General features: G+C 71.7%; 51 protein-coding genes and 1 pseudogene (1 of these 52 cut by a window edge). 23 read left to right on the top strand and 29 right to left on the bottom strand.

Translation table 11 applies throughout. The features are described 5' to 3' along the window. From AB0I54_RS16200 to AB0I54_RS16190, 3 genes are all read right to left on the bottom strand, one after another. Positions 1–309, bottom strand: partial view of a TetR/AcrR family transcriptional regulator gene (locus AB0I54_RS16200; protein ID WP_363296630.1) — the 5' end (the start) only. It extends 315 nt beyond the left edge of the window; only the first 309 of its 624 coding nucleotides appear in the window; the start codon lies at positions 307–309; the stop codon falls past the left edge of the window. 73 nt (positions 310–382) lie between these two features. Beyond that, the gene (locus tag AB0I54_RS16195) at positions 383–670 is read right to left on the bottom strand and encodes a YiaA/YiaB family inner membrane protein (RefSeq protein WP_363296629.1); all 288 of its coding nucleotides are present in this window, start codon (positions 668–670) and stop codon (positions 383–385) included. 65 nt (positions 671–735) lie between these two features. Continuing rightward, entirely contained in the window at positions 736–1,887 is a 1,152-nt protein-coding gene (locus AB0I54_RS16190; RefSeq protein ID WP_363296628.1) for an acyl-CoA dehydrogenase family protein, read from the bottom strand. 102 nt (positions 1,888–1,989) lie between these two features. Between AB0I54_RS16190 and AB0I54_RS16185 the strand changes: the two genes are divergently transcribed. The 3 genes from AB0I54_RS16185 to AB0I54_RS16175 all read left to right on the top strand — a co-directional run bounded on the left by AB0I54_RS16185 (position 1,990) and on the right by AB0I54_RS16175 (position 4,525). Continuing rightward, positions 1,990–2,631, top strand: a complete 642-nt coding sequence (locus AB0I54_RS16185) for a TetR/AcrR family transcriptional regulator (protein WP_363296627.1) — start codon at positions 1,990–1,992, stop codon at positions 2,629–2,631. Positions 2,632–2,678: 47 nt separating this feature from the next. Then, entirely contained in the window at positions 2,679–3,386 is a 708-nt protein-coding gene (locus AB0I54_RS16180) for a winged helix-turn-helix domain-containing protein (RefSeq protein WP_363296626.1), read from the top strand. A gap of 233 nt (positions 3,387–3,619) precedes the next feature. Continuing rightward, positions 3,620–4,525: a DMT family transporter gene (locus tag AB0I54_RS16175; protein ID WP_363296944.1), complete on the top strand. Its 906-nt coding sequence runs from the start codon at positions 3,620–3,622 to the stop codon at positions 4,523–4,525. A gap of 89 nt (positions 4,526–4,614) precedes the next feature. On the opposite strand, the gene AB0I54_RS16170 is transcribed toward AB0I54_RS16175, so the two are convergent. From AB0I54_RS16170 to AB0I54_RS16135, 8 genes are all read right to left on the bottom strand, one after another. Then, entirely contained in the window at positions 4,615–5,697 is a 1,083-nt protein-coding gene (locus AB0I54_RS16170; RefSeq protein ID WP_363296625.1) for a zinc-binding dehydrogenase, read from the bottom strand. A 14-nt stretch (positions 5,698–5,711) separates the two neighbouring features. After that, a complete protein-coding gene (locus AB0I54_RS16165) occupies positions 5,712–7,100 on the bottom strand; it encodes an aldehyde dehydrogenase family protein (RefSeq protein ID WP_363296624.1) in 1,389 nt (462 codons plus the stop codon). A gap of 92 nt (positions 7,101–7,192) precedes the next feature. Next, complete coding sequence (locus tag AB0I54_RS16160) at positions 7,193–7,657, bottom strand: DUF3574 domain-containing protein (protein ID WP_363296623.1); 465 nt, start codon at positions 7,655–7,657, stop codon at positions 7,193–7,195. A gap of 9 nt (positions 7,658–7,666) precedes the next feature. Then, positions 7,667–9,016 carry an ABC transporter ATP-binding protein gene (locus AB0I54_RS16155; protein WP_363296622.1) on the bottom strand — a complete coding sequence of 450 codons (1,350 nt, stop codon included), beginning with the start codon at positions 9,014–9,016 and terminating at the stop codon, positions 7,667–7,669. A 179-nt stretch (positions 9,017–9,195) separates the two neighbouring features. Further along, positions 9,196–9,858, bottom strand: coding sequence for a hypothetical protein (locus AB0I54_RS16150; RefSeq protein ID WP_363296621.1), 663 nt, complete (start codon positions 9,856–9,858; stop codon positions 9,196–9,198). A 131-nt stretch (positions 9,859–9,989) separates the two neighbouring features. Then, entirely contained in the window at positions 9,990–12,260 is a 2,271-nt protein-coding gene (locus AB0I54_RS16145) for a molybdopterin oxidoreductase family protein (RefSeq protein WP_363296620.1), read from the bottom strand. Between the two features lie 113 nt (positions 12,261–12,373). Continuing rightward, positions 12,374–12,991, bottom strand: a complete 618-nt coding sequence (locus AB0I54_RS16140) for a TetR/AcrR family transcriptional regulator (RefSeq protein ID WP_363296619.1) — start codon at positions 12,989–12,991, stop codon at positions 12,374–12,376. A 64-nt stretch (positions 12,992–13,055) separates the two neighbouring features. Next, positions 13,056–13,667, bottom strand: a complete 612-nt coding sequence (locus AB0I54_RS16135; protein WP_363296618.1) for a hypothetical protein — start codon at positions 13,665–13,667, stop codon at positions 13,056–13,058. Between the two features lie 150 nt (positions 13,668–13,817). On the opposite strand from AB0I54_RS16135, the gene hmgA reads away from it, so the two are divergent. The 4 genes from hmgA to AB0I54_RS16115 all read left to right on the top strand — a co-directional run bounded on the left by hmgA (position 13,818) and on the right by AB0I54_RS16115 (position 18,391). Next, entirely contained in the window at positions 13,818–15,134 is a 1,317-nt protein-coding gene (gene hmgA, locus AB0I54_RS16130; RefSeq protein WP_363296617.1) for a homogentisate 1,2-dioxygenase, read from the top strand. A gap of 27 nt (positions 15,135–15,161) precedes the next feature. Further along, positions 15,162–15,911 carry a GntR family transcriptional regulator gene (locus AB0I54_RS16125; RefSeq protein ID WP_363296616.1) on the top strand — a complete coding sequence of 250 codons (750 nt, stop codon included), beginning with the start codon at positions 15,162–15,164 and terminating at the stop codon, positions 15,909–15,911. A gap of 26 nt (positions 15,912–15,937) precedes the next feature. Further along, on the top strand, positions 15,938–17,101 hold the full coding sequence (locus AB0I54_RS16120) for a type ISP restriction/modification enzyme (RefSeq protein WP_363296615.1): 1,164 nt from the start codon (positions 15,938–15,940) through the stop codon (positions 17,099–17,101). An 81-nt stretch (positions 17,102–17,182) separates the two neighbouring features. Then, positions 17,183–18,391, top strand: a complete 1,209-nt coding sequence (locus AB0I54_RS16115) for a CaiB/BaiF CoA-transferase family protein (protein WP_363296614.1) — start codon at positions 17,183–17,185, stop codon at positions 18,389–18,391. Between the two features lie 10 nt (positions 18,392–18,401). Here the strand turns inward: AB0I54_RS16115 and AB0I54_RS16110 are convergent, their stop codons facing one another. The 3 genes from AB0I54_RS16110 to AB0I54_RS16100 all read right to left on the bottom strand — a co-directional run bounded on the left by AB0I54_RS16110 (position 18,402) and on the right by AB0I54_RS16100 (position 20,141). Continuing rightward, a complete protein-coding gene (locus AB0I54_RS16110) occupies positions 18,402–18,674 on the bottom strand; it encodes a hypothetical protein (protein ID WP_363296613.1) in 273 nt (90 codons plus the stop codon). Positions 18,675–18,789: 115 nt separating this feature from the next. Further along, positions 18,790–19,602, bottom strand: coding sequence for an anti-sigma factor (locus AB0I54_RS16105; RefSeq protein ID WP_363296612.1), 813 nt, complete (start codon positions 19,600–19,602; stop codon positions 18,790–18,792). Next, a complete protein-coding gene (locus AB0I54_RS16100; RefSeq protein ID WP_363296611.1) occupies positions 19,599–20,141 on the bottom strand; it encodes a sigma-70 family RNA polymerase sigma factor in 543 nt (180 codons plus the stop codon). Before AB0I54_RS16100 ends, AB0I54_RS16105 begins: the two co-directional genes overlap by 4 nt. A gap of 205 nt (positions 20,142–20,346) precedes the next feature. Between AB0I54_RS16100 and AB0I54_RS16095 the strand changes: the two genes are divergently transcribed. The 4 genes from AB0I54_RS16095 to AB0I54_RS16080 all read left to right on the top strand — a co-directional run bounded on the left by AB0I54_RS16095 (position 20,347) and on the right by AB0I54_RS16080 (position 26,884). After that, positions 20,347–21,888: a DUF4331 domain-containing protein gene (locus AB0I54_RS16095; protein WP_363296610.1), complete on the top strand. Its 1,542-nt coding sequence runs from the start codon at positions 20,347–20,349 to the stop codon at positions 21,886–21,888. Between the two features lie 110 nt (positions 21,889–21,998). Beyond that, positions 21,999–23,576 (top strand): tetratricopeptide repeat protein, encoded by a 1,578-nt coding sequence (locus tag AB0I54_RS16090; RefSeq protein WP_363296609.1) that lies wholly within the window; start codon positions 21,999–22,001, stop codon positions 23,574–23,576. After that, a complete protein-coding gene (locus AB0I54_RS16085; RefSeq protein WP_363296608.1) occupies positions 23,573–25,234 on the top strand; it encodes a sulfite exporter TauE/SafE family protein in 1,662 nt (553 codons plus the stop codon). The genes AB0I54_RS16090 and AB0I54_RS16085 overlap by 4 nt, the downstream gene beginning before the upstream one ends. 45 nt (positions 25,235–25,279) lie before the next feature. Beyond that, a complete protein-coding gene (locus AB0I54_RS16080; protein WP_363296607.1) occupies positions 25,280–26,884 on the top strand; it encodes a serine/threonine-protein kinase in 1,605 nt (534 codons plus the stop codon). Positions 26,885–26,888: 4 nt separating this feature from the next. Here AB0I54_RS16080 and AB0I54_RS16075 read toward each other — a convergent pair whose 3' ends face one another. Continuing rightward, on the bottom strand, positions 26,889–27,698 hold the full coding sequence (locus tag AB0I54_RS16075) for an SGNH/GDSL hydrolase family protein (protein WP_363296606.1): 810 nt from the start codon (positions 27,696–27,698) through the stop codon (positions 26,889–26,891). Between the two features lie 227 nt (positions 27,699–27,925). On the opposite strand from AB0I54_RS16075, the gene AB0I54_RS16070 reads away from it, so the two are divergent. The 5 genes from AB0I54_RS16070 to AB0I54_RS16050 all read left to right on the top strand — a co-directional run bounded on the left by AB0I54_RS16070 (position 27,926) and on the right by AB0I54_RS16050 (position 35,173). Continuing rightward, positions 27,926–28,363: a hypothetical protein gene (locus tag AB0I54_RS16070; protein ID WP_363296605.1), complete on the top strand. Its 438-nt coding sequence runs from the start codon at positions 27,926–27,928 to the stop codon at positions 28,361–28,363. A 391-nt stretch (positions 28,364–28,754) separates the two neighbouring features. After that, a complete protein-coding gene (locus tag AB0I54_RS16065; RefSeq protein WP_363296604.1) occupies positions 28,755–29,576 on the top strand; it encodes a glycosyltransferase family 2 protein in 822 nt (273 codons plus the stop codon). After that, complete coding sequence (locus AB0I54_RS16060; protein ID WP_363296603.1) at positions 29,573–30,559, top strand: glycosyltransferase family 2 protein; 987 nt, start codon at positions 29,573–29,575, stop codon at positions 30,557–30,559. The genes AB0I54_RS16065 and AB0I54_RS16060 overlap by 4 nt, the downstream gene beginning before the upstream one ends. Beyond that, a complete protein-coding gene (locus tag AB0I54_RS16055; RefSeq protein WP_363296602.1) occupies positions 30,556–31,356 on the top strand; it encodes a polysaccharide deacetylase family protein in 801 nt (266 codons plus the stop codon). The genes AB0I54_RS16060 and AB0I54_RS16055 overlap by 4 nt, the downstream gene beginning before the upstream one ends. Beyond that, positions 31,349–35,173: a lipopolysaccharide biosynthesis protein gene (locus AB0I54_RS16050; RefSeq protein ID WP_363296601.1), complete on the top strand. Its 3,825-nt coding sequence runs from the start codon at positions 31,349–31,351 to the stop codon at positions 35,171–35,173. Before AB0I54_RS16055 ends, AB0I54_RS16050 begins: the two co-directional genes overlap by 8 nt. Positions 35,174–35,439: 266 nt before the next feature. Here AB0I54_RS16050 and AB0I54_RS16045 read toward each other — a convergent pair whose 3' ends face one another. Continuing rightward, the gene (locus AB0I54_RS16045; protein ID WP_363296600.1) at positions 35,440–36,864 is read right to left on the bottom strand and encodes a xylan 1,4-beta-xylosidase; all 1,425 of its coding nucleotides are present in this window, start codon (positions 36,862–36,864) and stop codon (positions 35,440–35,442) included. 110 nt (positions 36,865–36,974) lie between these two features. On the opposite strand from AB0I54_RS16045, the gene AB0I54_RS16040 reads away from it, so the two are divergent. Both AB0I54_RS16040 and AB0I54_RS16035 read left to right on the top strand, forming a co-directional pair. Next, positions 36,975–38,069, top strand: coding sequence for a DUF5925 domain-containing protein (locus tag AB0I54_RS16040; protein ID WP_363296599.1), 1,095 nt, complete (start codon positions 36,975–36,977; stop codon positions 38,067–38,069). Positions 38,070–38,105: 36 nt separating this feature from the next. Then, positions 38,106–38,876: a DUF72 domain-containing protein gene (locus tag AB0I54_RS16035; protein ID WP_363296598.1), complete on the top strand. Its 771-nt coding sequence runs from the start codon at positions 38,106–38,108 to the stop codon at positions 38,874–38,876. A 63-nt stretch (positions 38,877–38,939) separates the two neighbouring features. Here the strand turns inward: AB0I54_RS16035 and AB0I54_RS16030 are convergent. After that, a pseudogene (locus AB0I54_RS16030) lies at positions 38,940–39,080 on the bottom strand (GntR family transcriptional regulator); the annotation flags it as partial. A 119-nt stretch (positions 39,081–39,199) separates the two neighbouring features. Next, positions 39,200–39,571 carry a GntR family transcriptional regulator gene (locus tag AB0I54_RS16025; RefSeq protein ID WP_363296597.1) on the bottom strand — a complete coding sequence of 124 codons (372 nt, stop codon included), beginning with the start codon at positions 39,569–39,571 and terminating at the stop codon, positions 39,200–39,202. Between the two features lie 72 nt (positions 39,572–39,643). Between AB0I54_RS16025 and AB0I54_RS16020 the strand changes: the two genes are divergently transcribed. Together AB0I54_RS16020 and AB0I54_RS16015 are read left to right on the top strand one after the other, a co-directional pair. Further along, a complete protein-coding gene (locus tag AB0I54_RS16020) occupies positions 39,644–40,573 on the top strand; it encodes a GNAT family N-acetyltransferase (protein WP_363296596.1) in 930 nt (309 codons plus the stop codon). After that, positions 40,554–41,054 carry a DUF402 domain-containing protein gene (locus AB0I54_RS16015; protein WP_363296595.1) on the top strand — a complete coding sequence of 167 codons (501 nt, stop codon included), beginning with the start codon at positions 40,554–40,556 and terminating at the stop codon, positions 41,052–41,054. The genes AB0I54_RS16020 and AB0I54_RS16015 overlap by 20 nt, the downstream gene beginning before the upstream one ends. 36 nt (positions 41,055–41,090) lie before the next feature. Here the strand turns inward: AB0I54_RS16015 and AB0I54_RS16010 are convergent, their stop codons facing one another. Further along, positions 41,091–41,714, bottom strand: a complete 624-nt coding sequence (locus AB0I54_RS16010) for a class I SAM-dependent methyltransferase (RefSeq protein WP_363296594.1) — start codon at positions 41,712–41,714, stop codon at positions 41,091–41,093. A 138-nt stretch (positions 41,715–41,852) separates the two neighbouring features. On the opposite strand from AB0I54_RS16010, the gene AB0I54_RS16005 reads away from it, so the two are divergent. Further along, positions 41,853–41,990 (top strand): hypothetical protein, encoded by a 138-nt coding sequence (locus AB0I54_RS16005; RefSeq protein WP_363296593.1) that lies wholly within the window; start codon positions 41,853–41,855, stop codon positions 41,988–41,990. 13 nt (positions 41,991–42,003) lie between these two features. On the opposite strand, the gene AB0I54_RS16000 is transcribed toward AB0I54_RS16005, so the two are convergent. After that, entirely contained in the window at positions 42,004–42,453 is a 450-nt protein-coding gene (locus tag AB0I54_RS16000; protein WP_363296592.1) for a GNAT family N-acetyltransferase, read from the bottom strand. 180 nt (positions 42,454–42,633) lie between these two features. Between AB0I54_RS16000 and AB0I54_RS15995 the strand changes: the two genes are divergently transcribed. Then, a complete protein-coding gene (locus AB0I54_RS15995; RefSeq protein WP_363296591.1) occupies positions 42,634–43,638 on the top strand; it encodes a lytic polysaccharide monooxygenase in 1,005 nt (334 codons plus the stop codon). A gap of 53 nt (positions 43,639–43,691) precedes the next feature. Here the strand turns inward: AB0I54_RS15995 and AB0I54_RS15990 are convergent, their stop codons facing one another. Next, positions 43,692–44,552 carry an alpha/beta fold hydrolase gene (locus tag AB0I54_RS15990; RefSeq protein ID WP_363296590.1) on the bottom strand — a complete coding sequence of 287 codons (861 nt, stop codon included), beginning with the start codon at positions 44,550–44,552 and terminating at the stop codon, positions 43,692–43,694. Positions 44,553–44,725: 173 nt separating this feature from the next. Then, positions 44,726–45,172, bottom strand: a complete 447-nt coding sequence (locus AB0I54_RS15985; RefSeq protein WP_363296589.1) for a MarR family winged helix-turn-helix transcriptional regulator — start codon at positions 45,170–45,172, stop codon at positions 44,726–44,728. Between the two features lie 84 nt (positions 45,173–45,256). Between AB0I54_RS15985 and AB0I54_RS15980 the strand changes: the two genes are divergently transcribed. Further along, positions 45,257–45,631: a cupin domain-containing protein gene (locus tag AB0I54_RS15980; RefSeq protein ID WP_363296588.1), complete on the top strand. Its 375-nt coding sequence runs from the start codon at positions 45,257–45,259 to the stop codon at positions 45,629–45,631. A 16-nt stretch (positions 45,632–45,647) separates the two neighbouring features. Here the strand turns inward: AB0I54_RS15980 and AB0I54_RS15975 are convergent, their stop codons facing one another. The 7 genes from AB0I54_RS15975 to AB0I54_RS15945 all read right to left on the bottom strand — a co-directional run bounded on the left by AB0I54_RS15975 (position 45,648) and on the right by AB0I54_RS15945 (position 55,864). Then, positions 45,648–46,622: a hypothetical protein gene (locus AB0I54_RS15975; RefSeq protein ID WP_363296587.1), complete on the bottom strand. Its 975-nt coding sequence runs from the start codon at positions 46,620–46,622 to the stop codon at positions 45,648–45,650. Next, positions 46,619–50,071 carry a DNA polymerase III subunit alpha gene (locus AB0I54_RS15970; RefSeq protein ID WP_363296586.1) on the bottom strand — a complete coding sequence of 1,151 codons (3,453 nt, stop codon included), beginning with the start codon at positions 50,069–50,071 and terminating at the stop codon, positions 46,619–46,621. The genes AB0I54_RS15975 and AB0I54_RS15970 overlap by 4 nt, the downstream gene beginning before the upstream one ends. A gap of 188 nt (positions 50,072–50,259) precedes the next feature. Beyond that, entirely contained in the window at positions 50,260–50,454 is a 195-nt protein-coding gene (locus tag AB0I54_RS15965; protein WP_363296585.1) for a hypothetical protein, read from the bottom strand. A 653-nt stretch (positions 50,455–51,107) separates the two neighbouring features. Further along, positions 51,108–52,187, bottom strand: coding sequence for a S1 family peptidase (locus AB0I54_RS15960; protein ID WP_363296584.1), 1,080 nt, complete (start codon positions 52,185–52,187; stop codon positions 51,108–51,110). A 231-nt stretch (positions 52,188–52,418) separates the two neighbouring features. Beyond that, complete coding sequence (locus AB0I54_RS15955; protein ID WP_363296583.1) at positions 52,419–53,219, bottom strand: slipin family protein; 801 nt, start codon at positions 53,217–53,219, stop codon at positions 52,419–52,421. Positions 53,220–53,350: 131 nt separating this feature from the next. After that, positions 53,351–54,250, bottom strand: coding sequence for a S1 family peptidase (locus tag AB0I54_RS15950; RefSeq protein WP_363296582.1), 900 nt, complete (start codon positions 54,248–54,250; stop codon positions 53,351–53,353). A gap of 408 nt (positions 54,251–54,658) precedes the next feature. Then, on the bottom strand, positions 54,659–55,864 hold the full coding sequence (locus tag AB0I54_RS15945) for a DUF5685 family protein (protein WP_363296581.1): 1,206 nt from the start codon (positions 55,862–55,864) through the stop codon (positions 54,659–54,661). Between the last annotated feature and the right edge of the window lie 244 nt (positions 55,865–56,108).

Raw genomic sequence — 56,108 nt, 5'->3', positions numbered from 1 at the left:
GCTCACGGCGTCGGCGAGCCGCTCCGTCGCGCTGCCCTCGCGCCGGGCCGCCGTACGGAGGATGTCCAGGGCCCTGTCGTGGCCGATCCGGCTGATCCGGTGGAGCAGCTCCTCCTTGGTCTTGTAGTGGATGTAGAGCGCGGCCGGGCTCATGCCCGCGCGGCCCGCGATGTCGCGGGTCGTCGTCGCGTGGTAGCCCCGCTCGGCGAAGGCCTCCACGGCCGCGACGAGCAGGCGCCGGGCCGCCTCAGGGGTGACCTCTTCCCACGGCTCGACCTCGCCGCCGGTCGTCTCCTCGGCCGTACTCATCGCTCGCTAGCCCCTCTCGGTGACAGGAGCTACACCATACCGCCGAAGGTGAGCGGTCGCTTAGAGTGCCTGCTCAGATCTTCTCGAAGGGATCGTGGTCGGCGAGGAGCTTCTCCAGCCGCGCCTGGTCGACCCTGCTCACGATCTGGCCGGCCTCCTGACGGTCCCTGATCACCTTGGCCAGGGTGAACGCGGAGGTCACCAGGTACAGGACCGCGATGGCCAGGAAGGCCCGGACCCAGGCGTCGGTGTCCAGCCGGTAGATGCCGATGGACGTGGCCGCCATGGCGATGGCGAAGGAGGCGACGGCCTGCCCGTAGAACGCGGCCGTACTCTGCTGCTTGACCGGTGTGTCACTCATGGGGACAGCCTCTTCGGGCGCGGTCCCCGGCACATCCGCCGACGTACTCAGAGCGGTACTCAGAACTAGAACGCCGAAACTCCCGTCAGCGCCCGTCCGATGAGCAGCTTCTGGATCTGGCTGGTGCCCTCGTAGAGGGTCATCACCCGGGCGTCGCGCAGCAGTTTGCCCGCCGGGTACTCGTCGATGTAGCCGTAGCCGCCGAAGACCTGAAGGGCGTTGTTCGCGGCGCGGACGGCCGCCTCGGAGGCGAAGAGCTTGGCCTTGGAGGACTCGACGGCGAAGGGCAGCCCGCGGTCGATCAGATCGGCGACCCGCCAGGTCAGCAGCCGGGCCGCGTCGACGTCGACCGCGATGTCGCTGATCAGTTCCTGCACCAGCTGGTGGCGGGCGATGGGCTTGCCGAACTGCTCGCGCTCGCCGGCGTACCGCACGGCCGCGTCCAGGGCGGCCTGCGCTATGCCGACGCTGCCCGCGGCGACCGACATACGGCCCTTGGCGAGCGCGGACATGGCGACCGTGAAGCCCTTGCCCTCCTCGCCCAGCATCGCCGAGGCCGGGACCCGTACGTCCTCCAGGACCAGTTCGGCGGTGGTCTGGCCGCGCAGGCCGAGCTTGCCGTGGATGGTGTGCCGGGTCAGGCCCGGGGTGTCGGTGGGCACGAGGAAGGCCGAGACGCCCTTGTGGCCGGGGGCGTCCGTGGAGCGGGCGAACAGGAGCACGACGTCGGCCCAGGTGCCGTTCGTGATGAACATCTTGGTGCCGTTGACGACATAGTCCTCGCCGTCGCGCACGGCCCGGGTGGACAGGTTGCCCGCGTCGGATCCGGTGCCCGGTTCGGTCAGCCCGAAGCAGCCGACGTACTCGCCGGACGTGAGGCCGGGCAGCCAGCGGCGCTTCTGCTCCTCGCTCCCCCAGGCCGCGACGGACTTCGCGACGAGGCCGAGGGAGACGGACACGATCCCCCGGGCCGAGGAGTCGCCCCGCCCCAGCTCCTCCGTGACCAGGCAGTACGCAAGGTGATCGCCGCCCGAGCCGCCGTACTCCTCGTCGACGGTCAGCCCGAGGAAGCCGACCTCGCCGAGCTTCTTCACGATGCCCCGGTCGATTTCCTCGGCCCGGTCCCAGGCCACCACATGGGGGACGATCTCCCGCTCGACGAAGTCCCGGGCGAGCTGCCGGACTGCGGTCTGCTCCTCGCTGAGCTCCAGGTTCACGACGAGATCACCCCACGGTTGACGGAACGCACGGCGGACCTTGAAAGCCGTACATTTAAATTAGCACTGCTAGTTTCAAGGTGCAGCCCTACTATGTGCGCCATGGCCCGACCGCGCAAGCCCCTCCTCAGCACCGACCGGATCATCGAGACGGCACGCGAGCTCGTGGACGCGGAGGGCCTGGCGGCCGTCTCCACCCGCCGGCTCGCCGCCGAGCTGGGGGTGAGCGGGCCCTCGCTCTACAACCACTTCCGCACGAAGGACGAGATCCTGGAGGCGGTCGCGGACTCGGTCAGCGCCCAGGTCGATCTGTCGATGTTCGAGGACGGCCGGGACTGGCGGACCGCGCTGCACGACTGGGCCGTCTCCTACCGGTCCGCCCTGCGCGACCACCCGCACATCGTCCCGGTCCTGGCCACCGGACCCGGCCGCCGCCCCGCCGGGCTGCGGCTCGCCGACGCCGTCTACGGCGGGATGGTCGGCGCCGGCTGGCCGCCCGCGCAGGCCACGTCCATCGGCGCGCTGATGCGGTACTTCATCATGGGCTCCGCGCTCGGCTCGTTCGCCGGGGGCTTCGTGGACGACGAGAGCGCGTACGACCCCGCCGACTACCCGCACCTCGGGCAGGCCCACCGCCTCGCCGAGCAGCAGGAGAAGATCGACGAGCGCGCCTTCGAGACGGGTCTGACGGCGCTGCTGGACGGGCTGGCCCAGCAGTACGCGCAGGTCGGGCCGAGCGCGTAACGACACTTCGGCGGCCACCGAAGTGTCGGTGCCGCATCCTGGGGTGCATGACCACCAAGGACCCGCAGGCGCGCGGACTCGCGGCGCTGGCCGCGCTGATCGCGGACGAGACGCGGGCCGCGTGTCTGCTGGCGCTGCTCGACGGGCGGGCCTGGACGGCCGGTGAGCTGGCCCGGCACGCGGGCGTCGCCGCGTCCACGCTGAGCGAGCACCTGGGCAGGCTGGTCGCGGGCGGACTGCTGGCCGAGGAACGGCAGGGGCGGCACCGGTACGTACGGCTGGCCGACGCCCGGGCGGCACAGCTGATCGAGGACCTGGCCACGCATGTCGCGCCGGTGGCCCGGCGCCCGCGCACCCTGCGGGAGTCCACCGCGGGCTCCGCCATGGCCCGCGGCCGCACCTGCTACGACCACCTCGCCGGGCGGCTGGGCATCGCGCTCACGGACGCGCTGACCGAGCGTGGGCTGCTCCGCCAGGACACCGGGTTCGCGCTCACCCAGGCCGGCCTCGACTGGTTCGGCTCGGCCGGCATCACCCTCGACCGCGGCGGGCGCCGCCCCCTGGCCCGGGCCTGCCTCGACTGGACCGAACGCCGGCCCCACCTCGCGGGGGTCGCGGGCGCGGCGCTGTGCCGCCATGCCCTGGACACGGGGTGGTGCGTACGGATCGGCTCCGAGCGCGCGGTGAAGGTGACTGCGTCGGGGGAGCGGGCGCTGTCCGAGTTGCTCGGGATCGAGCGGGGGGCTTTGTGCTGAGTCCGGCTACCGGGGTGGGGGGGTTCTGTGGTGTGCCGAGTGCGGGTGGGTCGGGGCTGGTCGCGCCCACGCGGCGGAGCCGCATGTCGATTCAGCCCCGCGCCCCTAGGACGTTGCGCCCCCGTCGGCCGACATGACTCCGCGCTCGATTGCCCGTCCGAAATTCGCGAGCCCCCGTCTCTCCCCCCTCCTAGCCTCAGGAGCATGATGAACGCCTCCTCGCCCCGCCCCGGCTGCTCGCCGCCGGTGCGGCCACCGTCAGCGTCGTGCTGTGGGCCTCCGCCTTCGTGTCGATCCGCAGTGCGGGTGACGCGTACTCGCCGGGCGCACTGGCGCTCGGACGGCTGCTGGCCGGGGCGCTGGCGCTCGGGGTGTTCTGCGTCGTACGGCGGGAAGGCCGGCCGCCGAGGTCGGCGTGGCGTGGGATCGCGATATCCGGGCTGCTGTGGTTCGGCTTCTACATGGTCGTCCTGAACTGGGGCGAGCAGCAGGTGGACGCCGGCACCGCGGCCCTGGTGGTGAACGTCGGCCCGTTGCTCATCGCCCTGCTCGGCGCCCGGCTGCTCGGCGATCCGATGCCGCCGCGGCTGCTGGCGGGGATGGCCGTGTCGTTCGGCGGCGCGGTGACGGTGGGGCTGTCGATGTCGGGCGGGGACGGTTCCTCGCTGCTGGGCGTGGTGCTGTGCCTGCTCGCGGCGGTGGCGTACGCCGCCGGTGTGGTCGCCCAGAAGCCCGCCCTCGCTCGCGCGAGCGCGCTCCAGGTGACGGCCTTCGGGTGTCTGGTCGGAGCCGTGGTGTGTCTGCCGTTCGCCGGGCAGTTGGTGCGCGAGGCCGCCGACGCACCGCTCTCCGCGACGCTCAACATGGTGTATCTGGGCGTCTTTCCGACCGCGCTGGCCTTCACGACCTGGGCCTACGCCCTCGCCCGGACGACCGCGAGCCGGATGGGCGCGACCACGTACGCCGTTCCCGCGCTGGTCGTGCTGATGTCCTGGCTGGCGCTCGGCGAGGTGCCGGGGCCGCTCACCCTGGCGGGCGGTGTGCTGTGTCTGGCGGGTGTGGCGGTGTCGCGGTCCAGGCCGCGCGCCCGGACGTCCCGGGCCACGGCAGCGGAGCCGCGGCCCGAGAGCGTCTCCTGAGCGCCTCGTCGGAAACACGAACAGCCGACCGCCTCGTCGGAACACGACAGCCGACCGCCGCGCCCGAACACGAACAGCCGGCCGCCGCGTCAGAACACGACCAGCGCCCGTCCGCCCTTTCCGGCCAGCATGTTCTCGAACGCGGCCGGGATTCCGTCGAGTCCGATCCGTTCCGTCACCAGCGTGCCCAGGTCCAGTCGGCCCGCCCGTACGTGCTCGGCGAGCACGGGGAGGTCCCGGGCCGGGTCGGAGTTGCCGTACACACAGCCGGACAGGGTCCTGCCCCAGTGGAAGATCTCCAGGGCGTTGAAGGTGACCTGCTGGTCCTTGCCGCCGATGCCGACCACGGTCGTCCGGCCGCCGCGGCGGGTGGCATCCCAGGCGGCCCGGATGCTGACCGCGCGGCCCACGCACTCCACGGAGACGTCGACGCCCTGCTTGCCGGTGAGGGCGCGGATCTCCCTGGGCGTGTTCTCGGAGGCCACGACGAAGTCGGTGGCGCCGGCCGCGCGGGCCAGTTCCTCCTTGGCCGGAGAGACGTCGACCGCGACGATCCGCGCGGCGCCCGCGATCCGGGCCGCCTGGAGGGTGGCGAGGCCGACCCCGCCCACGCCGAACACCGCGACCGTCTCGCCCGGCCGGACCCGCGCCGAGTGGTGGACGGCGCCGTAGCCGGTGAGGACGGCACAGCCGAGGAGGGCGGCGTCCACGAGCGGTACGCCCTCCGGCAGCGGCAGCACGCAGGAGGCGGCGACCACCGTCTCCTCGGCGAACGCGGCGACGTTGAGGCCGGGGTGGAGGTCGGTGCCGTCGACGGTGCGGGCGTAGACGTCGGCGGCGCCGGCCAGCGCATTGGCGCACAGCCAGACCTCGCCGAGCGAGCAGGCGTGGCAACTGCCGCACGAGGGAGCCCAGTTCAGGACGACCTGGGAGCCTGGGGACACATGGGTGACCCCTTCGCCCACGGCGACGACGGTGCCCGCGCCCTCGTGCCCGAGCACGGCCGGGACCGGCACCCGCATGGTGCCGTCGGACAGCGACAGGTCGGAGTGGCAGACCCCGGCGGCGGCCAGGCGGACCCGGACCTGTCCGGGGCCCGGGTCGGGCAGCTCGACCTCGGTGATCTCCAGCGGGGCACCGATGGCGGGCAGGACGCAGGCACGTACGGCCATGACTCGGAACTCCCTTAGAACTGGAGGGACTTGGTCTGGAGGTACTCCGCGAGTCCATGCGCGCCGAGTTCCCGGCCCACACCGGACTGCTTGTAACCGCCGAAGGGGGCGGAGGGGTTGAAGCGGCCGCCGTTGATGTCGACCTGGCCGGTGTCCATGCGGCGGGCGAAGGCCACCGCCTCCGCCTCGTCGCCGGCCCAGACGGCGCCCGCGAGGCCGTACACCGTGCCATTGGCGATGCGCAGGGCGTCCTCCTCGTCCGCGTAGCGGAGAATCGTGAGGACCGGGCCGAAGATCTCCTCCTGCGCGATCGTCATCTCGGGGGTGACGTCCGCGAACACGGTGGGGCTGACGAAGTAGCCGGTCTCGCGCGGGGATTCGGCGCCGCCCGCCACCAGACGCGCGCCCTCGGCGAGGCCCTGCTCGATGTAACCGCGCACCCGGGCCCGCTGCTTGGCGCTGACGACCGGGCCGATGCGGTCGCCGTACTTGGCGGCGGCCGCCGCGGCGAGCTCCACCGCCTCCTCGTACCGGTCGGTGTGCACCAGCATGCGGGTCCAGGCACTGCACGTCTGGCCGGAGTTGGACATGACGTTGGCGACGCCGACGTTCACCGCCTTGGCCAGGTCGGCACTGGGCAGGATGACGTTGGCGGACTTGCCGCCGAGTTCGAGGGCGACCTTCTTGACAGCGGCGCCCGCCACCGCGCCGATCTTCCGGCCGACCGCCGTGGAGCCGGTGAAGGAGACCAGGTCGACGTCCGGGTGCTCGGCCAGGGCCTGTCCGGCGACCGGGCCGAGGCCGGTGACCAGGTTGAACACGCCCGCGGGTACGCCCGCTTCATGGACCGCCTCCGCGAAGAGCTGGGCGGTGAGCGGGGTGTCCTCGGCCGGCTTCAGCACGATGGTGCAGCCCGCGGCGAGGGCCGGGGCGACCTTGGCGACGATCTGGTGCAGGGGGTAGTTCCAGGGGGTGATCGCGCCGACCACACCCACGGGTTCGTGGTGGACGGTCGAGTTGCCGACCTTCTCCTCGAAGGCGTGGGTCGCGGCGAGTTCGGCGTAGGAGCCCGCGACCGCGATCGGCACGCCCGCGTGGACCGTCTGCGAGAACGGGAGCGGTGCGCCCAGCTCCGCGCTGACCGTCTCGGCGATCTCGTCCTTGCGGGCCACGAGCAGGTCCCGCAGGGCGGTCAGCCGTGCGGCCCGCTCGGCCGGCGGGGTCGCGGCCCAGGCCGGGAGGGCGGCGCGGGCGGCCCGTACGGCGGTGTCGACGTCCTCGGCGGTACCGGCCGGGACCCGGCCGATGACCTGCTCGTCGACCGGGTTCACGACCTCGATCACGTCCTGGCCGGCGGCGGGGCGCCAGGCGCCGTCGATGTACAGGCCGTCGTGTGACTTCATGCTGCTTCCTCCCGGCGGGGCTGCGTCGTCAGACTCACAAACTAGCGACGTTAGTTTTTCTGCGCCAGACGTGACCGGACGCTCCTGGGATATCAGAAGTCGACCCGAGCCCCTTCGTCCACCCGGCCCACCGACTCCTGACCGAAGGCCTTCTCATAGGCCCGCCGGATCTCCTCGATGCTCCGGTCGTTCGCGTCGGCCCGCCCCACCGGATACAGCAGGACCAGTTCGTACGACCGCTCGCGCTCGATCGTGCCGTGCGCGTCCCGCCACTGCCCGCGCACGTCCCGCACGGTCAGCCCGTCCGGGAAGTCCGGGGTGACCTCCTTGTCCACGAAGGCCATGAACTGCCGGTCGGTGACGGCCGGGCCGCCGTCCGGGCGCGCGGTGCCGAACAGGAGCCGGGTCTCGATGTACGGCTTTCCGCGCGCCGGAGCGTGGGCAGCGGCGCCGGCGAGGGTGGCGTGGGCGGTCGGGGCGGCGGCCAGCAGAAGGCCGGCCGTGGTGAGGGCGGCGGTGGTGAGGGCCGCCCGGGTGGGGGTGAGGCGCTTGCGCATGCCCCATCCCTAGTGGGCCCACTCCTCCAGGTCGGGCAGCCGCGCCGGGGAAGGGCAGATGCGTTCGCCGTGCTGGTCGAAGACGAAGAGATGGGCGATGTCGACGAGGAGGGGGACCTGCATGCCGTGGCGGAGCCGGATGTCGGGGGTGGTGCGCACCACCAGGTCGCCGGGCTGCCGGCCCTCCGCGGGCACCGGTCCGGACTCGGCGTCCGCCGGGTCCTCCAGGACCACCACCGGCCCGGCGCGCAGCGCACCGGCCCGCTCCCTGAGCCGCTCCAGCACCGTCGGGCCCTCACGACGGCGGCGCCGCGAGGGGCGTACGGCCGGGCGCGGGGCCTCCAACTCCGGTACGACGGCCGGGCGGGAACCGGTGTTGAAGTGGACGAGGACCTCGTGCCCCTGGAACTCCACGTGCTCCACCAGCCCGCTGATGGGCACCTCGCCGGGCCGGGCGGAGGCGGGCTTGGCGATGCGGACGGCCTCCGAACGCAGACCCACGATCACCTCGCGGCCCTGCTGCACCCGCAGCAACCGGTGGTCCGTGCTGAGCGGTTCGGGCAGCCGCAGGGCCTGCTTGCCGAGGCTGATCGTCATCGCCCCGTCCAGCGGCGCACGCACGAGTCCCCGCAGCAGATTGATGCGCGGGATGCCGATGAAGGCGGCGACGAAGACATTGCGCGGGAGCGCGTACACCGTGCGGGGGTCGCCGACCTGCTGAAGCACTCCGCCGCGCAGTACGGCGACCCGGTCGCCGAGCGACATGGCCTCGGCCTGGTCGTGGGTGACGTACACCGTGGTGACCCCCAACTCGCGGGTGAGCTGGGATATCTCGGCCCTGAGATGGTTGCGGAGCTTGGCGTCGATGTTGGACAGTGGCTCGTCCATCAGGAAGGCGGAGGGGTGGCGGGCAATGGCCCGGCCCATGGCGACCCGCTGGCGTTCGCCGCCGGAGAGCTGGCTGGGGTAGCGGTCGAGGAGGTCCTCGATGCCGAGCAGCCGGGCGGTGGCGTCCACCCGGGGGCGCGGGTCCGCGCCGGGGGCCTCGATGCGCAGCGGGAAGCCGATGTTGTCCCGGCCGGTCATGCTGGGGTAGAGGGCGAAGTTCTGGAAGACCATCGCGATGTCCCGGGCGGACGGCTGCAGATCGTTGGCGTACTCGCCGTCCAGCAGCAGTTCGCCCTCGTCCATCTCCTCCAGTCCGGCGATCATGCGCAGGACGGTGGACTTGCCGCAGCCGGAGGGTCCGAGCAGGACGAGGAACTCCCCCGGCGCGATGTCCAGCGACAGCCGGTCCACGACGCGGACGCCTCGCGTGTAGGACTTGCTCACATCGTGCAGGGAGATGGCGCGTGTCATGGCTGCTGCCCCCGGGGGCTGTCCAGAGCGCTGGTGCGGGTGCTCCGTGGTGGAAGGCCTCGCGCGGGTCGAACGGGGCCTGTGAGTCACGGAAGTTAACGGAATGTGCGCGGCCGGGGGAAGACATCCGTCCGAATACCCGGATTACGCCAGGTGGGGAGGGAAACGGACGGCGTGATTCAGCGGGTGCGGGGCGTCGTGTGCGGGTCACGGGCGCGGCGCCGGAGCCTGAACCAGGCCGCCCCGCCGACCGCGGCCAGTCCCACGGCGGCGGAACCCGCGACCGGGCTGAAGGGGTTGCCGCGGGCCGGTCCTGAGCCGTCGGCGGGCGAGCCGCCCTGCGGACCGCCGTTGCCGCCCCCGGGCCCGCCGCCCGGCCCGCCGCTGCCGCCACCCGGTGTGCCGCTCGGGCTGCTGCCGGTAGCGCCGCCGGGCTCGTTCGGGCAGTCGACCTTGAAGACCTTGCGCCCGCCCGCTCCCTTGCCCTGGGCGACGGTCCAGGTCAGCTTGTACTGCGCGGCGGGCAGCAGCAGATTGTCGGAGGTTCCGGCACCGTCGTCGAGTGCCAGGGAACTGGAGAGGGTGACGGCCCCCCGCCTCGCGGGCTGCGGCTCGATCGTCCAGTCGATCCCCTCGGCCTCGTCGAAGTCGACCGCGTCGAGGTAGAGGCTGCAGGCCTTCGGGCCGTCGAGGTACGTGGCGACGGCCGTGCCCAGCACATGGATCTCGATGTCCCCGTCGTCATCGGGAGCGGCGTCGGCCGGCGCGCCGAGGAGGACGGTTCCCGCGACGGTGAGCGCCGTCCATGCGGCCGCTCTGCCGGGCAGGGACGAAGTCGACATGGCCGGCCCTCCGTCAGATGCTTTTCATACGCCTCTCGTCATCTGACTCCCTTTCACATCCGCCCCGCGCCACACGGGAACGGCGCCGCGTGCCCCCTCGGACATCACCCCGCCGGCTCAAGGACGTCGGGTCACGACATCACGGTGAGTTCGACCGGCACTCCGTTGAGGACCGCGTTGCCCGACAGCGGATCCAGCAGGCTGCCGTCGAGGAGCTGGTTGACGTTGACTCCGGGTGCCAGGACCGCGTGGTTCATCCGGGTGCCGGGACGGTCGTGGCCCCAGCCGTGCGGCAGGCTCACCACGCCGGGCCGGACGCCGTCGGTGACCTCGGCGGGGGCCACCACTTCTCCCCCGGCCCCCTTCACCCGTACGTCCGCCCCGTCGCGCACTCCCAGGCGGTCCGCGTCCTCGGGGTGGATGTGCAGGGTGCAGCGGTTGGTGCCGCCGGTGAGGGCGGGCACGTTGTGCATCCAGCTGTTGTTGGAGCGCAGATGGCGGCGGCCGACGAGGACGAGCCCGTCGGGGCGCTGGGCCAGCGCCTCCCGCAGCCGGGGCAGGTCGTCCGCGATCGGCTGCGGCAGCAGCTCCACCTTGCCGCTCCTGGTCTTCAGCGGCTGCGGCAGCCGCGGGCCCAGCGGGCCGAGGTCGATGCCGTGCGGGTGGTCGAGCAGCTGTCGCAGCGTCAGCCCGTCGGGCCGTACACCGAAGCCGTCGCCGTAGGGGCCCAGGCGCAGCATCATGTCGAGCCGGCGCTCGGGACCGGTCTCGCCGGTGAGCCGCGCGGCCAGCTCCTTCGGGTCCCGGCCGTGCACGGGAGAGTGCTCCTCGCGCACCGCCTTGCCGAGGGTCTGGTCGATCACCATGGCGTCGACGGCCGACGGGTCGGCGCCGTGCTTCCCCAAGCTCTCGGCTTCGCTCGAGCAGGGGAGACCCCAATCGCTCGCGGCCAGGATCAGCCGGGCCAGGATCTCGGACTCGGCCATCCGGCCGGGCTCCAGCGGGACGGCGGCGCGGGTGTAGCGGACCTGGTTGCGCACGGCGAGGGTGTTGAAGGCGAAGTCGTGGTGCGGGCTCTGCGAGGGCGGCGGCGGGGGCAGCACGACGTGGGCGTGCCGCGAGGTCTCGTTCAGATACGGGTCGACGCTGACCATGAAGTCGAGGGAGTCCAGGGCCTTGTCGAGCCGGTTGCCGTCCGGGGCGGAGAGCACGGGGTTGGCGGCGATGGAGATCAAGGCGCGGACCGGCTCGCCCTCCTCGGTGGCGGTGTCGATCTCCTCGGCGAGCGCGGAGAGCGGCAGCTCGCCCTTGGCCTCGGGGTGCCGGCGCACCCGGGAGTGCCAGCGGCCGAGGGCGAAGCCGTGGCCGGGTCCGGCGGGCCGGGGGGTCCTGTCGGTGGCGGCCTGCGGGAAGAGGGCGCCGCCGGGCCGGTCGAGGTTGCCGGTGAGGATGTTGAGGACGTCGACGAGCCAGCTGGCGAGGGTGCCGTGCGGGACCGTGCAGCTGCCTATGCGGGCGTACACGGCGGCGGTGGGGGCGGCGGCGAGTTCACGGGCGAGGGCGCGAATCGTGTCCGCGTCGACGTCACAGGCCTCCGCAGCGGCCTGCGGGGTGAAGTCCCGCATCACCTGCCGGAGTTCGTCCAGCCCCTGCACATGCGGGGCGAGCTCGCCGAGCTCGACGAGTCCTTCCTCGAAGAGCACGTGCGCCATCGCCGCGAGCAGCAGCGCGTCGGTGCCGGGTCGGATCGCGAGGTGCCGGTCGGCGAGTTTGGCGGTGCGGGTGCGGCGCGGGTCGATGACGGTGAGGGTGCCGCCGCGGGCCCTGAGCGCCTTGAGCTTGCCGGGGAAGTCGGGGGCGGTGCACAGACTCCCGTTGGACTCCAGGGGGTTGGCGCCGATGAGGAGCAGATGGTCGGTGTGGTCCAGGTCGGGCACGGGGATGGCGTTGGCGTCGCCGTACAGGAGCCCGCTGGAGACGTGCTTGGGCATCTGGTCGACCGTGGAGGCGGTGAACAGGCTGCGGGTGCGCAGGGCGCCGAGCAGGACCGTCGGGTAGAGGGCGCCGGCCATGGTGTGCACATTGGGGTTGCCCAGGACGATGCCGACCGCGTCGGGCCCGTACCGCTCGACGACCGGCCGCAGGCCCGCGGCCACCGCGTCGAAGGCCTCCTCCCAGGTGGCCTCGCGCAGTTCGCCGTCCTTGCGGACGAGGGGTGCGCGCAGCCGGTCCGGGTCGGCGTCGACGGCGCCGAAGGAGGCGCCCTTGGGGCAGATGAACCCCTTGCTGAAGACGTCGTCGCGGTCGCCGCGGGCGCCGGTGACACGGGTGCCCTCGATGGTGAGGGTCAGCCCGCAGGTGGCCTCGCACAGGGGGCAGATTCGCAGGGCGGTGCGGGACACGGGTCCTCCCGGGTGGCGGCGGCGCGGGTGCGGTGGCGCACGGACAGGCCGAGCATACCGACCGGTATGCCCAATGGGGAGGCCTCTCGGGAAGGGGTCCGGAAAGGGACGGTTCAGTCCAGCACGCGCGCGAGATAGGCCCGCAGCAGCTCCCGGGTCTCCGCGATGATCGCCTCGTCGCCCTGCGGGTCCACCCGGAAGGCCAGGTGGACCAGCGTGTCGGCGGTCTCCACGGCGACCAGGAAGGTGCGGCGCAGATCGTCGTCGGGGGTGCGGCCGAGGTAGCCGGAGAGCAGTTCGGTGAGGCGGTCGGCGACACGGTGGTTGGGCTCGGTGTGCCGGGCGCCGACCGGGATCTGGTTGCCGAAGTCGACGAGGGAGAAGCCGGGTGCGGTGCGCTTCATGGCCAGGTACTCGTCGAGCACGGCGTCCATGGCCGCCTGCCAGTCACCGCTCCCCCCGTCCCCGAGCCGCTCGGTGACGCGCTCGGTGTACCGCTCCAGGTTGCGCTGGGCGAGCGCGTCGGCCATCTGCCGTTTGTTGCCGAAGAAGCGGTAGACCGAGCCGATGGGCACACCGGCGCGCAGCGCCACGGCCCGGGTGCTCAGGGCGTCGTAGCCGACCTCGTCGAGGAGGTCGGCGCAGGCGTCGAGGATCCTGGTCAGCCGTTCGGCACTGCGCCGCTGGACGGGCGCTCGGCGAAGCGATGTCGCATGGGGCACGGGCTTCATGATGCCTTTCCGCCGGGGTCCGGTGAACCTCGCCCCTGAGTACGGAGGAAGGTGGCCGTTGCACTCATCGCGCCGGCGTGCCCGTCGCACCGCTCGTGGTCGGCGTCGCTTCCGTCTCCTTCGCCTCGGCATTCGCCGTCACGGTCGCCGTCGCGGTCCCCGCTTCCGCCCCCGTCTCCGCCCCCGACGCCGTGATGTCGGCCGTGCTCTCCACCGGCTTGCCGCGCACGGCCCACACCGTGCCGTCGTCCGCGTACAGGCGGGCCGTGACGTGATGGGTGCCGTGCGGGACGAAACGGGGGGCGAGGCGGTACTCGGGGGCGCGCAGCCGGGTGACCAGGCCGCCGTCCACGAAGAGGTACGCGAGGCCGCGTCCGGCCGTCGGCCTGGCCTTCGCGCCGACCGGTGAGAAGCGGAAGTTGCGGACGGTCAGCCGGACGTGCCAGTTGCCGGCGGCGTCGGGGGCCACCTCGACGCCGACGTCGGGCGCCCCTTTCTTGTCGACCTCGCGATAGTGCCGCCCTTGGCCGTCCGTCGCGTCGAGGACTTTGCCCACCGGTGAGGGCGACCCCCCGTCCTTGCGTTCGTGCGCCTCGCCCGTTCCGCAACCCGTCGTCGGGACCAGCAGCAGGACGCAGACCGCGAGGGCGGCCCGAAATCCACGCGTCCATGACATGCCGGGGAGACTAGAACACCGTTCGGGCCACCGGATCCCCCTGAGGTCTGGTTCCGGTCCGTCCCGAGGTGGAGGACCAAGACCCTCTTGCGCCGGCGAAACCGCAATCCTACGGTGTTGCATAGGAATCTGGTTCGCAAGGGAGCGATCATGAGCGGGGACGCACGGAAGACCGCCGAGGGACTGGCCTACCTCTCCGGATTCGGCAACGAGCACGCCTCGGAGGCGGTGCCGGGCGCCCTGCCTCAGGGCCGCAACTCGCCACAGCGGGCACCGCTCGGGCTGTACGCGGAACAGCTCAGCGGTACGGCCTTCACCGAGCCCAGGGCGAACAACCGCCGCTCCTGGCTGTACCGCATCCACCCCTCGGCCGCACACCCCGCGTTCACCCGCACCGACAACGGCACGCTCCGCACGGGCCCCTTCGCCGAGACCGCGCCGGACCCCAACCGCCTGCGCTGGAACCCGCTGCCCGAGCCGCCGGCCGGCACGGACTTCCTCGCGGGCCTGTGGACCCTGGGCGGCAACGGCGACGCGACCCAGCGCGCCGGCATGGCCGTGCACCTGTTCCACGCCAACACCTCGATGGAGCGCGTCTTCAGCAACGCCGACGGGGAGCTGCTGATCGTCCCGGAGCGCGGCGGGCTGCTGCTGCACACGGAGTTCGGGCTGCTGCACGCGGAGCCCGGGGATGTGGCACTGATCCCGCGCGGGGTGCGCTTCCGGGTGGAACTCCTCGACCACTCGACTCGGGGCTATGTGTGCGAGAACTACGGCGCGGCCTTCCGGCTGCCCGACCTCGGCCCGATCGGCGCCAACGGGCTCGCCAACGCCCGGGACTTCCGGGCGCCGGTGGCCGCCTACGAGGACGTCGAGGGCCCGGTGGAGGTGGTGAACAAGTTCTGCGGCAACCTCTGGACGGCCACGTACGACCACTCGCCGCTCGACGTGGTCGCCTGGCACGGGAACTATGTCCCGTACGTCTACGACCTGCGCCGTTTCAATGTGATCGGCACGATCTCGTACGACCACCCCGACCCGTCGATCTTCACGGTCCTCACCTCCCCGTCCGACACCCCGGGCCTGGCCGGAGTCGACTTCGTGGTCTTCGCGCCGCGCTGGCTGGTGGGCGAGGACACGTTCCGGCCGCCGTACTTCCACCGGAACGTGATGAGCGAGTACATGGGGCTCATCGAGGGCGCGTACGACGCCAAGGCCGAGGGTTTCGTCCCGGGCGGGGGCTCGCTGCACAACATGATGTCGGCGCACGGACCGGACCGGGAGACCTTCGACCGGGCGAGCGCGGCCGAGCTGCGGCCGCAGAAGGTCGACGACGGGCTCGCGTTCATGTTCGAGACGCGCTGGCCGGTGACGCTCACGCCCCACGCGGCCCGCGCGGACCACCTCCAGCAGCGGTACGACGACGTGTGGCAGGGCCTTGAGCGGCACTTCCGCCCCTTGCACTGAAGATTCACTCCCGGTACGGATGACCCCGTGACCTCCTTCGCTCCGGACTCGATCGTCCTGAACCGCAAGCTGCCGCTCTGGTATCAGGTGTCGCAGTCGCTGCGCGCCTCGATACTCGGCCGCTCACCCCGGGACCCGCTGCGTCTGCCCACGGAGGAGCAGCTGGCGGAGCACTACGGCGTCAGTGTGCTGACCATGCGGCAGGCGCTGAAGGAGCTTGAGGACGAGGGGCTGATCAGCCGGCACCGGCGGCGCGGCACGTTCATCGAGCCCGGTGTCCGGCGGGGCGCACCCGTGCGTCTGCTGGGCTCGGTGGACGCGATCGTGGCCCAGCAGTCCGGTATGACGACCGAGCTGCTGGACCACGGAACGGGGCCCGTGCCGGCCGAACTCGCCGAGTACTTCCCGGATCTGGCCGAGGTGGCGTCGTACCACCGGCTGCGCAGCGACGAGAAGACCGGCGAGCCGACCAACCACGCGCGCAACCACGTCCGTCCCGAACTGGCCGCGCGCATCGACCTGGACGACCTGGTCCGCTGGCCGATGACCAAGGTGCTGCGGGATGTCGTCGGGGCGGACATCAGCCGCATCACGGACACGGTCGAGGCCCGCCTGGCCGACCCGGACACCGCGCGGCTGCTCCAAGTCCCGCTGCTCAGCCCGATCCTGCACTACACGGGTGTGACGTACGACGCCGACGGCCGTGTCCTCGACGTGGCGGTGATCCACTACCGGGGGGACCGCTTCTCCTTCACGGTGACCTTGGACGCCACCTGACCCGCCCCGGACCGGCAGGTCGTACGATGCCCAGCGTGACGCACGACGACGCTCCGCTGCTCGCGGACCTCATGCCGTGGTCCGTCGCACCTCTGCGGCCGGGCCGCGCCTGGCCGACGGCGCCCGACGCGGCCTGTCTGAAGGCCCGCTGGGACGCCCTGCTCAAGGCCGAGGGCCCCGACCGGGAGGCCCTGTTCGAGCCCACGCGCTCACGCACGCTGCACTCGGCGGTGGGTCAGCTGCCGGGACAGTCCAGCGGCACGGGGAAGCTGGTGCGCGCGTCGGGGCCGTGCCCGGAGCCGGTGCGCGTCCTGGCGGCCCCCTTCGACGAGCAGTGGCTGATCCCGGACCACCGGCTGCTGGACACGGCCCGCCCGGAGCTGTGGCGGGTGGCGGACGAGCACCAGGTGTTCGCCGTGGAATCGCCCGCCGACACCCCGGGCCCGCCGCTGCTGGCGACGTCGCTGCTGCCCGTCCTGCGCCCCGGCCGCATCCGCCCGCTGTACCGCCGCCCCGGCGGCACGGAACCCAATCTGGCGCCGGGCCTGCTGGAGCACCTGGGTTCCCGGCTGGGCCTGTCCCCCACCCCGCTGGACGTCCTCGCGTGGGTCATGGCGGCGGTACGCCCGGACCTCACGGTCCCCCTCACCGAGGACGCGGAACTCTGGTCGCGGGGCGTGGAGTCGGGCCGTCGGCTGCTCTGGCTGATGCGGCGGCAGGGCGAGCGCCCCAAACTCCCCGGCGGCCGCCGCCCCTACGTCCGCGCGCCGCTCCCCTCCCTCCCCCTCACCCTGCACTACGACCGCGACGAGGAGACCCTCCACCTCGACGAGGGCCGTATCTCCCCCGTGCCGCCCGAGGCCTGGGACTTCGAGGTGGCCGGGGTCCGGGTCCTGGAGCAGTGGTTCACCATCCGCACCACGCCCGCCGAGCCGGGCACCCTGACCGCGATCCGCCCGACGTCCTGGCCGCAGCCGTGGACCTCGGAACTGCTGGAGCTCATCACGGTCCTGGCACTACTGGCGGAACACCACTCCCCACAGGCCGAGCAGCCGCGCATGACGGCCCCGCTCACAGCCACGTCGCTGCACAAGGCCGGCATACTCCCGCCCCCGGAGCCCTCCCGCAGACCCGCCTCGGTCCTGGACCACCACGAAGAGGGCCCGGAGGGCCAGTTCGCCCTGCTCTAGCTGCCGGTACCCGCACGGCGGGCACTGAGCACCAGGTCACATGCGGTGGACGACTGCTGACAAAGGCCGTGCGCCCGAGTCATGATCCACCCCATGGACCGACTCCCCCTGCCCCTGGAGGGCATCACCGTCGTCGCCGTCGAGCAGGCCGTGGCCGCGCCCTTCGCGACCCGGCAGCTCGCCGACCTGGGCGCCCGCGTCATCAAGGTCGAGCGGATCGACGGCGGCGACTTCGCGCGCGGCTACGACACCGCCGCCGGCGGTCTCGCCTCGCACTTCGTGTGGTGCAACCGGGGCAAGGAGTCCATCGCCCTCGACCTCAAGGACCCGCGCGGTCTGGACGCCGTACGGCGGCTGGTCGCGGACGCGGACGTGTTCGTGCAGAACCTCGCCCAGGGGGCCGCCGCCCGGCTCGGGCTCGACGCGGCCACGCTGTGCGCCGCGCACCCGCGGCTGGTCGCCGTGGACATCTCGGGGTACGGGGCGTCCGGGCCGTACGCGGACAAACGGGCCTACGACATGCTCGTGCAGTGCGAGGCGGGGCTGGTGTCGGTGACCGGGACGCCGGAGCAACCGGTCAAGGCGGGAATCCCGGCGGCGGACATCGCGGCGGCCATGTACGCCTTCTCCGGTGTGCTGGCCGCGCTGGTGCGGCGCGGGACGACCGGGCGGGGCGGGCCGGTCGAGGTGTCGATGCTGGAGTCCCTCGCCGAGTGGATGGGCCACCCCCTGCACCATGCGATGCACGGGGGAACTCCCCCGGCGCGCACCGGCCTCGCGCACGCCGTCATCGCGCCGTACGACGCCTATGAGACGGGGGACGGCGGGCGGGTGCTGCTGTCGGTGCAGAACGACCGGGAGTGGCGGCGGCTGGCCGAGCAGGTCATGGGGCGGCCCGAGCTGGGGACGGACCCGGCGTTCGCAACGAACGCGGCGCGGGTCGAGAACCGGCGGCGCACCGATGAGCTGGTCGGCAAGGCGCTGGGCGCGCTGGAGGCCGACGAGGCGCTGGCCCGGCTGGAGGGCGCGGGCATCGCGTGCGCGCGCCTGAGGGATCTGCACGAGCTGGCGGAGCATCCGCAGCTGGCGGCCCGGGAGCGGTGGCGGCAGGTGGGATCGCCGGTGGGGCCGCTGCGTGCGCTGCTGCCCCCCATCACCATGCCGGGCGGGGACGACGCACGGATGGGGGACGTGCCCGCGCTCGGTCAGCACACCGAGGCGCTGCTGCGTGCCGTGGGGATGACGGACGACCGGATCGCAGCCCTGCGCCGGGACGGTGTGGCGGCCTGAGCGCGGGCCCTCAGTGCCTGTTGCCGCCGAACAGCGAGCGACGCAGCCGACGCAGCGGCGCGAACAGGGAGACGTGGCGCATCCGCGTGCCCCGGTCACTGCGCTTGGCGGGCTCACGCGCGGTCAGCTCACGCATCAGCGAGGTCGCCTCGGCCGTCTTCTGCTGCGGTATGGCGGGACCCGCCAGCACCGACAGATGGCGGTCGAGGCGCGAACTGGTCGCGCTGCTCCCGCAGGTGATCGCAGGGACCCTCGCCCTGCTGCGCACTGTTATCTGCTCCATGTCACTCCCCACCCGTACGAGTCCACCCGGCCCGGGCAGGGTAACCCTATCGCCCCAACCGGGCACGCGTGTATCGCGGTCACAGGATTCACCTTCCCCGTAAAGGGGTTGACGATTACTCTCCGAATCCAACTGATTTCAGGGCGAGTTGGACAACCGGCTGAGTTGTGGGCCGAGCTGACCCTCCGTCGGGTTCGACGGTCACTGCGAGTGACGTAGAGGATCTGCCGAGGCCGGCCGCCACCAAGGGCGTGTCACCCTCGAAGAGCCCGAGGGAGCGCGGTTGCGCATGGGGGCGCATGAGCCAGAGCTGATGCACGTGTCCGCTGGGCAGCTCTCCGTATCCGCTGAGCGTGACGACGGCCCGCCCCTCGGATGCGGAGGCGATCACTCCGATACTTCGGCCCCGCGCGTCCTTGCTGCTGGTCGCGCGGGCGTCGGAGGCTGCCAGAACGTGGGCGATCTCACGCGCCTGGGCCCGCTCGGCGTCGAGCCGGCCCTGGGTCCGGTCTGCCTGGACGGCGAACAGCCCGGCGACGACGAGGGCCGCCGCGGCCGTCGCCGTGGCGAACGGAACGAAGAGGGGGCGCGCCCTGGGCGTACGGGTGCGTGCCGGCGGGGGCTGCGTGCCCCAGACGTGCGGCGGCAGTTGGGGGGTGCGCTCGCGCGCGGGGCCCGGCTCCTGCCGGGTCGTGCGTACGGCGGCCAGCACCCGGTCGCGCATCGCGGCCGGCGGCGGGGCGGCCGTGGACCAGGCGAGGCGCACGGCGTCCTCGGACAGCGCCCGTACCTCGGCGGCACAGCGGCCGCAGTCCGCGAGGTGTTTCTCGAAGCGGCGCCGCTCTCCGGGTTCGAGCGCGTCCAGCGCATAGGGGGCGGCGAGCGAGTGCAGGTCCTCGCGGTGGAAGAGCTTGCCGAGGACACTCATGCGACACCTCCCAGGCACTTGCGCAGCTGGGTGAGTCCGTCGCGCATACGGGTCTTGACCGTGCCCAGCGGCAGGGAGAGCCGCTCGGCCACCTCACGGTACGTATAGCCGTCGTAGTAGGCGAGGGTGACGGACTGACGCTGGAGCGCGGTGAGCCGGTCCAGGCAGCGGCGCACCCACTCGCGCTCCAGTCCGGCCTCGACCTCCTCGGTCACCTGGTCGAAGGCGGGGGACCCCGCGCGCATCGCCTCGCGCTGCTCCCGCTCGCCCGCGGCACGGGCGCTGCGCACCCGGTCGACCGCGCGCCGGTGGGCGAGGGTGAGGACCCAGGACAGGGCGCTGCCCCGGCCGGGGTCGAACCGGGCGGCGGAGCGCCAGAGTTCGAGCAGCACCTCCTGCGCCACCTCCTCCGACTGGGCGGGGTCGCGCACCACACGCCGTACGAGCCCGAACACCGGCCCGGACACCAGTGCGTACAGGTCCTCGAATGCCTTCTGGTCGCCGCCTGCCACGAGCACCAGCAGCTCGTCAGCCTCCACTCGGGCCCCCTCTCCCCCGCCGCACCCGGACCGTCCTTTCACACCAGGGATTCGCAACGAACGCACCTCCGGATGGGGTACGGATGAGCGGGCCCAAAACGCGGGTCGGACCGGAAGAAAAGATTTTTTGCGTCGGACCAATCCGATCCGGCTGCCCGCTCCGTATACCCGTCCGTCAAGCAAGTTGGGACTGAGGACGGACGGCATGACACCTCTATTCTCCAGGAGCGGCACGGGACGCAAGGGCCTTGTCACGCTCATCTGTGGTGCGCTGGCCGCCGGGGGGCTCGCAGCCGCCGGCGTGGCCACGCTGGAACCGGGGGCGGCCTCCGCCTCCTCCCACAGGGAGGCCCCGCTCATCTCGGGCACCCCGCAGTACGACAACACGGACCTGTACGCGTTCGTCAGCCCGGACAAGCCGGACACGACGACGATCGTGGCGAACTGGATCCCGTTCGAGGAGCCGGCCGGCGGTCCGAACTTCTACACGTTCGCGGACGACGCCCAGTACGACATCCACATCGACAACAACGGTGACGCGCAGGGCGAGTTGCTCTTCCGCTACACCTTCAAGACGCACACCAAGAACAAGAACACCTTCCTCTACAACACGGGCCCGGTCACCAGCCTCGACGACCCGGACCTCAACATCACGCAGACGTACGACATCGACCTGGTCAAGCTGAAGAACCAGCACGTGGTGTCGAAGACCAGGCTCGCGGACAACGTGCCGGTGGCGCCGTCGAACGTCGGCAAGGCGTCGATGCCGGACTACGGCAAGCTGCGCTCGCAGGCCATCTACAAGACGGCGGGCGGTGCCGCGACCTTCGCCGGCCAGGCCGACGACCCCTTCTTCGCGGACCTGCGGGTCTTCGACCTGCTCTACGGCGGCAACCTCACCGAGGTCGGCCGGGACACGCTCAAGGGCTACAACGTCAACACGATCGCCCTCCAGGTCCCCAACGACCTGATCCGCGAGTCGTCGAAGCAGCCGATCGTCGGCATCTGGTCGACGACGCAGCGCAGGAACGCGCAGGGCTACTACTCGCAGGTCTCGCGCCTCGGCAACCCGCTGGTGAACGAGGTCGTCAACCCGCAGAAGGACAAGGACAAGTTCAACGCGTCCGCGCCCTGGGACGACGCGCAGTTCCTGAAGAACGTGACCAACCCCGAGCTGCCGAAGCTCATCGAGGCGATCTACAAGATCAAGGCGCCGGCCGAGCCGCGCAACGACCTGGTCGATGTGTTCCTCAAGGGCGTCAAGGGCCTCAACCAGCCCCCGTATGTGAAGCCCTCGGAGGAACTGCGCCTGAACACCTCCATCACGCCGAGCATGCACCCCAAGCGCCTGGGCGTCCTCGACGGCGACAACGCGGGCTTCCCCAACGGCCGCCGGCTGACGGACGACGTGATCGACGCCTCCCTGCAGGTGGTCGAGGGTGAACTGGTCGGCTCCAAGAACGACCTGGGTGACGCGGTCGACAAGAACGACAAGAAGTTCGAGAAGTACTTCCCGTACGTGGCCCAGCCGACCTCCGGTTCGCGCGGTGCGCTCGCCAAGGGCACGACCAGCGGCACGGACGTGAAGAGCCAGCTCGGCGACGCGCTGCAGCCGGCGGGTTCGGCGTCCGGCGGCTCTGACAACACGATGCTGATCGCCGCCTCGGCGGCCTCGGGCGCGGCCGGGATCCTGCTGATCGGCACCGCCCTCGCGTGGTGGCGCCGTCGTATGCAGCGCCCGTACTGATCGATCCGCACCCCACCGACTGGCGCGGCCCGCGCACCACATCCCCCACGGCGCGGGCCGCGCCACCCCACGACCTCCACCAGCAGTGACCAGGCGACCTAGGAGAGGGCATGTCCCCGCGTACGAACGACAACGAGCCCGCCGCGCGGCCGGTGGACGCAGACGACGACACGGGGGACGCCGAAGCGGTGTCACGGATCACGGACGGGGACCAGGCGCCGGGCGCCGGAGCGACGGGTGACGACTCCGCGGCGCCGGTCACCGGAGCGACGAGTTCTGACGACGGCGAGGCGGCCACCGGGGCACGGACCGACGAGCGGGTCGAGGCCGTACGGCGGGTCGGTGCTGCCGGGCGTCGCTGGCGGGCCGCCCGGCTCGCCACCTGTGCCGCCCTGTTGGCCGTGGCGCTGACCGGCGGGGCGATCGCCCTCGGGGCGGCGCGGGACGGGGCGCCGGCAGCCGTGGCGGCCGCCTCCAGTGCCGTGGATCCCGCGTTGCTGACCAGCGGGAGCCTCGACGCGAGCATCGCCGCCCTGCAGAGCCATCTCCGGTCGCAGCCCAAGGACTACGGCAGCTGGGCTGCCCTCGGCCTCGCCTACGTGGAACAGGCCCGGACCAAGGGCGACCCGTCGCGCTATCCGCAGGCGGACAAGGCCCTGCGACGCTCACTGACGCTGTCCCCGGACAATGAACAGGCCCTGTGCGGCCGCGCCGCCCTCGCCGCCGCGCGGCACGACTTCAAGGGCGCCCTGACCTACGCGGACAAGGTCCTGAAGGAGAACCCCTACAGCGAACGCGCCCTGTCCTCCCGTATCGACGCCCTGGTCGAACTCGGCCGGTACGACGAGGCGTCGAAGGCCGCCGACACCGCCGACGAGCGCCGCCCGGGAGTGCCCGTCTTCACGCGCTACGCCTATGTGCGCGAACTGCGCGGCGAGGTCGGCGCGGCACGGCAGGTCCTGGAGCAGGCCCTGGCCGGCGCCACTTCGAAGGGCGACATCGCCTATGTCGCCGCCCAGCTCGGCCAGCTCGCCTGGAACCAGGGCGACTACAGGACGGCGCTCACCTACTACGCGCGGGCCCTGGCCGCCGACGAGAACTACCTGCCCGCCCTGGAGGGCCGCGCCCGCGCGCAGGCCGCGAGCGGCGACCGGGCCGACGCCGTCAAGGGCATGGAGCTCGTCGTCTCCCGCTATCCGCTGCCCGGCCCCCTCGTCGAACTCGGCGAGCTGTACGAGGCCCGCGGCGCCGAAGGGGACAAGGCCAAGGCCGGCGACCAGTACGCCCTGGTCGACGCCTGGATCGCCCTCGCCCGTGCCAACGGCGTCAACGCCGACCTCGACACCGCCCTGGCCGCCGCCGACCACGGCGACAAGGCCGAGGCCCTGCGCGCCGCACGCGCCGAATGGGCCCGCCGCCACACCGTGCACACCGCGGACGCCCTCGCCTGGGCCCTGCACGTCAACGGCCACGACCAGGAGGCCCTCCCCTATGCCCGCCGGGCCACCGCCACCGGCTACCGCAACGCCTCCTTCCGCTACCACCTCGGCATGATCGAACTCGCCACCGGCCACAAGAAGGACGCCGGCGACTCGCTTCGGTCGGCCCTGAAGCTGAACCCCGGCTTCTCCCCCCTGGGCGCGGCCAGGGCCCGTACGGCGCTGAAGACCCTGGAGGCGGCCAAGTGAAGCCCCGTCGCCGACTGTTCGCCTCCGCCGCGGCCGTGCTCACGGCCGCCTGCGCGCTCGCGCTCGCCCCTTCCACGAGCGCGAGCGCGCACCCCCTGGGCAACTTCACCGTCAACCGCTACGACGGTCTGGTCGCCGCCCCCGGGCAGCTGCGCGTCGACCACGTCGAGGACCTCGCCGAGATCCCGGCCACCCAGGCCAAGCCCGACATCAAGCGGTTCGGCATGACCGAGTGGGCCCGGCAGCGGTGCGCGAAGGCCGCCGAGGGCAGCAAGGTCACCGTCGACGGCCGTACCACCGCACTGTCCGCAGAGAGCAGCCGCGCCCGGCTGCGGCCCGGGCAGGCTGGGCTCAACACCCTCCGCGTGGAGTGCCGGCTCACGGCCCGGCTCCCCGAGGGCGGCACGGTCACCCTCGGCTTCCACAGCGCGGGGGCGTCCACCGGGCCCGGCTGGCGGGAGATCACCGCGCGCGGCGACCGGATGACCCTCGCCGCGTCGGACGTCCCGGCGAAGTCCGTCTCGCACGAACTCACCAGCTATCCCAAGGAGTTGCTCTCCTCCCCCGCCGACACCGCCACCGCCTCGCTGCGGGTGCGCCCCGGCGGGCCCGCCCTCACCGAGGAGCGGCAGGACGCGCCGGCCGCCTCCGTACTGCCCCGCGGCGCCGACCGCTGGACCCGGGCCCTGGACAATCTGGTCGCCCGGCACGACCTCACCGCCGGCTTCGCCGCCCTCGCGCTGCTCATCGCGATCGGCCTCGGCGCGATGCACGCCCTGGCCCCGGGCCACGGCAAGACCCTGATGGCCGCGACGGCCGCGGCCCGCGGCGGCCGGGCCCGGCTGAAGGACGTGCTGCCGCTCGCCGCCTCGGTCACGGTGACCCACACCCTCGGCGTCGTCGCCCTGGGCCTGCTCGTCACCGCCGGTTCGGCCGCCACCCCCTCGGTGATCGCCTGGCTGGGCATCGCCAGCGGCGTCCTGGTGACCCTGGCGGGCGCGAACCTCCTGCGACGCGCCTGGCGCACCCGCGCCCACGCACACCACCACCACCCTCCGCACGGGCACAGCCACACACACCGTCACGAGGAGGCGCCGGAGCGCCCGTTGGCACTGGTCGGCGCGCACGACGGAGCGAATCCGACGGCGCACGCCCATGACCACGACCACGGGCACGGGCACGGGCACGGGCACGGGCACGGCGAGGATCACGGGCACGGGCACGACCATCACCACGGTCACGACCACGGTCGCACCCACCCCCACGCGGTGGAACACACCCACGGCGGCTTCACCCACACGCACCCCACCGCCCCCACCCTGCGCGGCACGATCCTCCTCGGCTTCGCGGGCGGGCTCGTGCCCAGTCCGTCCGCCGTGGTGGTCCTCGTGGGCGCGGCGGCCCTCGGCCAGGCCTGGTTCGGTCTGCTGCTCGTCGTCGCCTACGGGGTCGGGCTCGCCCTGACCCTCACCGCGGCCGGGTTCGCGGTCGTCAAGCTGGGTACGGGAATCAACCGGGTGATGGACGGGCGCCCCCGCTGGACCACCCACCCGGTAACCGCCCTGGTGCGCCGGACCATGCCCTTGGCGTCGGCGTTCGTCGTTCTGGCTCTGGGAGCCGGATTGGTGCTCAAGGGGGCGGCATCCGCACTCGGCTGAGCTACTTTTGTGGAGATATCACGCGAGATGCCGTGGGGGGCGCCGGTGTCCGAAGAACCGGGCAGTGAACGTGTCATCGCGGGCCGCTACCGGCTCCTGTCCCCGCTCGGCGAGGGCGGCATGGGAACGGTGTGGCGGGCCCGCGACGAGGTGTTGTACCGCGAGGTCGCCGTCAAGGAGGTGCGGGCCCCGGCCGGGCTGCCGGGCCCGGACGTCGAGCGGATGTACGCCCGCCTGGAGCGCGAGGCATGGGCGGCGGCCAGGGTCGCGAACCGCAACGTGGTGACGGTGTACGACGTGGCGATGGAGGGCGGCCGGCCCTGGATCGTCATGGAGCTGATCCGCGGTGTGTCGCTCGCCGACCAGTTGGAGGCCGAGGGCCCGCTGTCCCCGCAGAGCGCCGCGCACATCGGCGCGGAGGTGCTGGCCGCGCTGCGCGCCGCGCACGACGCCGGGGTGCTGCACCGGGACGTGAAGCCGGGCAATGTGCTGATGGCGAACGACGGCCGGGTGGTGCTCACCGACTTCGGCATCGCCACGGTGGAGGGCAGCTCCGCACTGACCATGACCGGCGAGGTGATCGGCTCGCCCGAGTTCCTGGCCCCGGAGCGGGCGTTGGGCCGTACGCCCGGCCCCGAGTCCGATCTGTGGTCCCTCGGCGTGCTGCTGTACGCGGCCGTCGAGGGCAGCTCGCCGTTCCGCCAGGACACCCCGCTCAGCACGCTGCGGGCCGTCGTCGACGAGGAGCTGCCGCCGGCCCGGAGAGCGGGGCCGCTCGCCCCGGTCATCGAGGGCCTGCTGCGCAAGGACCCGGCGGACCGGTTGCCGGCCGACGTCGCCGAGCGGGATCTGCGGCTGATCGCGGCGGGCGGCACCCTGCGCGCCGACACGGTGTCCGCGTCGTCGTACCCGCAGACCGTCGCGGCCCAGCCGCAACAGCCGTTCCCCACACCGCCGATGCCGGTGCCGGTGCCGACCCGGCCGGTGCCGGGCGGGACGACCACGGCCACGGCCACGCGGCCCGACCGCAACCGGCGGGCCGCGGTCGTCCTGGTCGCGGGGCTGGTCGCCGTCGTGCTGGCGCTGGCGGGGCTGACGTACGCGCTGCTCAACCGCGACAACGGCGGTGACAAGGGGAACGCCGGAGGGAGCAGCAGCCAGTCGGGCAGCAATCTCAGCTCCCCCGCCCCGAGCCGGACCACCGACACGGACACGGGTGCCCCGCCGCCCACCCCGAGCAGCACCCCGCCCAGCACCCAGTCGGCCCAGTCCGTGCACGTCACGGTGAGCGGCGCGAACACGGACTACTCCGGGGCCTGTCCGCCGCCGAGCGAGCAGGCGCCCACCTTCACGGCGACGTTCACGGTGGGCCGGCTGCCGGCACAGGTGGAGTACCGGTGGGTGCTCAAGGACGGATCGGTCTCCGACCCGGGGTGGAAGACGCTGTCGTTCCCCTCGGGCGGCGGGAAGTCCCAGCAGGACAAGGTGAGCGTGACGACGTACGAAAGCAACGGGACGATCCGGAACGCGATCAGCGTCGAGGTGCGCGGTCCGGTGCGGACGACGTCGAACTCGGTGCCGTTCTCGGTGACCTGCGCGACGACGGAGACCCCGACGGACGGGGCCTCCTCGCCTTCGGCCTCGCCCTGACGGGTCAGGCCGCGCTGGTCAGCACGGGCAGATAGCCGCCCGACTGGCCGGCGGCGGTCGGGTGGTACGACACGCCGATGTCGAACCATTCGAGGCTGTGCAGCCAGGAGCTGCCGGAGCAGATCTCATGCCCGCTGAAGGTGGTGCGGACGTCGGCGAACGCGAAGCCGTGGTCGGCAGCGCGCTTGGCGATCGCGGCGTTCAGGTAGTCGGCCGCGTCGTTGATCGCGGTGCGTTTGGTCTCGGAGAGGCCGATGCACGACGTGCCCAGCTTGTAGAAGCGGGGGTAGCCGAGCACGACCACGCGGGCGGAGGGGGCTCTGGCGCTGATCGCGTTGTAGACGTTGTCGAGCTTGCCGGGCAGCGTCGAGTCGACGTAGGCCTTCGCGGTGTTGATCCGGGACAGGCAGGTGCTGTCGGAGTTGAGCACACAGGTCGTCATGACATCGGCGAAGCCTGCGTCGTTGCCGCCGATGGTGAGGGAGACGAGGGCGGTCGAGGAGTTGAGCGAGCCGAGCTGATTGGCGAGCACGTCGTCCGTCCGGGCGCCCGAGCAGGCGTTGAAGGCGAACGACGACGGGGCGTGGGCTGCGTTCCACAGGTACGGATACGCCTTGGTGCTGCGGTCGCAGCTCCCACTCGAACTGATGTAGCTGCCCGCTCCGACTCCGGAGGAGTAGGAGTCACCGAGCGCCACATAGCCCCCGGCCGCGGCGAGTTGGGGGGACGCCTGCGCCGTCGCTGCCCCGGTGAGGGCGAAGCCGGCGGCGAGGAGGAGTGAGGTCACGTATACCGTAAGTCGGAAACGTCTCATGGAACCTCCCTTTAGCAGGATCTCTGCCACAACTGTCGTAGCAACTACGCGTGTTGACGGGAAGTGTCCATGCCAAAACTTTTGAGGCCTCAACTTGATCGGTCACGACTGTTCATGGGCCCCGCAAGATCACCCGGCCGCCCCGAAGGGCAACGCCCTTGACGGCCGCCGTTGGGCTGCGCGACATTGAAGTCCGGCATCCGGCGCGTCGGGGGGCAAAGTCGCCCATGCAGACCATCCGTATCAAGTCATCTTCAACGGACGCCGCCGAGCGGGCGCGGACAGGACCGGGGAGGGACCTGTCACCGCTGCTCGCCGGTGCCGCGACAGCCGTCGGGGCAACCGGCGCACTGCTCGCGCTCACCGACGAGGGTTCACCGCTGCGCGGGCCGTTCACGCTGTTCTTCCTGCTCGCGGCGCCGGCGGCCGCCATCGCGGCGGCACTGCGCGGGCTGGATCCATTCGGCCGGACGCTCGCGTCATTGGCCGGTGCCGTGGTCGTGAACATGCTGGTGGCACAGGGAATGCTGGCCGTGCACCGGTGGTCGGTCCGCGGGGGTGTGGTCGTCGTGACCGCGCTCAGCGTTCTTCTGCTGCTGGGGGTTCTGCTACGGCCGGCGGATCGAATTCTCGGGCGGATCGGAAAGGTCCGTTCGAGGAGTTGAACAACGACCACCAAGGTTGTGCAACGGCCAAACCAACAAAAACGTGAGACCTCGTTCCAGGTCTTGCCATACAGGTTGAATCGTCAATACCGTCGTACATCTCACCCGCATCGGTCCGTCACTACGCGGCTCCAGGGGAGGGCTCAAGGACCGCGACGTTCCGGCGCGGGGCGCGGTAGGGGGGTGCCGTGCTCGGTGACCGCACTTGTGACCGAGTCGTGCCGCGCGACCGGCTGCCGTTTTTCCCCGGCAGCCCGGCCAGCTTTGCCAGCTCACCCGCGTGCACGGAGATCCGTTCACCGTGCCGTATGTGAGAACCCCCCTTTCGAACCGGATACAAAACCGGGCCGCCCAGGGGCGGGCGGTCCACCGGACGAGAGGGACAAGACTCATGAGTTCTGTTGTGCGCCCGCCCACTTCGGGCCAAGATCCGTTAACGGCGGGCACCTACCGGCCGATCTCTTCTCACCTGGCCATCGCGCCACCGGTGAGCGTGGTGATCCCCGCCATGAATGAGGCGGAGAATCTGCCCTACGTCTTCAAGACACTTCCGGACTGGATACACGAAGTCGTTCTTGTGGACGGCAATTCCACCGACGACACCGTCGAAGTGGCCCGTGAACTGTGGCCGAAGGTCAAGGTCGTCGAACAGCGGGGCAAGGGCAAGGGGGACGCCCTGATCACCGGGTTCGAGGCCTGCACCGGCGACATCATCGTGATGGTCGACGCGGACGGCTCGGCCGACGGCAACGAGATCGTCTCGTATGTCTCCGCCCTGGTCTCGGGCGCGGACTTCGCCAAGGGCTCGCGGTTCGCCAACGGCGGCGGCACCGACGACATGACCTTCATCCGCAAGCTGGGCAACTGGGCGCTGTGCACCATCGTCAACCGCAAGTTCGGGGCCCGCTACACGGATCTCTGCTACGGATACAACGCGTTCTGGCGGCACTGCCTCGACAAGATCGACCTCGACTGCACCGGCTTCGAGGTGGAGACCCTGATGAACATCCGGGTGGTCAAGGCCGGGCTGAAGGTGCAGGAGATTCCCAGCCACGAGTATCTCCGCATCCACGGCACGAGCAATCTGCGGGCCGTGCGGGACGGGTTCCGGGTGCTCAAGGTCATCCTGAAGGAGCGTTCCAACCGGCGTGCGCTGCGGCGCCGCGAGCACCACTCGCCGATGCTGAACACGGGTCGGGGAGAGCTGTCTTGAGCGATCCCGACATCTCCGTCGTGATCTGCGTGTACACCGAGGACCGCTGGGAGGACATCCTCGCGGCGGTCTCCTCGGTGCGCGCGCAGTCCCGGCCCGCCCGGGAGACGCTGCTGGTCGTCGACCACAACAGGGCGCTCCTGGAGCGGCTCACCAAGGAGTACAAGGAGGCCGGCGAGGTACGGGTGCTCGCCAACGCGGGTCCCCGTGGCCTGTCCGCGGGCCGCAACACCGGCATCGCCGCCTCGTACGGCGAGGTGATCGCCTTTCTCGACGACGACGCCGTGGCCGAGCGGGACTGGCTGCGCCGCTTCGCCGAGGGGTACGCCGACCCGCGGGTGATGGCCGTCGGCGGCCGCACGATGCCGATCTGGGCGTCGGGGCGCCGCCCCGCCTGGTTCCCGGAGGAGTTCGACTGGGTGGTGGGCTGCACCTACAAGGGGCTGCCGCCCGGCCGGATCCGGGTCCGCAACGTCCTGGGCGGAAACGCTTCTTTCCGTCGCACGGCGTTCGACGCGGCGGGCGGCTTCGCCACCGGCATCGGCCGTGACGGCGACAAACGGCCGCTGGGCTGTGAGGAGACGGAGCTGTGCATCCGCCTCACCCGCGCCCGGCCGGACGCGATCCTGCTGATCGACGACCGGGCGGTGATCCACCACCGGGTGCCCGAAGCACGCGAGCACTTCCGGTACTTCCGCACCCGCGCCTACGCCGAGGGACTGTCGAAGGCCCTGGTGGCCCGGAGCGTGGGCGCGGACAAGGGACTCGAATCGGAACGCCGGTACACCACGCGTGTGCTGCCCGCCGGGGTCGCTCGTGGCCTGCGGGACGCACTGCTGGCCCGGCCGGGCGGCGCCGGCCGGGCCGGGGCGATCGTGGCCGGCGTGCTCACCGCGGCGGGCGGGTACGTGGTGGGGAGCGCACGGGCGCGCACAGGTGACACCACGTTCTCCGTCGTGGAGGTCGAAGGGGGGACCGGATGAGCGACACCCGCGTGCCGATTCTCATGTACCACTCGGTCGCGACCGCGCCGAACGACGCCACCCGGGCCCTGTCGGTCGCCCCGGAGGCGTTCGCGGAGCAGATGGCGCTGATCGGCGACCTGGGCCTCACCCCCATCGGCACGGCCGAGCTGGCGGCGAGCTGGCGCTCGGGCGGCCCGCTGCCCGAGCGCCCGGTGCTGATCACCTTCGACGACGGCTACGAGGGCGTGCACCGGCACGCCCTGCCCGTCCTCGCCAAGCACGGCTTCGCGGCGACGCTGTTCGTCTCGACCGGCTGGATCAGGGGCGCCTACGACACCGGGGGCGGCCTGGACACCATGCTCGACTGGCACCAGGTGTGCGAACTCGCGGGCGCCGGGGTCGAGATCGGCGGGCACAGCCATACGCACCCGCAGCTCGACCAGCTCGACGACGACACGCTGCGCTCGGAGCTGACCCGCTGCAGGGAGATCGTCGCCGACGAACTGGGCACCGTGCCGGCCTCGTTCGCCTACCCCTACGGCTACTCCAGCCGCCGGGTGCGCCAGGCAGTGCGGGAGGCCGGGTTCGCGCAGGCGCTCGCCGTCGGCAACGGGCTGGCCCGCCGCGGTCAGGGGCCGTACGCCCTGCAGCGGGTCACCGTGCGCCGTGGCACCGGCGCCGAGGAGTTCGAGCGGCTGGTCGAAGGCCGTTCGATCGGCCGGAACTTCGCCAGGGACCGTGCCCTGACCAAGGGGTACGCCGTCCTCCGCAGAGCACGTCAGGTCCGCCGGAAGGCCATCCGTTCCCGTGTCTGACACGACGACCACGACCGAGGCCGCAGCGCCCGGGACACAGGCGCCCGAGCAGCCGGGGCGCCGTCTCCGGCTGCCCGTCAGGAGCCTGTCGCCCGGCGGCAGCCCACTGTTCCGCAACGCCTATGCCCTGATGCTCAACACCGGCATCTCCGCCGTCCTCGGGCTCGGCTTCTGGCTGGCCGCGGCCCGCTACTACACCGAGTCGGCGGTCGGACAGGGCTCCGCCGCGATCGCCGCGATGAAGCTCCTCGCGGGCCTGACCGCGGTGACCCTGACCGGCGCCCTGGCCCGTTTCATCCCGGTCGCCGGGCGCGGCACCGGACGGCTGATCTTCCGTACGTACGCGGGCAGCTCGCTGATCGTGGCGCTGGGCGCGGGCGTCTTCCTGATGACGCTGGACGTGTGGGGGCCCTCGTACCGCTTTCTGCACGGTCCGCTCAACGGGCTCGGCTTCGTCGTGGCCGTCGTCGCCTGGAACGTGCTCACCCTCCAGGACGGTGTGCTGACCGGACTGCGCAGCGCGCCCTGGGTGCCGGTCGGCAACACCGTGTTCTCGGCCGTCAAACTGGGCCTGCTGGTGGCGTTCGCGGTGGCCATCCCGGCGACCGGTGTCTTCGTCTCCTGGGTGGCCGCGATCGCCACCTCGGTGGTGCCGCTCGGCTGGCTGGTGTTCCGGCGCCTGGTGCCCCGGCACGTCAAGGCGACCGCGGAGCACACGAGGCCGCCCACGCTGAGGGAGATCGGCAGATTCCTCGCCGGGGACTACACCGGCTCGCTGTTCTCGCTCGCCGTGGTCTACCTCGTCCCGGTGATCATCGCCTCGCAGGTCAGCTCCGAGGACAACGCGTACTTCTACATCACCACCACGATCGGCGGCACGGTCAATCTGCTCGCCATCAACATGGGCGCGTCCCTGACCGTCGAGGGCTCGCACGAGCCCGCCCGGCTGGCCGCCAACACCCGGGCGGCGCTGCGGCGGATGGCCCGGATCATGCTGCCGATCTGCGGGCTGCTGTTCGTCGGGGCGCCGTGGATCCTCGGCGTGTTCGGCACGGGCTACGCGGACGCGGCGACCCCGCTGCTGCGCTGGTTCGCGGTCGGCGCGCTGCTGCGGGTCGTGATGGAGACGTACTTCGCCGTGCTGCGCGCCCAGAGCCGCACCGCCGGACTCGCCTGGCTGCAGGGGCTGCTGTGCGTCCTGGTCCTCGGTCTGACGCTGCTGCTGCTCCCCCGTATGGGGCTGACCGGCGCGGGCGTGGCCGAGATCTCCAGCCTTGCGGTGATCGTGACGATCGCCGCGCCCCGGCTGTGGCGGACGCTGCGGGCGGCACCGGCCGAGATCCCCGAGGACGCGGCACCGGACGGCGACCTCGCCGACCTGGGCGCGCCCGAGGTCCCGGCCACCACCCAGCCGCGCAGGCGGGGTCCGGCCTGGGCGCTGGACTCCGACACCCTCGCGCTGGGCATCCACGTCGACTTCGACCACCTGGAGCGCCGCCCCGACGTGCGCCCCGGTCCGGGCACCCCGCCCACGGGCACGCCCGTGCCGCATCCCGAGGACCGGCCGACGTGGGCACTGCGGCCACGGCCGGCCGAGGCCGTGGGGCTGCCCGTCGAAGAGCGCGAGCCGGGCTCGGAGGCCTCGCTGGGTCCGGCCGAGGCCTCGCTGCTGAAGGAGGCCGAGGTCGACGCGCCGTTCGAGGAGGACGTCGTAGCGGAGGCTCCCGACGCGCCGGAGGAAACCGCGGCACCACCGGACGAGGGACCGCCCGAGACAGCGGCCGCATCGCTGCGCGACCGGCTGACGCCCACCCGCTCCGGAGTCGTCCTCGGCTGTCTGCTGTTCGCCGCGCTCCTGCTCTACTGGGTGCCGGCGCTGCGGCTCGGCGAGTCGGACCTGGACGCGATGGGCGGGCTCGGCCTGATCTCCGTACTGCCGCTGCCCACGCTGGTCGGGGCCGCGCTGCTGATCGCGGTGTTCGCCTCGCTGCTCTGGCTGCGCCGCGAGCACCGGGCGCTGCTGCTGGTCACCCTCCTTGCGACGGTGGTGTCGCTGCACGCCCTGCCGGCCGTGATCGAGACGGAACCGCGGTTCGCGACGGCCTGGCAGCACCTCGGGTTCATCGACTACATCGACCGCACCGGGTCCGCCGTGCCGGACCTGGACGCGCGCTGGAGCTGGCCGGGCTTCTTCGCGGTGGCCGCGTTCGTCGCCAAGGCGTGCGGGATCACGGACTTCACGGAGATCATCCGCTGGTGGCCGACGGGCATCCAGCTCGCCTATCTGGCCCCGATGTTCCTGCTCGTGCGCCATATGCGGGCGAGCTGGCGGGCCAGGTGGACCGGCATCTGGATCTTCGTGCTCAGCGGCTGGGTGGGCCAGGACTACTTCTCCCCGCAGGGCTTCACCTATCTGCTCTATCTCGTCTTCGTGGCGATCCTCCTCGTCTGGTTCCGCGCCCCGCGCGTGATCTGGACGAAGTTCCGCCCCGGTGAGGCCGAGGTCGAGCCGGCGGACCGGCGGCAGCGGGCCGTGCTGCTCATGGTGCTCATCGGTCTGTACGCGGCGAGCGTCCCGGCGCACCAGCTCACTCCGTTCGTGATGCTGGGCGTGCTGGCGGTGCTGGTCCTGATCGGCCGGTCGGAGCTGCGCGGTCTGCCGATCCTGTTCGGGGTGCTGGCCGCGGTGTGGCTCGGCTTCATGGCGGAGCCGTACTGGTCCGGGCACTTCAACGACCTGTTCGGCGGGGTCGGCGGGGTCGGCAGCAATGTGTCGACCTCTGTCTCCGGCCGTATCCAGGGCGGCAGTTCGACACACAAGCTGGTCCTGTACACCCGGGTGCTGCTGGCCGGCGGGGTGATGGCGTTCGCCTGCTGGGGCTGGTGGCGGCGGCGCGACCACAAGTACCGCGAGCGGTCGCTGCTGGTGCTCACCTTCGTCCCGTTCCTGGGCTTCGGCATGCAGTCGTACGGCGGCGAGATGGCGCTGCGCGTCTTCATGTTCGCGCTGCCGGGCGCGGCCCTGCTCGGTGCGCTGGCGCTGTTCCCGCGCACCGGGGTCACCGCGAAGGAGCGCGACAAGGACCGGATCAGTCTGGCTCCGCTGGCCGCGCTCATGGCGGGCCTGCTGCTCATGGGCGGCTTCCTGGTGGCCCGCTGGGGCAACGAACCGTTCGAGCGGATCCGGCCGGGCGAGGTCGCGGCCATGGACTATGTGTACGCCCATGACAAGCCGACCGTACGGCTGCTGTGGCTGAGCAACGACACGGTCAACAACGTGACACCGGCGATGCCGTGGGGCGCGCGGGACATGGAGCGGGTCAACTATGTGCCGACCCTGGCCCCGACCGACCCGGTCCTGGTGTCGGGCCTGGTCAAGGCACTCAAGGACGCGGGCCCGAACTCGTATCTGATGCTCAACAGGAGCCAGATCACCTACCTCCAGATGGACGTGGGCTACTCGGCGACCTGGGAGTCCCGGCTGATCCAGAACCTGGACGACCGGCAGGAGCTGAGGAAGGTCCTGGTCAACGATGACGTCACGATGTACGCGATGCGCAAGCAGCCCGCGGGCAACGTGCCGCGGCCGGATCCCGGTCCGATCGGGCCGCAGGTGACCTGGACACCCTGGTCGGTGGTCGGCGGGCTCGCGGCGGTCGCGCTGATCCTGCTGCTCACCGCACGCGAGGTGGTCCGGGTCGCGGTGCGGCCCGGCGTGCGTCAACTGCGCTGGCTGCAGAGCAGTTTCTGGTTCTCACTGCCCCTGCTGGCGGTCCTGCTGGCCTCGCTGGTGCAGCGGTTCCTGACCATGAAGTGAGTCCCGGAGTGGCTCGCCCGGCTAGGCCCTGTCGTCAAATCCCCGTCGTCCGCCCGGAGGACGGGCCCGGCGGCGTCATGGGGGTCCCCCTGCTCGAGCGCAGCCGAGAGCTTGGGGGAGCGTGCTCTCGGCGTGCCGGGCCTCGGCCCTCGTACTGGATGTACTCGGGTCGGGGCCCGGTGCGGCGAGTGGGGGTCCCCCCTGCTCGAAGAGCTTGGGGGAGCGTGCATGGCGTCGGCGGGCAGACGGGGATTTGACGGCAGGGCCTAGCGGGCGAGCCACTTCACCTCGTACGCACGCATGTCGAACCGCTTCCCGTCGACCTGCGCGCTGATGGTCCGGTCGAGCGTGTTGACCACGAGGACGGTCCTGTCACTGGCCAGCACACGGACATTGGGCACGTCGTCCTTGGCGACGGGCACCGTCTCGTACCGGGTGCCCGGCCCGAACGCCTTGCCGAACCTCGACACCAGGTCGTACATGGGCAGTTGCTTGCCCCCGTCCGCGCCGTCGGTCGGCGTCCACAGGCAGCCGGCGCAGTCGGTGCCCTTCTTCTCCTCCGGGTTCCAGTAGAAGCCGGAGTCGGCGCCGCCCCTGACCATGGCGATCATGCCGGTGGCCTGGACGGCGACGCGATGGGCCTCGGACCAGCCCTTGCGGTCGTCGTTGCCGTCGGCGGGCTCGACGTAGTACTCGGCCCACCACAGGGGCAGGTCATGGGTCTGCCGGCGCACCCACTCGCTCACCGCCGTGAGTTTGTCGGTGGCGGCGAACTCGTCGGGCAGCATGTCGTCGTCGTTGGTGTAGCTGGAGCCGTCGACGACCACGAAGTCGGCGCCGGCCCTGTGCGTGTTCCAGTAGTCGAAGGCGTCGAGGACCCGCTGGTCCATGGCTCCCCAGGCACCCCGGAGGGTGGTGGAGGCGTCCTGGGTCTGGCGTGGGTCGACACTGTCCATGACCAGGTACGGCCCGCCGACCATGATGTCCTTGTTCACCTTCTTCAGGGCCTTGTACACGAGGTTGTACATCGTGGTGTAGCCCTCGTAGTCCCAGCGCCCCTTGCCGTTGTTCCAGAAGCCCTTGAACTCGTTCCAGACGATGAAGTGGCGTACGTCCGGATAGCGCCTGGCGACGGTCGCGGCGAGGTCGGCGAAGTCCTGGTAGTGGTCGGGGGTCGGCGCCGTCTCCAGGGCGGCCTGGCTCCAGTCGGTGTTGCCGGCACCCGCCTTGCCGCCCTTCATCCAGTCCGGGGAGCAGCACAGCGTGACCACCGGGGTGGCGCCGGACTTGCGCATGAAGTCGATACGGCGGTCCATCGCGCCGAAGTCGTACCGCCCCTTCACCGGCTCGGGGTTGTCCGCGCCCCAGCCCATGATGTGCTGGTTCTGCGGCAGCCCGCCGTTCTTGGCCAGCAGTTCCTCGACGCGCCGGGTGGCGGAGTCGCTGCCCTCGTCGGCGCTGTACTGGGTGTGGGTGAAGCCCCAGCCGACGTACGGGTCGGTCGCGTGGGGCGGGGTGGCCGGTGTGCCGTGCACCTTGTCGCCGTCGCGGGTGGTGCCCGCGGTGCTCGCGCCCTTGCCGGGGAGCGTGTTGATCAGGGTCACCACGAGGGCCAGAGCGGCCATTCCCACGCCGAGCAGGGCGGTGAGCCGCCACCGCCGATTCCCCGAATTCCACCCATGACGTCCCATCAAGGACAACAGTAATGGCGAATTTCGTGTACGGGGGAGGTGTTGGGAACACCGGGTACAAGCGGCGGAAATGCAGTGCACGGAGCGCGTCGGTGCCGGATCATGGCGGCATGTCTGCGAACCCACACGACGCTCTGCCGATCCGGCTCAACGTCGACGACTCCGACTCGCCGTCCGACGTCGTCGACGCGCTGTTCCTCGGCCGGTTCGCGACGGGCGAGCAACCCTATTCGCACGCGGTCAACATCGACCGGGTGCGCTCCGGCGCGAGCCTGCTGCCGCAGGACGCCCGGGTGCTGCGTGTGGCCCGCGACGACGACCGCAGCGCGACGCTGGCCGAGGGGGACGGCTGGACGCTCCTCGTCTCCCGGTGGAACCGGGGCGCGGACGTCACGGTGACCGCGACCAGCGCCGAGCTGGCGAAGAAGGTCGTCGACCAGGCCACGGACGGCGCGGCGGACGAGCCCGAACCGCAGCCGGAGAACGTGACCATGGGCTTTTGGTACGTGTCGCCGAGGCGCGGCCCGCACCGCACGACCCGCCAGATCTCCGCGGGCACCTGGGACGAGGTCCGGCCCAACTACACCGCGCCGGTGGCGGAGGCCATGGACCGCCTGATGAAGACGACCCCGGAGGACATCGCGGGCCGCCTTCTGCTGCTGCACGGTCCACCGGGCACCGGCAAGACCTCGGCCCTGCGCACGCTGGCCCGCTCCTGGCGGGACTGGTGCCAGGTGGACTGTGTGCTGGACCCCGAGCGGCTGTTCTCCGACGTCGGCTATCTGATGGACATCGCGATCGGCGAGGAGGACGCGGCGGGCAAGGGGCGCTGGCGGCTGCTTCTGCTGGAGGACTGCGACGAACTGATCCGCGGCGAGGCCAAGCACACGGCGGGACAGGCGCTGTCGCGGCTGCTGAACCTGACCGACGGACTGCTGGGCCAGGGCCGCAATGTGCTGGTCGGGGTCACCACCAACGAGGACCTGGAGCGTCTCCACCCGGCCGTGGTCCGTCCCGGCCGCTGCCTGGCCCGGATCGAGGTGGGCCCGCTGACCCGCCGGGAGTCGGTGGCCTGGCTGGGCCGGGAGGACGGCGTGGGCCGGGAGGGCGCGACGCTGGCGGAGCTGTACGCGCTGCGCAGGGGCACGTCGCCGACGTCGGTGCCGGGGGCGCGGGACGGGGCGGACGCGGGGCTGTATCTGTAGGAGGCCCCCGCTGCCGGCCGGTGCTTTGATGGATGTATGACCCTGTACGTCGGCACGTCCGGGTGGCAGTACAAGGACTGGCGGGGCGTCCTGTATCCCGCCGATGTGCCGGTGCGGCTGTGGCTGGAGGAGTACGCGCGGCGTTTCGCCACGGTGGAGATCAACAACGCGTTCTACCGGCTGCCGACGCGGGAGAACTTCGAGGCCTGGCGGGACCGGCTGCCGGACGACTTCGTGGTGGCGGTGAAGGCGAGCCGGTACCTCACGCACATCAAGCGGCTGAAGGACCCGGCGGAACCGGTGGAGCGTCTGATGTCGCATGCGGCCGGCCTGGGCGCCCGCCTCGGCCCGGTCCTCCTCCAGCTGCCGCCGACCCTGCGCGTCGACCCCGCTCTGCTGGACGCCTGCCTCGCCTGCTTCCCGTCCGGCACACGGGTCGCGGTGGAGCCCCGGCACGATTCATGGTGGACGGCCGGCATCCGCGAGGTCCTGGAGTCCCGGGGTGCCGCGCTGTGCTGGGCCGATGTGCAGGCCCACCCGGTGACCCCGCTGTGGCGCACCACGGACTGGGGCTACGTCCGCTTCCACGAGGGCCGCGCCCGGCCGTGGCCGCGCTACGGCCGCCGCTCCCTGGAGACCTGGGTCGACCGCATCGCGACGACCTGGTCCGACGACCACGACGTCTACACGTACTTCAACAACGACCCCGGCGGGGCAGCGGTGGAGGACGCGCGGACCTTCGGCAGACTGGCAGCAGGCGCGGACCTGACGGTGACCCGCACACCGGAACTCAGCGCACACCGCTGACAGTCGATCCCCGCCGCAACGGCGCTCAGCACAAGGACGCAGCCCGGCGGTGCCCAACTCGCCTCACCCCTCCCCGTAAGCCGCCCGCAGGGCATCCCGCACCGCGGCCAGAGCCGCCTCCTCGTCCAGTCCAAGCCGCCGGACACGCTCAACATAAGCCTGAGCAGCCGACGCCGCCTCACGCACCGCAGCCGAGCCGACGGCGTCAGGGGCGGACCTGACGGCAACCCGCACACCGGAACTCAGCGCACACCGCTGACAGTCGATCCCCGCCGCAACGGCGCTCAGCACAAGGACGCGGCCCCGGCGGTGCCGAACTCGCCTCACCCCTCCCCGTAAGCCGCCCGCAGGGCATCCCGCACCGCGGCCAGAGCCGCCTCCTCGTCCAGTCCGAGCCGCCGGACACGCTCGACGTAAGCCTGAGCAGCCGACGCCGCCTCACGCACCGCGGCCGAGCCGGCGGCAGCCACGAACGTGCCGTTGCGTCCCCGGGTCTCGATCACCCCGTCGGACTCCAGCGCCCGGTACGCCTTGGCCACCGTGTTCACCGCGAGCCCCAGCGACTCGGCCAGCCCCCGTACGGTCGGCAGCCGGTATCCCACCGGCAGCGCACCCGACCGTGCCTGCTCGGAAATCCGCGCCCGCACCTGTTCGTACGGCGGCGCGCTGTCGTCGATGTGGATCTTCAAGGTCACGGGGCCGATTGTCCCGCACCCACCGGAAAATGAGAGGCATCCCGACACGGCTCCCGCATACCGTGCGGCCCCATGACAGTGATCGTGCGGGACCTGCGTCCCGAAGTCCGAGCCAATGCAGAGGGCTTCGCCCGCGTCCGACACCTCGCCCTCCCCTTCTTCCTCGTCACTCCCGGCTCCATCGCCTACGACATCACCCACGCCCACCCCGAGGCCCACTTCCGCCCCCTCGTCGCGGAGGAGGACGGCGAGATCATCGGCACGGCCCAGGTCGGGATCGCCTACGACAGCCCCCGGCCCGGCCAGGGCTATCTGAACGTGTACACGAACCCGGAGCGGACGCGCCGCGGCGCCGGGGCGCTCCTGGTGCGGGTGGCCGAGGAGCATCTGGCCGCGCACGGGGCGACGAAGCTCTTCGCCTGGGTCCTGGACGAGCCCGGCAACCGCTCCTTCGCCGAGCGGCGCGGCTATCGCGCGAGCCGTTCCGCGCACTTCCTGCGCCTCGACCTGGCACACGGCGCCCTGCCGCCGCGCCAGGACCTCCCGCCGGGCGTCGAGCTGCGCTCGGGCGCCGACTTCGCGGACGACCCGCGCCCGCTGTTCGCCCTGGACGCGGAGACGCTGGCCGACGAACCGAGCGACATCGACCACGAGTTCACGGACTACGAGGCCTGGCTCCAGGAGACCTGGCGCCACCCGCTGTTCAGCCCCGAGCTGACGTCGGTCGCCGTCGTCGACGGCCGCCCCGTCGCGTTCAGCGCGGCCCGCACGGACGGCGGCACCCGGTACGGGACCGTCATGACCGGCACGGCCCGCGCCTTCCGCGGCCGGGGCCTGGCCAAGCTCGCCAAGAACGACTCCCTGCACCGCGCCCGCACCGCCGGGTACACGGAGGCGTTCACGGGCAACGACACCGGCAACGGTCCGATGCTCGCGATCAACAAGTGGTTCGGGTACGAGGTCTGTGCGACGGAGGTGCACCATGTCCGCGAACTCGGCTGAGCCGGCGACAGTCGTAGAGGTCGTGCTCGTCAAGGGCGGGCGTACGAAGATCCGTTACCCGGCAGAGCTGCTCCGCGACGACGGCGTGCGCGTGTCCGTGCGGGCCCCCTGGGCGGGCGAGGGCGTGCGCGACTTCGGCTTTGTGCGCTTCGAGCCGGGTGATGTGTTCACCGAGCACTACTGGCGCGACCGCTGGTACTCCGTGAAGGAGGTCCGCGCCGGTGACGGCACGCTCAAGGGCTGGTACTGCGACATCACCCGGCCCGCGACGCTCTCCGGCGCGGACCTGGTCGTCGAGGACCTCGACCTGGACCTGTGGCGCTCCGCCGACGGCACGGACGTACGACGCCTGGACGAGGACGAGTTCGCCGAGAGCGGTCTGGCACGGACGGACCCGCGGGCCGCCGCTGCCGCCCTGGCCGCCCTCGACGAACTGGAGTCGCTGGCCCGTGAGGGCGGCTTCGAGGCCCTGACGGCCTGACACGGCGCTTCTGACCGCCGTCGGCGCGGCGGCGGCTCATGTCGTCACCACCACCGCGTACCGCTCGTCGTCCACCCGCCTTCCCCACAGCCGTGCGTCCTCCGACAGCCGCTCCACGCGCACCTGCCCGGCGACCGGTTCCAGGAGGCCGACGAGCCGGTCGGCGGGTATGCCGACCGGGGTGACCGTCCCCCACATGCCCTCGACCAGCACGAGCCGCCCTCCCGGCCGCAGCAGCCCCCGCCAGTGGCGCAGTACGCGGGCGGGGTCGGGCAGCGTCCACAGCACGTGCCGTACCAGCACGACGTCGTAGCGCTGCTCCCCCACCGGAGGTGCCGCCGCGTCGCCGACCAGGAACACCGCGTCACGCCCGGCGAGCTTGGCGCGGGCCCGCCGCACCATGGGCGCGGACAGGTCGACGCCGGTCACGCGGTGTCCCCGCTCGGCAGCGAGGAGCGAGAGACTGCCCGTGCCGCAGCCGAGGTCGAGGACGTCGGCGGGGCGGCCGGGGAGCCAGGCGGTGAGCCTTTCCGCCCAGGCCGCGCGTACCTCGGGGTCGCGCAGGCCGTGGTCCGGCTCGTCGTCGAAGGCGGCCGCCTCGGCGTCCCAGTCGATCGCGTCCGCACCCAGCGCAGCCCTTCGGTCACTCTCGTTCGTCATGGCCCCAGAGTGACACCCGCCACTGACAGTCGAATCGTGACAGCGGCCACTGACAGACCGGGACCGATGAGGAACTCTCACCGAAAGCGTCTACCTCCGTGAGACCGCGGGACTCGGTAGGCACTGAAGGAGGCAGCCATGCGCCGCACCACCGTGCAGAAGCCCCTGAAGAGGACCGACAACAGCCGCCGGCACCGCGACGAGGTCGACGAGCGCCCCGCGGGACGCCCCGAGGTGCGCAAGGACATCGCACGCACCTGGTGGCCCGACGGTTGACGCCCGAGGCGCGTCACTCCAGTCGCTTGCGGTAGTGGAAGCGGTCGTACGGACCGTCGACGCGACGCTCCACCACCTCGTATCCGAACCTCGGATAGATCTTCTGGTTCTCCCACATCATCACGTTCGTACAGAGCTTGACCTCGGGCAGGCCGAGCGCACGCGCGCGTGCGTCCACGAACTCCAGCAGCCGCCGTCCCACTCCCCTGCCGTGCGCGTCGGGGTGGACGGCGATGCTGTCGAGGAACAGATGGTCCTCGTGCGCCACGATCACGACGAGGCCGATCACGGGCTCGCCCGTCACGAACACCCGCCCCGCTGCCACGTCCGCCGCGTGGTCCGCCCGCATGGGCCCGGGAACCACCCCGATGCGCTCGATGTAGTGGTGGTACGCCGCGTCGGTCACCGACTTCACGGCGGTCACATCGGCGGCCGTGGCCGGCCGGATCTCGTCGTTCTCCATGCCGCGCACGCTACCTACCTCAGTGCAACCTGAGCACTCCCTTAACGGCACCATAAGGATCTCCGTCACCCGCTTCCAGCAGGCGATTTCGCGGTTCCTTGCGGCTAGTTTCGGATCGCCCCCCACGGGATCCCCCACCCTGGATCCGCCCCGCGCCGAGGACCGTCCGAGGAGTTCCCCATGCCCGCACGCCGCACGGCCGCCGCTGTCGCCGCCCTCGGTCTGGCCCCGCTCGCGCTGACCGCCCTCGCCGCCGCGCCCGCCTCGGCGCACGGTTCGATGGGCGACCCGGTGAGCCGGGTGTCGCAGTGCTACGCGGAGGGTCCCGAGAGCCCGAAGTCCGCGGCGTGCAGGGCGGTGGTCGCGGCCGGCGGCACCCAGGCGCTCTACGACTGGAACGGCATCCGGATCGGTGACGCGAACGGGCGTCACCAGCAGCTGATCCCGGACGGCAGGCTGTGCAGCGCGAACAACGACGAGTTCAAGGGGCTCGACCTGGCCCGCGCCGACTGGCCGGCGACGAGCGTGCGCCATGGTTCGTACACCTTCAAGTACCGCGTGACCGCCCCGCACAGGGGCACCTTCAAGGTCTATGTCACCAAGCCCGGTTACGACCCGTCGAAGCCGCTCGGCTGGGGCGACCTGGATCTGGCGCACCCGGTGGCGACGGCGACGAACCCGGTGGCCTCGGGCGGCTTCTACACGTTCTCGGGCACCCTCCCCGAGCGCTCCGGCCGACAGCTTCTGTACGCGGTCTGGCAGCGGTCGGACAGCCCGGAGGCGTTCTACTCCTGCTCGGACGTGGCCTTCGGCGGCAAAGCGGACGGCGGGAAGGGCGGTGGGGGCAACGGTGGCGGTTCGGCCGGCGGCACCACCCCGGCGCCGACCGCCTCCGCGCCCTCGGACGAGCAGATCGAGGCCGGTACCGACAAGTCGACGGTCGAGCACCACGGTCACGGGGACGACGACGCCGGTACCTCGGCGGAGCCCACGGCACGCGCCGAGGCCGGCCCGGCCAACGCGCCCGAGGCGGCCGGTACTTCCAAGGAACTCGCCGAGACCGGCGCCGACGGCAGCACGCCGTACCTGGCGATCGGGGGTGCGGCCGCCCTGGCGCTCGGGTCCGCCGCCGCGTTCGCCTCGGTCCGGCGGCGTGCGATCAGCGGTGGCCGTGGTGGCCGCTGAACGAGGTTCCGGGGCCTGACCGGCGGCTCAGGCCGGACAGGCCCCGGCGAACGTCAGCTGAACACCGACGCGCAGGTGGTGGCGGTGGCGTGCGCCGGGTCGAGCGCGTTGGCCACTTCATGGAAGGCGATGCGGTCGAAGAGCCCGATCGCCACGTGTTCGGAGAGGTCGAGCGGGCACAGGTCCTGGAGCAGGACGTTGTTGACGTCCGAGCCGCTCAGGTACTGGCTGCGCCAGGGCGTGGCCACCTCGTCGTACTTGGTGGCGATGACCGTGTAGTGCACTCCGGGGACGGTGTCGCCGCCCGCGTTGAGCTTGGTGAGGAAGTCGGAGCCGGCGATCTGGTCGGCGAGGCCGGGGGTGGTGGCCTTGATCAGGTCTTCGGCGCCCGGGAAGTACGGCAGCAGGTTGGTCAGGCCGCTCAGGTTCGTCCCGTGGTTGTCGGGGGCGAGGCCGACCAGGGCGTTCACCTTGGCGGCTCCGCCGAGGAACTTCAGGTAGTAGCGGGGCATCATGCCGCCCTGCGAGTGGCCGACGAGGTCGGCCTTGGCGGCGCCGGTGGCGGAGAGCACCTTGTCGACGTAGTCGGACAGTTGCTGTGCCGACTTGTCGATGGGGCCGAGGCCGTAGAAGAGCGGGACACCGGACAGTTGTCCGTAGTCGAGGGAGAAGACGCAGTACCCGCGGTCCTTCAGGTACGGTGCGAGGGACAGCCAGTTGTCGATGGAGTTGCCCAGGGTGCCGTGGACCAGCACGACGGGGCGGGGGTGGCTCGCGGACGGCTTGCAGGAGTAGTCGTTCCAGCCGCTGGTCGGGGCGGTGGAGGCGTGGGCGGTGGCGGCGGGGACGGCGGCGACGGTGGCGGCCAGGAGCAGTGCGACGAGGGGTCTGGCGACTCTCTTCCAGGGCAGCATCGGGTGATCTCCTTGCGGCTCAAGGGAGTTGCGACGGCGTTACGCCCTGTGATCCGGATCACGAAGGATGCTGTTCACTCGTCAAGTTACGGGCGAGTAGTGCAAGTGTGAAGTTACGCGTCAGTAAAAACTTCCAGTGATAACCAGCGACGCACCGGATCGCCGATGGACCGTCACCAAGCAGGCCTGACAGGACCGTAGGGCGCGATACGCACCAACCGGTCCCGCAACACGCGCACTTCACCTTCGCCCAGGAGTTCGACCCACGCCCCCACGGCCTCGGCGGCCGCCTCCTCCGCTGCCCTGGTGCAGGCCCAGCCACGCTCGGTGAGCACGATCAGCCGGGCGCGCGCGTCCGCGGGATGCGGGCGCCGCTCGGCGTACCCCTTGCGCACGATCTCGTCGACGAGCTGACTGGCCGCCTGCTTGGTCACCCCGAGATGCGCGGCGAGGTCGGTCACCGTGGCCCCGTCCGGCGCGAGCCGCGCGAAGGCGAAGCCATGGGCGGGCCGCAGCCCCTCGAAGCCACGGGCGACGACCCCGTCGTGAATGCGTTGCGTGAGCTCACCGGCGACGGCGAGCAGGGCGGCGGACAGGCCCATGGCTTCGGAGTTCTGCACGGAGGCATTGAAACACCCTTGACGGATCGGTCAAGCAGCTTGACCATGTAGTCAAGGAGCTTGACCAAATAACCGGAGGTCGTCTTGCCCGTCGTCCGCTCGTCCGAAGCCGTGACCCACGAGATCCACGGCGCCCGCTTCGTCTCGTACGCCACTCCCCTCACCGGCAGCAAGGAGCTGTGCGCCTGGCGGGGTGAGATCCCGGCGGGGACCAAGGCCCCCGCCCACACCGTCACCCGTGAGGAGATATTCCATCTGCTGGTCGGCGACCTTCTGATCACCCTCGACGGACACAGCGAGCGGATTCGCGCCGGCGACACGGTGATCGTCAACCCGGGTACGACCCTCGCCGTCGAGAACCCGACCGATCACACCGCGATCTCCTGGGTCACCACCTCCATCGGCCTGGAGGCGGAGCTGGCCGACGGCACCCGCATCACGCCGCCGTGGGCCAACTGACGCCCGGCCGAAGGAGTCATGCCGCCAGTGTCCCCGGCATCACCGCCCGCGGTCCGAACTTCGCTCGCGCGCGGTCCGCGACCTCCTCGATACGGCGCACCCTCTCGTCCACGGGATCGAAGGTGAGCTGGTGGGAGGCCTGCGCGCCGGGAGCGAGGCCCTCCGCGCGCAGGACGAGCGCGCGGACCCGGGCGCGCTGGAGGCCGAGCGCCTCGTACATGCCGTACGCGGTCTTCGTCAGCGCGGCGGAGTGCGCGGTCGGTTCCCGAAGGGTGCGGCTGCGGGTCGTCGACGTGCGGTCGGCATAGCGCACGGTGAGGGTCAGGGTGCGGCAGACCTTCTCCAGGGCGCGCAGCCTGGCGCCCAGTTCCTCGGCGGCCGAGAGCAGGGCGCGGCGGTGCCGGTCGGGGTCCAGTTCGTCGAGGGGGAAGGGGCGTTCGGCGGCCAGGGACCGCGAGACGGCGTTCGGCACGACCCGGCCGCGGTCGATGCCGTTCGCCTTCTCGTGCAGTTCACGGCCCGCCTTCGCGCCGACCAGGCGCTGGAGCGTGGACAGCGGCGCGGCGGCGACCCGGCCCAGGGTGTCGAGGCCGTACTCGCACAGGGTGCGGGCGGTGGCCGTGCCGACGCCGGGCAGCGCGGCCACGGGGCGGTCCGCGAGGAACTCCGCCACGGCGTCGGGGCCCTCGGGGACCGCGCAGGTCACCCCGGGCCGCGCGTCGCGCAGCGCCATGCGGGCCATCATCGGGCCCGGCCCGGCGCCGATCATGCAGTCGACGCCGTACAGCGCGAGCGCACGGACGCGGATCACCGCCGCCAGCTCGACGGCGCTGCGGCCGAAGTAGCGCTCGGCGCCGCGCAGATCGGCCAGTGCCCCGTCCGGTGGCAGCGCCTCCACGACCGGGGTGAACTCCTCCAGCAACCCGAGCAGCCCCGGCAGGGCCGCCTCGTACAGCGGAGGCAGCTGGAAACGTACGCAGAGGATGGTCATCCCGCACTCCCCGGACTCTGGTGCCACAACTTCCGTATCTGTGAAGGCTCTTGACCCGCGGGGCGGAGATCGGCCCATGGGTGCAGCTCGTATCCGGTGGGCAGCTGGATGCGGCGGCCGTGCGTCGGATCGCCGCCCGCCGCGTCCGGCACCGGCTCCGCGAGGCGGGCCGCCACCTCGTCGAGCCCGCCCTCGGCGCGCAGTTCGACGAGTTCGGCGAGGTTCCAGGCGGCGGCGCCCACCACGCTGACGCTGCGCGGGCCGCGCCGCTGCACCACCCCGCGCACCAGCAGCAGCCAGGAGTGGAAGACGGTGTGCGCGCAGGCGTCGTGGGAGTCGTCGAAGAAGGCGAGGTCGACCAGTCCGGTGCCGTCGTCCAGCGTGGTGAAGATGACCCGCTTGCCGGACCGGATCGGCGGGGTCTGGGTGGCCGCCTTGGCGCCCGCGACCAGCACCGTCTCGCCGTGTCCGGTCTCGCGCAGCCGGCGTGCCGACACCACGCCCAGCTCCTTCAGGAACTCCCGGTGGTCGTCCATCAGATTGCGCGAGGCGTCCATGGACAGCACACCGAGTTCGGCGCTAAGCCTCTCCGCCGAGGTGAGGTCGGGCAGTCCGGCCGGGGCCGTCCTGCGTCCGCCCGCCAGCGGGAGCTGACCGCCGCCGGCGCCCCGGGCGCCGCGGTGCAGTTCGGTCAGGTGCAGTTGCAGATCACGGCGGTTGGCGCCGAAGGCGTCCAGCGCGCCGACCTGGGCGAGCCGCCCGGCCAGTGGCCTGCTCGGTCGCGCCCGCTCCCAGAAGTCCAGCAGGGAGGCGTACGGCTGTCCGTCCGCGATCCGCGTCGCCTCGGCCTCACTGATGCCGTACACATCGGAGAGGGCGAGCCGGAGGCCCCACACGGCGGGCGATTCAGCCGATTCAGACACCAGTTCGATACCATGGGCGACCGCGGACCGGTTCACGTCCAACGGCAGGATCGGCACCCCGCGCCGGCGCGCGTCCGCCAGCAGCAGCCGCTTCGGGTACATCCCGGGGTCGTGCGTGAGCAGTCCCGCGTAGAAGGCGGCCGGGTGATGCGCCTTCAGCCAGGCCGACTGGTACGTCGGTACGGCGAAGGCGACCGCGTGCGCCTTGCAGAAGCCGTACGAGCCGAAGGCCTCGATGATCTCCCAGGTCCGCTGAATCGTTTCCGCGTCGTATCCGTGCGCCGCCGCGTGCTGGGCGAACCAGAACCGGATCCGCCCCTGCGACTCCGGGTCGGACAGCCCGCGCCGCACCCGGTCCGCCTCGCCGCGACCGCAGCCGGTCATGATGTCGACGATGTCGATGATCTGCTCGTGGAAGACCACGACCCCGTAGGTGTCCCGCAGCGGCTCCGCCAGGTCCGGGTGCGGGAAGCGGACCGGCGCCCGTCCGTGCCGCGCCTCGATGAACGGCCGCACCATGTCGGCGGCGACCGGACCGGGCCGGAAGAGGGAGATGTCGACGACCAGGTCGTGGAAGGTGGCCGGCTGCAGACGCCCCACCAGGTCCCGCTGGCCGGGCGACTCGATCTGGAAGCAGCCCAGCGTCTCGGTGGACCGGATGAGCGCGTACGTCGCCGGGTCGCCCGGCGCCACCGCGTCCAGGTCGATCCGCTCCCCGGTCGCCCGCTCCACCTCGGCGACCGCGTGCGCCATCGCCGACTGCATCCGCACCCCGAGCACATCGAGCTTGAGCAGTCCGAGGTCCTCCACGTCTTCCTTGTCGAACTGCGACATGGGGAACCCCTCGCCGCTGGTCGGCATGACCGGCGTACGGGAGAGGAGGGAGGCGTCGGAGAGCAGCACCCCGCACGGGTGCATGGCGATGCCGCGCGGGAGGGCGTCGAGGGACTCGACCAGTTCCCAGAGCCGCCCGTACCGCTCCCCCTCCCCCGCCAGCTGCCTGAGTTCGGGCAGCTCCTCCAGTGCCGCGCGGGCGTCGCGGGCGCGGATGTGCGGGAAGGACTTGGCGATGCGGTCGATCTCAGCCGGGTCCATGGACAGGGCCGCGCCCACGTCACGGATCGCATGGCGGACCCGGTACGTCTCCGGCATGGAGACGGTCGCGACCCGCTCGGTGCCGAAGCGGCCGATGATCGCCCGGTAGACCTCCAGCCGGCGCGCCGACTCCACGTCGATGTCGATGTCGGGCAGCACGACCCGCTCCTTCGACAGGAAGCGCTCCATCAGCAGCCCGTGCTCGACCGGATCGGCGTGTGCGATGCCGAGGAGGTGGTTGACGAGGGAGCCCGCGCCGGAGCCGCGCGCGGCGACCCGGATGCCCATCTCCCGTACGTCGTCCACCACCTGGGCGACGGTGAGGAAGTAGGAGGCGAAGCCGTGGTGGGCGATGATGTCCAGCTCCCGGTGCATCCGCTCCCAGTAGGCACGGTCTCCGGCGTGGCCGCGCAGCACCATCCCCGCCGCCGCCCGTGAGGCCAGCGCCCGCTGGGCGGTGCGGCGGCCGGCGCCGACGAGGTGCGGCTCGGGGAAGTGGACGGTGCCGATGCCGAGGTCGTCCTCGGGGTCGACCAGGCACTCGGCGGCCGTCGCCCGCGTCTGTTCCAGCAGGCGGTGGGCGGTGTCGCGCCGGTAGCCCGCGGCCTCCACGATCCGTTCGGCCGCCCCGAGCATGGCGCCCGCGTCCTTGAGCCAGGCCTCGCCGGAGTCCAGCTCCTTGGCCGGGTCGATCGGGACGAGCCTGCGGGCGGCGTCCAGGACGTCGGCGACCGGGCCCTGGCCAGGGTCGGCGTACCGGACGGCGTTGCTGAGCACCGGCCGGATCCGCTGTTCGGCGGCGAAGCCGACGGTACGGGCGGCCAGGCGCAGGGAGCCGGGGCCGGTGCCCTGGCGGCCGTGCCAGACGGTCTCCAGACGCAGGGCGTCGCCGTAGATCTCGCGCCAGAGGGCGAGCAGCCGGGCCGCGCGGTCCGGGCGCCCGGCGGCGAGGGCACGGCCGACGTCGGAGGCGGGGCCGAGCAGGACGGTCAGGCCGTCGGCGTGGTTGGCGGACCAGGGCAGGAGGGGGGTGCCCTCGGCGTCGGCGACGTGGGCGGCGGTGACCAGGCGGCACAGGTCGGCCCAGCCGCGGGCGCCGTCCCGGGCGAGGAAGGTCGCGCGGGGAGTCGACTCGTCGACGAAGGCACCGCCGCGCACGGGAGTACGGCGCCTTTCCCGTCGTACGGACGCGTCCTCGTCGCGCACCCGCGCGGGCGCCTCCACGGCCAGCTCCACCCCGAACAACGGACGGAGGCCGGCCTTCGCACAGGCCTTGGCGAAGCGGACCGTGCCGGAGAGGGTGTCGCGGTCGGTGAGGGCGAGGGCGTCCATGCCCCGCTCGGAGGCGCGCTCGGCGAGACGCTCCGGGTGTGAGGCTCCGTATCTCAGGGAGAACCCGGAGACGGTGTGCAGATGCGTGAAGCCCGGCACACGCACCTCCCGCACTCGTGAGCCCCTACCGGCTCTCGAACATCAGTTCCCTACTCTCCCACCCACCATACCCCCAATTCCGAACACCTGTGCGACATCCACTCCGACACGCCCCACCTGCGCAAACGCCGACCGACTGGGGGCGCGGGGACGACAGGAACGGGGGCGGTGAGCTGGGCACGGCGCGGTCAGGGCGCCGTACGGCCGATGTCGGGGACGGGGTCGGGCGGGGTGCGTTCGATGGCAGCGGGGGCGTGGGTGACCGGACGCCGGAGGTCGCCCCAGCCGCGATCGGCGTACGACGAGGTCGGCCCAGCCACGATCGCCGCCCCGCCGGCGAGGGCGCTGCGCGACGCACGGGCCGGCGGCGCCACGGACGTCATCGGCCATCGCCATCGCCGCGCCCGGTCCACCTTTACACCTGGCCGCCACAGCTACTCGCCTCACGGTTCGCGGCTCGACCCACGCACGGCGGCTGCCGAAGCGCCGGCCCAGGGCGGATCCCAGGCCGCCGGGCCATCATGGTGACCTGTGCCGGCCCCCAAAACATCGCGGATTCCCCGCGGACCGGCCCATGGCCACATTGCCCGGCGACGCCACAGGCGGCGGCACCACGGTCGGCGGTGCCACGGTCACGCCCGCGCCCTGTGCGACTCAGCCAAGGCCCGCCTCATCGCCATCGCCATCGCCGCGCCCGGTCCGCCCTTACACCTGGCCGCCACAGCTGCCCACCTCGCGGTCCGCGGCTCGACCCACGCACGGCGGCTGCCGAGACGATGCCCCAGGGCGGATCCCGGGCCGGGAGGTGACCGCCCCCTGCCTCCCCCAGGGCTTCGGCGGACCGTCGGTCTTTCACCCCGGTCGTGGGCCGGTGCCGGCCGCCTGTGCCTCTTCGGGCCGACCCTCGGCGCCGCCCCGTACGGATGCGGCAGCACGGTGGGCGCTGCCAACCGACCTCCCCCGGGGCCCCAGGGGACCGCACACGAAGGTCCCGCCCCTGCGTGGGGCGGGACCTCCTGGGAGTTCGCGTTGTGGGTCAGCCGATCTGGGTGCCCGTCGCGGACAGTGCCTCCGTGACCGGCTGGAAGAAGGTCTCCCCGCCGGAGGTGCAGTCGCCGCTGCCGCCGGAGGTCAGGCCGATCGCGTTGCTGCCCGAGAAGAGCGAGCCGCCGCTGTCGCCGGGCTCGGCGCAGACGTCGGTCTGGATGAGACCGCTGACCGTGCCCTCCGAGTAGTTCACGGTCGCGTTCAGACCGGTGACCTTGCCCTCGTGCACCTGGGTCGTCGAGCCGCTGCGCGTGACCTGCATGCCGACCGTGGCCTCGGCCGCGCCCGTGATCTTCTGGGTGGAGCCGTTGTAGAGGTCGACCTCGCTCGGGTGCTCGGTGTTCGAGGTGTACTTGACCAGACCGAAGTCATCTCCCGGGAAGCTGGACTTCTCGTTCTTCCCGATCTCCTTGCCGGACGAGTCCGACCAGGTGGAGATGGACGCGGTGCAGTGCCCGGCGGTCAGGAAGTACGGCTGCCCGTCCTTGACCACGTTGAAGCCGAGCGAGCAGCGCCCGCCCGAGCCGGTGATCGCGTCGCCGCCCGCGATGAAGGGCTTGAACTCTCCCTTCGACCGCTGGAGTTCGGCCATGCCGCCGAGCCCGTCGACCACCTTGGCGAGCTTGGTCCACTCGGTCTTCGAGACGGTCCTGTCCGCCCTGACGACGACCTTGTTGGTGACCGGGTCGGTCGCCCACGAGGTGCCGGGGATGGTGGCGTCCTGCTTCAGCGTCGTACGGGCGCCGTCGAGTTCGGCGAGGGAGTTGGCGACGACTCTGGCCTTGGCCCCGGCCTCCTCGACGGTCTTCGCGGCGGCCTCGTCGAGCACGTTGACGACCAGGTTCTTCGTCTTCGTGTCGTAGTACGTGCCCGCCGCGTCCGAGCCGAGGTCGTCGACGAGCGTGGAGGCGAGCTTTCCGGCCGCCGGGGCCGACAGGGTCTCCGGCGTGGCGGCCTTGGCCGGCTCACTGGCGTTCGCACTCTGGAAGGTGACGCCCGCGGCGACCAGTGCGGCGACTCCCGCACCCGCCATGGCGATCCGGCGCCTGGGTATGCGTCGGTGCTTCAACTCATGTCCTCCTGTGGGGGACGGCCCGGGCGGTTGTGGGGACCTTGCGGGCCGGAAGGCTGGTTGACGGGCGCCTACTCTTCCGAACTGCACAGGGAGCGCACAAGGTCGAGTTCAGGACGCGCGTAGACGGGTACCTCGCGCCCCTTCACCTTCGACCGCCCATGGCCACCACGGGAAAATTCGCACTGCAAACACTACGTGCGAGTAACTGATGAGCGGTCAGTGACATCAGCCCTGGCTGGAATTCGATCCTCCGGATGCCGGAGGCAGCTGCTGCGCCTTCTCCAGGAACCGCAGCAGCTCCACCGGGAACGGCAGCACCAGGGTGGAGTTCTTCTCCGCCGCCACCGCCACCACCGTCTGCAGCAGCCGCAGTTGCAGTGCGGCGGGCGTGTCCTGCATCTGCTGGGCCGCCTCCGCCAGCTTCTTCGACGCCTGCAACTCGGCGTCGGCATTGATGACCCGCGCCCGCCGCTCACGGTCGGCCTCGGCCTGCCGGGCCATGGACCGCTTCATGGTCTCGGGCAGCGACACGTCCTTGATCTCGACTCGGTCGATGGTGACGCCCCACTCCACGGCAGGACTGTCGATCATCAATTCAAGCCCCTGGTTGAGCTTTTCCCGGTTGGACAGCAGATCGTCCAGCTCGCTCTTGCCGATGATCGAGCGCAGGGAGGTCTGCGCCATCTGCGAGACCGCGAACCGGTAGTCCTCGACCCGGACGACCGCCTCGGCCGGCCCGGTCACCTTGAAGTAGACCACCGCGTCCACCCGCACCGTCACATTGTCCCGGGTGATGCCCTCCTGCGCGGGCACCGGCATCGTCACGACCTGCATGTTGACCTTCTGGAGCCGGTCCACGACGGGGACGATGAGGGTGAACCCCGGCCCACGGACCTCCGGGCGGAGCCTGCCGAGCCGGAACACCACGCCGCGCTCGTACTGTTTGACGACCCGGGCCGCGGCCATCGCATACACCGCTCCGGCGGCCACAAGGGTCGCTCCCGCCGCCACCAGCTCCTCGACCATGCCGGCCCCCAGGGGTCCGAAGTGGGAGTGTTCAGCAGAGCACTTCCTGTCCTTCGAAGGTAACTCCGCGACCCGGACAAGAGGGAGCCCCCGCACGCCGGTTGCGTGCGGGGGCCAACGGAACCGACCCGTCAGGGAAGGGTCACGCCGTAGTAGCTCAGTGCCTCGGTGACCGGCTGGAAGAAGGTCGTGCCGCCGGAGCTGCAGTTGCCGCTGCCGCCGGAGGTCAGACCGTAGGCCACGCTGCCCGCGTAGAGCGGACCGCCGCTGTCGCCGCCCTCGGCGCACACCGTGGTCTGGATCAGGCCGTAGACGATGTCACCGCTGCCGTAGTTGACCGTGGCGTTCAGCGCGGTGACCCGGCCGCTGTGGGTGCCGGTGGTGGAGCCGCGCCGGTAGACGGTCGTACCCACGGACGGGGTGGCCGCGCTGCTGATGGTCTGGCTGCCGACCGCGCTCGGGTGCGCGATCGAGGAGTTGGTGTAGCGCACCAGGGCGAAGTCGTTGCCCGGGAAGCTGTAACCGCTGTTCGTGCCCAGCACCGTGGTGTGGGACGAGTTGCTGTACCAGGTGGAGGCGACCTCACCGCAGTGACCGGCGGTCAGGAAGTAGTACGTGCTGCCCCGGTGCACGTTGAAGCCGAGCGAGCAGCGGTAGGAGCCGCCGTAGATGGCGTCGCCGCCGGTGATGAGCTTGTTGAACTTGCCGGAGGTGTGCTTGATGGTGAGAGCCCCGGAGTCGGCCCCGGCCTGCCGCTTGATCTTGGCGATCTCGGCCTTGGAGACGGTGCTGTCGACGGTGACGACGACCCGGTTGGTCTTGCTGTCCACCGCCCAGGCCGTGCCGGCCACGTCGGCCTTCAGGACGGAGTCGCTCGCCTTGGTGAGCTGGGTGGCGCTGAACGTGTGGGCGTCGCTCGCGTTCGCCGTGGGGGCGGCGAACGCGGCCGCGGCCACGAATCCGGAGACCAGTGCGATGAGCCGGGTCCGTCTCGCGATACCGCTGTGGGGAGTGGTGCGCTTGATCCTCACTTTTCGTTCCCTCCCAGGGGAAGTCGGGGGCCCGCGTGGGGTCGGGGCCCGTGAGGCGCAGCCAGGGAGAGCGCCCGGGTTTCGAACACACAGTGCCCTGACAAGCGCTGAGGGGGAGTATTCGGTCGAACGACCGGTCGGCGCAAGGGCTCCTTTCGGCCGTGCGACCGTGTGCGATCTGTGCGAACTTTGTGCGATCCCGGGGTGGTCTGGGGGAGATGACTGACCGTCACCATACCGGCGCACGGCCTTGTCAGCGTCGAGCGACCAGCGGCCGGGGATGTCCGGAAGTCAACCATCCGGATGGACATACCGTCCTGACACTCCCCCAGTCACGGCGTCCGCCGCGGTCCGGCACGGGCCATCACGGGTCGGGGCCGCACCCGGAGACGGCGGCGCGCGCTCCCGTCACAGCCCGCAGTCGCAGCACGAGCAGCACTCGCAGCATTCACAGCACTCGCATGCCTCGCAGCATGAGCAGTCGCAATTGCCGCACCAGCCCTCGCGCTTCCTGCGCGACCAGGCACCCTCGTACTCGTCGGCGCAGCACACCTTGCAGGTGCAGCACAGCCCGAGGGCCGCCGCGCACCCGGCCCAGAAGCCCCGCTTGTCCGGGCGCGGCGGCTCACCGCCGAAGGGGTTGCCGTAGGGGTTGCCCGGCGCCTGGGGCGCGTAGGGGCCCTGCGGCGGCCCGAAGGAGGCCTCGGGCGCGTGCCCGCACGACGTGGTCCCGAACGCCCGGTCCACCGAGCGCCCCAGTTCGTGCACGAGCAGCAGATGTGCCAGCTTGCCGTCGACGAACTCCACCTCGCGCAGGGCGAGCCGGATGCCGTGCAGCGCGTCGTCGGCAAGCCGGCGGGCCTCGGTGAGGGAGGTACCGGTCGCGGTGAGCGGGTTCCAGGCGCCGGACGCGGCGTCGGCCTCCCGGTCCTCCACGGCGTCCAGGAGGTGCGCCAGCCGCCCGAAGAGGCGCCCGGCCTCGGCGAGCGGCGCGGCGTTGCCCGGCCGCCCGGCCAGCACCGCGGTGTGGGCGAAGGCGGCGGCGGTCGCGGTCTCGGTCGGCTCGGTCACCGTCAGGACCGGCGTTCCCGGTCCCGCGAGGGCCTCGATGCCGACCTGCCGGTCGACGGCGTCGACGAGCAGGGCCGTGTCGAAGCCGACGGCGGACCCGCCGCGCGCGCCGGCCCGCCCCCAGCTGTCGGCCACCCGGCGCGCGGCGAGTGCCACCGGCTTGCGGGCCAGCAGTCCGTCCCGGTCGGCGACATGGTCGCGCACCTTGGCCGAGGCGAGCACCAGCGAGACGGCCGCCGCGAGCCGCGCGCCCTCGCCCTGAGCCACGGAGGCGGTCCGCATACCGCGCAACGGGCAAGGTCCGGCCGTACGCCGCCACCCTCCGGCCGTCCCCGCCGCCCCGGCCGTGCCCGCCTTCCTGGCGTTCACGGCCTGAGCCTCCGTCAAAACCGATATGAGAAGCCCGTCATAGTTCGTCACGACACGTGCGAACTGTCCGTGGTCACGACGCAGCGCGAGGCACAACCCGCACAAGTGCGCCATCCACTGGGTCTTGAGGCTCTCCCCGAGCCGGTGGCCGCAGGGCCTGACGATTCCGAACACAACGATCCCCCGTGGGCTGTACGACGTTGAGCTGCGGCATCGTATCGACCGACTGTCATCTCGCAGCAGCCCCGCGACTCACCCAGACGCGCCATTCATCACCCGGACGCCACCGACAATAATATTTCACTCTCAGTCAGCAGCCGTATAGAGAACGACCCTTGGGGGGCTTGGGCTCTCGACGGATGGGCTGTGCACCAGTACCGTCACAAACCCCCCGCGCGGCGTCTATCCACTTGGCGCG

The organism is Streptomyces sp. NPDC050625 (genome assembly GCF_040654755.1).
Taxonomy (GTDB): Bacteria; Actinomycetota; Actinomycetes; order Streptomycetales; family Streptomycetaceae; genus Streptomyces.
Note: the sequence above shows the minus strand (reverse complement) of the source record. Positions and strands in the feature narration are given on the sequence as shown.

What these genes read in the sequence shown, in the direction of transcription:
- AB0I54_RS16185 (WP_363296627.1), top strand. Translation starts at nt 1,990, where the DNA reads ATGGCCCGACCGCGCAAGCCCCTCCTCAGCACCGACCGGATCATCGAG.
- AB0I54_RS16105 (WP_363296612.1), bottom strand. Translation starts at nt 19,602, where the DNA reads ATGAGTGTCCTCGGCAAGCTCTTCCACCGCGAGGACCTGCACTCGCTC.
- AB0I54_RS16180 (WP_363296626.1), top strand. Translation starts at nt 2,679, where the DNA reads ATGACCACCAAGGACCCGCAGGCGCGCGGACTCGCGGCGCTGGCCGCG.
- AB0I54_RS15995 (WP_363296591.1), top strand. Translation starts at nt 42,634, where the DNA reads ATGCCCGCACGCCGCACGGCCGCCGCTGTCGCCGCCCTCGGTCTGGCC.
- AB0I54_RS16015 (WP_363296595.1), top strand. Translation starts at nt 40,554, where the DNA reads ATGTCCGCGAACTCGGCTGAGCCGGCGACAGTCGTAGAGGTCGTGCTC.
- AB0I54_RS16155 (WP_363296622.1), bottom strand. Translation starts at nt 9,016, where the DNA reads ATGACACGCGCCATCTCCCTGCACGATGTGAGCAAGTCCTACACGCGA.
- AB0I54_RS16195 (WP_363296629.1), bottom strand. Translation starts at nt 670, where the DNA reads ATGAGTGACACACCGGTCAAGCAGCAGAGTACGGCCGCGTTCTACGGG.
- AB0I54_RS16065 (WP_363296604.1), top strand. Translation starts at nt 28,755, where the DNA reads ATGAGTTCTGTTGTGCGCCCGCCCACTTCGGGCCAAGATCCGTTAACG.
- AB0I54_RS15955 (WP_363296583.1), bottom strand. Translation starts at nt 53,219, where the DNA reads ATGGTCGAGGAGCTGGTGGCGGCGGGAGCGACCCTTGTGGCCGCCGGA.
- AB0I54_RS16170 (WP_363296625.1), bottom strand. Translation starts at nt 5,697, where the DNA reads ATGGCCGTACGTGCCTGCGTCCTGCCCGCCATCGGTGCCCCGCTGGAG.
- AB0I54_RS16010 (WP_363296594.1), bottom strand. Translation starts at nt 41,714, where the DNA reads ATGACGAACGAGAGTGACCGAAGGGCTGCGCTGGGTGCGGACGCGATC.
- AB0I54_RS15990 (WP_363296590.1), bottom strand. Translation starts at nt 44,552, where the DNA reads ATGCTGCCCTGGAAGAGAGTCGCCAGACCCCTCGTCGCACTGCTCCTG.
- AB0I54_RS16040 (WP_363296599.1), top strand. Translation starts at nt 36,975, where the DNA reads ATGTCTGCGAACCCACACGACGCTCTGCCGATCCGGCTCAACGTCGAC.
- AB0I54_RS16005 (WP_363296593.1), top strand. Translation starts at nt 41,853, where the DNA reads ATGCGCCGCACCACCGTGCAGAAGCCCCTGAAGAGGACCGACAACAGC.
- AB0I54_RS16045 (WP_363296600.1), bottom strand. Translation starts at nt 36,864, where the DNA reads ATGGGACGTCATGGGTGGAATTCGGGGAATCGGCGGTGGCGGCTCACC.
- AB0I54_RS16160 (WP_363296623.1), bottom strand. Translation starts at nt 7,657, where the DNA reads ATGCGCAAGCGCCTCACCCCCACCCGGGCGGCCCTCACCACCGCCGCC.
- hmgA (WP_363296617.1), top strand. Translation starts at nt 13,818, where the DNA reads ATGAGCGGGGACGCACGGAAGACCGCCGAGGGACTGGCCTACCTCTCC.
- AB0I54_RS16070 (WP_363296605.1), top strand. Translation starts at nt 27,926, where the DNA reads ATGCAGACCATCCGTATCAAGTCATCTTCAACGGACGCCGCCGAGCGG.
- AB0I54_RS16140 (WP_363296619.1), bottom strand. Translation starts at nt 12,991, where the DNA reads ATGAAGCCCGTGCCCCATGCGACATCGCTTCGCCGAGCGCCCGTCCAG.
- AB0I54_RS16135 (WP_363296618.1), bottom strand. Translation starts at nt 13,667, where the DNA reads ATGTCATGGACGCGTGGATTTCGGGCCGCCCTCGCGGTCTGCGTCCTG.
- AB0I54_RS16055 (WP_363296602.1), top strand. Translation starts at nt 30,556, where the DNA reads ATGAGCGACACCCGCGTGCCGATTCTCATGTACCACTCGGTCGCGACC.
- AB0I54_RS16035 (WP_363296598.1), top strand. Translation starts at nt 38,106, where the DNA reads ATGACCCTGTACGTCGGCACGTCCGGGTGGCAGTACAAGGACTGGCGG.
- AB0I54_RS16120 (WP_363296615.1), top strand. Translation starts at nt 15,938, where the DNA reads ATGCCCAGCGTGACGCACGACGACGCTCCGCTGCTCGCGGACCTCATG.
- AB0I54_RS16165 (WP_363296624.1), bottom strand. Translation starts at nt 7,100, where the DNA reads ATGAAGTCACACGACGGCCTGTACATCGACGGCGCCTGGCGCCCCGCC.
- AB0I54_RS15965 (WP_363296585.1), bottom strand. Translation starts at nt 50,454, where the DNA reads ATGACGTCCGTGGCGCCGCCGGCCCGTGCGTCGCGCAGCGCCCTCGCC.
- AB0I54_RS16020 (WP_363296596.1), top strand. Translation starts at nt 39,644, where the DNA reads ATGACAGTGATCGTGCGGGACCTGCGTCCCGAAGTCCGAGCCAATGCA.
- AB0I54_RS16090 (WP_363296609.1), top strand. Translation starts at nt 21,999, where the DNA reads ATGTCCCCGCGTACGAACGACAACGAGCCCGCCGCGCGGCCGGTGGAC.
- AB0I54_RS16115 (WP_363296614.1), top strand. Translation starts at nt 17,183, where the DNA reads ATGATCCACCCCATGGACCGACTCCCCCTGCCCCTGGAGGGCATCACC.
- AB0I54_RS16150 (WP_363296621.1), bottom strand. Translation starts at nt 9,858, where the DNA reads ATGTCGACTTCGTCCCTGCCCGGCAGAGCGGCCGCATGGACGGCGCTC.
- AB0I54_RS15975 (WP_363296587.1), bottom strand. Translation starts at nt 46,622, where the DNA reads ATGACCATCCTCTGCGTACGTTTCCAGCTGCCTCCGCTGTACGAGGCG.
- AB0I54_RS16110 (WP_363296613.1), bottom strand. Translation starts at nt 18,674, where the DNA reads ATGGAGCAGATAACAGTGCGCAGCAGGGCGAGGGTCCCTGCGATCACC.
- AB0I54_RS16000 (WP_363296592.1), bottom strand. Translation starts at nt 42,453, where the DNA reads ATGGAGAACGACGAGATCCGGCCGGCCACGGCCGCCGATGTGACCGCC.
- AB0I54_RS16075 (WP_363296606.1), bottom strand. Translation starts at nt 27,698, where the DNA reads ATGAGACGTTTCCGACTTACGGTATACGTGACCTCACTCCTCCTCGCC.
- AB0I54_RS16095 (WP_363296610.1), top strand. Translation starts at nt 20,347, where the DNA reads ATGACACCTCTATTCTCCAGGAGCGGCACGGGACGCAAGGGCCTTGTC.